Source organism: Collinsella sp. OM06-18AC (assembly GCF_003438785.1).
Taxonomy (GTDB): domain Bacteria; phylum Actinomycetota; class Coriobacteriia; order Coriobacteriales; family Coriobacteriaceae; genus Collinsella.
The window spans coordinates 115344-173014 of record NZ_QSTX01000002.1; the positions used below are offsets into that span (position 1 = coordinate 115344).

Here is a 57671-nt window from a genome sequence, read left to right on the forward strand (position 1 = left end):
GCCCAGCCCGTGCGCCACGGCGACGCGCACCTTGGTGCCATCGATATCGGCGACGGCTTCCTTCCAGCCATCCAGGCCACGCACGTCGGTAAAGAAATCCGCATCGGGGTTCTTGCCCGTCACCAGGTAGTAGCCCGAGCGCACGGCGGCCTCCATCACGCCGCCCGTGGCACCAAAGATCACGCCCGCGCCCGTGCCAAAGCCCAGCGGCGTATCGAGCGGCTCCTCAACCAGCGTGTCCACGCTCACGTGGCTCGCGCGGATCATGCGCACCATCTCGCGCACCGTCAGCGCAACGTCCACGTCGGGCGCACCGCCCTCGCCCACCATGCTCGGCAGCGCACACTCGGCCTTCTTGGCCGTACACGGCATAACGGACACCACAAACAGGCGCTCGGGCTCCACGCCCAGCACCTTGGCGTAGTGCGTCTTGGCAATGGCGCCGAACATCTGCTGCGGCGACTTGGACGTGGACAGGCTGTCGACAAACGCCGGATAGCGCGCCTTCACAAAGCGCACCCAGCCCGGGCAGCAACTCGTGAACATGGGCCAGCCGCGGCTGTCGCCCTCGCCCTCGGAGGCAGCGCCCAGACGCTCGAGCAGCTCGGAGCCCTCCTCCATAATGGTGAGGTCGGCCGAGAAGTCGGTGTCGAACACGTACTCAAAGCCCACGCGGCGCAGTGCGCAGGCCAAGCGCTCAACGGTGGCTTCCTCGCGCGGAATGCCGAGCTCCTCGCCCCAGGCGCTGCGCACGGCAGGCGCGATCTGCACCAGCACGATCTTGTCGGGATTAGCGAGCGCGTCAAACACGGCCTCGGTATCGTCGCGCTCGCGCAGTGCGCCCGTCGGGCAATGCGTAATGCACTGGCCGCACGCGACGCAATCGGTCTTGCCGATCGGCGCGCGCCCGCGGGTACCCACGGCGGTATGCGTGGCGCGGTTGGTCAGGTCCCAAATCCCTAGTCCCTGCACGCTCTCGCACACCTTGATGCAGCGCATGCATTTAATGCACTTGTCGTTTTCGCGGATGATGGGAAAATCGAAATCCCAGCCCTCGCGCGCCAGGTGCTGCTCGTACGGCAGATAGAAGATACCCAGGTCGTTGGCGATGGTCTGCAGGTTGCAGTTACCACTGCGCACACAGCTCGTACAGCGCGAGTCGTGCTGGGACAGCAGCAGCTGCACGTTGGTGCGACGCGCCTCGCGGGCCTTGGGGCTGTTTGTGTGGACCACCATGCCGTCGAGCACGTAGTTGTTGCAGGCGGCAACCAGCTGGTCGCAGCCCTCAACCTCGACCACGCATACGCGGCAGCCGCCGATCTCGTTTAGATCGCGCAGGTAGCACAGGGTGGGAATCTGGATGCCGGCGGACTTGGCCGCATCCAGGATCGTGGTGTGCTCGGGAACCACGACCTCGCAATTATCGATAGTGAGCTTGACCATGTTATGCGCTCCGTTTTCGGTGTTGTCGCTGACGGTGGTGTTGTTGGGCTCTACCATTCCAGGTTCCTCCCTCCGCGGAACGCGCCAAAGCCAAAGTGATCGCAACGCAGGCAGCGGCTCGCCTCCTGGCGCGCCTCCTGCTCGGTGAGACCCTGCTCGACCAGATCCCAATCGTGAATACGCTCGCCGGCCTCGCGCTCGCCCAGCTCGCAGCGGCCGCACTCATGCTTGCCCTTAAACTGGACGGTCGGCAGCTCGACCTCGAGCTTAATCTTGTGGTCAAAGCCCAGGTAGCGGTCGATATTTGCCGAAGCAACGCGGCCGGCGTTGATGGCTCGGATGACGGTGGCGGGACCGGTCTGGCAGTCGCCGCCGCTAAAGAGACCATCGAAGTTGGGCACGGCGCCGTCCGAATCAGTGACGACGCGACCCCACTTGCAGGCGATGCCCATGTCCTCAAACGGCTTGGAATCGATGTCCTGGCCAATGGCCACAAACACGCGCTCGCAGGGAATGACGCGCTCGGGCGTGGCGGCGGCACGCGGGGCCGGACGCCCACGACGGGGCTCACCGATAATCTGCGGCTGCACGCGCAGGCCGCTCACGCGACCGCCCCCGCCCGTCTCGATAGCGAGCGGGGCCGTGAGCTCCAGTACCTCGCAGCCCTCGGCCTGGGCGCCGGCGATCTCGGCGTCCTGTGCCGTCATGTCGCAGATACGACGGCGGTAGACGATGCTCACCTTTTCGGCACCGCAGCGCACGGCAGAGCGTGCCACGTCCATGGCCACGTTGCCGCCGCCGATGACGCACACGCGCTGGCCGCTCAGGTCGGGCAGTTCGTCATCGCCGATGGCGCGCAGCATCTTGACGGCCGACTCCACGCCGAGCGCCTCTTCGCCCGGAAGGCCGAGCTTCTTATCGCTGTGGGCGCCAATAGCCAGGTAGACGGCATCGAACTCGTCGCGCAGGCGGGCAAGTTCCTCGCCGTTGACGGAGTGGTCGAGTTCCACGTCGATGCCGGCGCTCAAGATCCAGTCGATCTCGGCCTGCAGGCGCTCGCGCGGCAGACGGTAGCTGGGAATGCCGTAGCGCAGCATGCCGCCCAGGTGGTGGCGCTGCTCAAAGATGGTCACCTTATGGCCCATCACGGCCAGGTAGTAGGCACAGGAAAGGCCGGCCGGGCCGCCGCCGATCACGGCGACGCGCTTGCCGGTGTTATCCACTACATGGGGCTTGTGGTCGTTGAGGTCGCTGTGCTCAACGGCAAAACGCTTGAGGGCGAGGATGTTCATGGGATCGTCGACCATGCCGCGACGGCAGTGCATCTCGCAGGGATGCTCGCACACCAGGCCGCAAACGAGCGGCAGCGGGTTGTTCTTGCGGATGACCTTGACGGCATCGGCATAGCGGCCGGCCTCGACGAGCGAAATGTACCCGGGGATGTCGACGTGCGCCGGGCAGCCCGAGACGCACGGAACGCGCGCCTCGCGATCAAAGCCGCAGGAATGCTCGCGAATGTGGTGCTCAAAGTCGTCGCGAAAGCCGCGAATGGCGGTAAGCGCCATGGCGCCGGCCTCGTAGCCGATGGCGCAGTCGCTCGAAAGGTAGATGGTGCGGGCGGTGCGCTCAATCAAGTTGAGCGTGGACTCGTCGGCGCGGCCCTCGAGCACATCGGCGAGCAAATCGCTCAGCGCACTCAGGCCCACGCGGCAGGGCGTGCACTTACCACAGCTCTGGGTGGAGCACAGGTTGACGAGCGCTGCCGTAAACTCAACGGGACACGGGGCGAGCGAGCTCACCGCCAGGCGACGTCCGAGCGCATCGTGTAGGTCGTCCATGACGGCCTGAGCGTGGCTGCGTTCCATTACATGCAGTCGTGCCATAAGATCCCCTCTCATGCGGCAGCCCGGAGGCGAGGCCGGGCGAAGTTGCTACACGCACAACACTGACCTAAAAAGTTGTTAGGTCTCCACGCAGTTCGGCAGGCGGTATAAAATGTCACCCTCGGCGGTGAAATAGAACATTACCGCAGATAAATGCCATATTTGATAAAACGCGTTACCAAATGACAATGCCCCGCCCACGCAATCACGTGGACGGGGCATTGCTCCAGGTATGCGGCCAGCGACCCTGTTGCTTTTACTTAAGCTCGGGCCAGTAACCCTTGTTGGCCTCGATCATGTCGTCGAGAACCTCCTTGGCGACCTTCATCGAAAGCACGGTCTTGTTCAGCGTAAAGGCCTTGAGTGCCTTCTCGTACGAACCCTCGATCGTGGCCTCGACCACGAGCTTCTCGGAGTTCAGCTGCTGCATCATAAGACCCTGCTGGAACAGAGGAATGTTGTCACGGCTGATGACCTCGGGGCCGTTCTTGCCAATGTAGGCAGGCAGCTCGACCATGGCGTCGTAGGGCATGTTGGGGATAGCGCCCTTGTTCTCGCAAATGACCAGGAAGCGCTGCTTGGTATCGTTCTTCAGAGCGATGGCCAGGTCGGCAATCCAGTCGCCGTGGCTGCCCGCATAGAACGTACTCTCGTCGATCTCGCCGGTCTTCTCGTAGTGGTCGATGCCGTCGAAGAGGTTCTTCTCGCGCGTCTCCTCAACCTCGTTAGCACGGGTGCGCTCGGGGTTGGAATGCTCGACGAACTCCTTCTGCTGCAGGTAGTAGTTCAGATACGTGTTGGGCAGGTACTCCGGGAAGCACTCCATGATCTCGTACTCGCCCTTCCAGACGTAGTACCAGCTGCCCTTGGTGTGGCGGTTCTGCTCGGGGTGCTCGTCGGTGGTCTCCTCGGGCTTCTTAGACATCAGCGAGCCCATGCCCTTGAGGTACGAATCGGGCAGCAGAATCTCATGCTCCTTGATGTACTCGCGCAGCTGCGGGAGCACCTCCTCGCCCTTGTGGCGGATCGAGGTGAACCAGCCAAAGTGGTTGAGGCCAAAGTAATCGTACTCGACATCCTTCTTGTCGATATCGAGTGCGGCGCAAACCACGTCGATGATCGCGATCGGCATGTCGCAGATGTTGATGATGCGAGCGTTAGGACGCAGCACACGGCAGCCCTCGGAGACGATGGCAGCAGGGTTGGAGTAGTTGAGAATCCAGTAGTCCTTCTTGGCGTACTTCTCGACGTCATCGATCAGCTCGACCATGGGGAAGATGGTGCGCATGCCGTAGGCAAGGCCGCCGCAACCGCAAGTCTCCTGACCCACGCAGCCGTGACGCAGCGGAATCTTCTCGTCCTGCTCGCGCATGGCGTAGCCGCCCACGCGCATCTGGGCAAACACGAAGCTCGCGTCGGTAAAAGCCATCTTTTTGTCGGTGGTCACCGTGAGCTTGATGTCCAGGCCGAGGTCCTCGTGCAGAATCCAGTCCACGAGCACGCCGATCTTGCGCTGGCGCTCCTCGTTGATGTCGTACAGACGAATCTCGTCAACGTCGAGCTCGTCCTTGCGCAGGGCGATGGACTTGACGATGCCGGGGGTAAAGGTGGATCCGCCACCACACAGAGTAATGATCATTGTTTACTGCTCCTTCTCAATTGCGTTTTCGACCTTGTCGCGCATCTCGGCGACCTTCATGCCAAAGATGATCTGGATATTGTTGCCGTTACGGTTGATGCCGCTGTTGGGCACGTGGTTGATGAGGCTCTCATCGATGAGGTCCGGGTTCTTAACGTTCACGCGAAGACGCGTAAAGCAGTTCTCGAGCTCCTCGATGTTGTCCTTGCCGCCAAGACCTGCGACCAGGTCGGCGATGCCTGCATCGACGCCCTCTGCGGGAACCACGGCAACAGCGCCCTGCTTCACCGCGACAGACGCGGCGGCCTCGCCCTCGGCAACGGACTCGGCGAGCTCGGACTCCTCCTCGCGACCAGGCGTGTGAAGGTTGAGCTTCTTAATAAGGAAGGTGAAGAGGAAGAAGTACAGAGCGGCGTTGACGACTCCGAGCACCAGCATAACCGGCCAGTTGGTCTTGTCGACACCGAGGACCAGGTTGGAGACCACGATGTTGATGATGCCGCCTGCAGTCGAAGCGGGCACGGAGAGGACCTTGAGCAGGACCAGGAAGATGCCGGAAAGAACCGAGTGAACGACAAAGAGCACAGGAGCGGCAAAGACAAAGAGGAAGTCCATGGGCTCGGTGACACAGGAGAGCACGGCAGTGATGATCAGCGGGATGATAACGGCCTTGGTCTTATCCTTGTTCCCCTTGTAAGCGGTGAAGATAAAGGCGAGGCCGATACCGATGTAGGGCCACAGGTTGTTGAAGGTGTAGCTGTTGAAGTAGGTGCTATCGGAGAAGGGCTGGCCCGTCATTGCCATCTCGGCGACACGGATGGGATAGGCGCCGGCGATAACCTGATCACCCAGCGTAAGGGTGCCGCCCACATCGGAGAACTGGAACGGGGTGTAGATGAGGTGGTGCAGACCGGTGGGAACGAGCAGCTTGTTGAGCATGCCGTAGATGAACAGACCGATGTTGCCCGACTCCTTAATGATGCCGGCAACGGAGGAGATGGCACCCTGAACCGGAGGCCAAACGATGCAGAAGCCAGCGCCCATGATCCAGGAGATGATGATCATGATCAGGAACGGGAAGCGAACGCCCGAGAACATCGAAAGGGCAATGGGGAACTGCTTGTTCGAGTACTTGTTGAACACGGCACCGGTAATGCAACCAAGAATGATGCCGCCAAACACGCCGGTATCGAGCACCTGGATGCCCATAACGGTGCTCTGGCCGGTTCCGGTAAGGCCGAGCATGCCGCTCGCTTCGGCAAGAGAGCCGGTGGCGTTGAGCACGATGTTGTTAGCCTGCAGGAACAGGAAGAACGACATCAGGGCAATCAGCGAAGCATGGCCCTTGTTCTTCTTTGCCATGGCGCCGGCGATGCCCACGCAGAACAGAATCGAGAGGTTGTTGATGATAAACATCAGCGACTGATAGACAACGGCGCCCACAAGCTGGAACGGACCGGAGCCCAGCACAGGGATCACGGCGCAGATGGTCTTGTTGGTCAGAATGATGCCCACGATGAGCAGGATGCCGGCAACCGAGAGATACATCATCGGCTGAACGATCGACTTCGCGAACACCTCCAACGGCGCTTTGAAATTGAACTTCTTTTTTGCGGTCATAGCGGTACTCCCCTTCCTTTTCCGCAAATTGAGATAGCTGTGCCCTGGACAAGACCGCAAGCCTTGCCTTATATCAATCGATGTATGGGCACGTTATGCCTAGAGACCAGGTTCTCCAAGCAGGTTAACAATGTGATATGCGAGATAACTCTTCTCGGCATCGGTAACGACAACGTTATAGGTAGACGCTAAGTGGTCGGCAATTGACTCCGCACACGAGAACGCCCTCGGATACGCCGTTTCATCGATACGGAACAGCGCGTCGCCATTGACCTGCCCCGCCGCGGGATCGAGCGCTCGCTGCGCAAAAAACTGCAGATGGCGAACGAAACGCTCGTACGGCAACGAGGTGACGTCAAGGGTCGTAGCATAGTGCTCGGAAACAATCGCGAGCACGTCGCGAACAAGCTGGACCGAGATGATGAGACGGTCGGAGCGTTGCGGCATGGTGGCGTTGACGATATGCAGCGTAATAAAACCCTGCTCTTCTTCGCTCATCTGGATGCCCATATACTCCTTGACAATCTGCAGCGCACGGCCCGCAAGCGCATGCTCCTTGCGATAGAACTGCTGGATCTCGAGCAGCAACGGATTCTCGCAGGAGACGCCCTTGCGCTCGCGCTCCAAAGCAAGGCCGATATGGTCTGCGAGAGCAATGAGGATCTTGTCGTTGATATCAACATTGAGCTCTCGACGGAGCATCTGAACAATGTCCTCGGCAATCACGAGGTTGACGGTGGGGATGGACTCCAAAAGATGTGCCAAGCGGTCAATCGTACGCGAATCCTGAGAAGTGCCCTCCTGCAGCGCATAGGTCTTTTCGACCGATGCTTCATCGATAGCGTCGCCGGCATGACGGCCAAAGCAGAGGCCTCGACCGATGACAATGAGCTCGGAGCCATCGTCCGAAGTGACCATTGCGACGTTATTGTTGAAAACTCGCTTGATAACCACGGTACCCACCACAAGAATTTACTCGGAAAGCCAGACGACAGGCTCTTTAACAATAACAGGGCCGGAAGCGTGCTCACGAAGAGTCGAGTTCTCCGAACGCTCGCACACGATAACGAAGACCGTGGGATCGAAGCCGGCGGCGCGGACCGCGTCAAAATCGACCTCGACGAGGGGCTGGCCCGCGTCGACATGGTCACCCTGAGCAACAAGCGCATGGAAGCCCTTGCCCTCAAGTTTAACAGTGTCGATTCCGATATGCAGCATCACCTGAGCAGAGCTGTCGTCGGACATGATGCCCAGCGCGTGCTCAGTCGGAAACAGCGCCGCGACGGTGCCGGAAACGGGAGCGCACACCGTTCCCTCTTGGGGAACCACGGCAACGCCATCGCCCACGGCACGGCTGCTAAAAGCGGGATCGTTGGTTTTTTCCAGGTGAACAAGCTCGCCGGAAACGGGAGCGAGAATTTCGAACTCGGAGGTTGCAGTCTTCTGCTCATCCGAACCGCCCATCAGGCGAGAAAAGAAACCCATGGTGGCATGTCCCTTCATAAATATAGCCCAACCAAAATCAAGCGAATGCGTCTAAAGAGACACACCCGTTCAAAGACTTTGGTTAGGCCCACGTCCGAGGGACTCGGTAACCTTCCGCATTTCTTTTACGGGGGTTATTGTAGACAAGCCCAAAGCCGGAACAATCATTATGACCGGCGAACGGTATTTTTTCTCCGATAAACGGTATTTAGGCGGCACTTAGGGACGTTCCTTTCCCGCCGGCACCCAGGGGCACTCCTTGCTCTGACCCCTTTGAACCAATTTCGTATGCGCTAGATGAAGAGTTCGCATTCCTTCCGCACGACGCAAACCTTGCTCAGCATCTGGGAAACAGCGGATAGCTTGTTGGGATCAAGCTTGCGAGCGCCTCGCGGACATACGGCGATGCAGCGCATGCAGGAGATGCACGCCTCGCCAGCCGCTCGCTTGGGGTCGCCCTTGTCGATAGCGCAAACGGGGCACGCCGCGGCGCATGCGCCGCAGGAGACGCAATCCTCTGTTGCCTCAGGTGCCATGCGGTGACCTCTGGCTTGTTTATAAGGACGATTGCCGGGAATAGAAGGCTCGGATGTATCCTCAGCCAACAGCTTTTGCTGAATTTGCTGCGCAAACTCTGCGAGCTGCGCCGCATCCTGCGCATCCGGACGACCGGCAGCAAACTGTCGCGCAATGGAATGTTCTGCAATGGCTGCAACTGCCGCGATTACCCGGAATCCCGCATGCTTCGCAACGTCCTCCAGCTCTACGAGCGTGTCCTCAAACGCGCGGTTTCCGTATACACAAACCAAAACAGTCCGAGCCCCGTTGCCGCGCACCATGCCCAACCGGTCAGCCACCACAGCCGGGATTCTACCGGCATACGCCGGCACAGAGATTACGGCCACGTCGTCCTCAGTCATCGAGACAGCGCTGAAATCTAGCCCGCTATCGGTCAGATCGACGGTAACGGTCTTTTTGTCCAGCGCCCCGGCCACAAGGCCAGACACCTTCCGCGTTCCACCCGTCGGACTAAACACAATTTCGAATACGCTCATCGAGGCACCCTCCCCCTACGCCAGGCAACGCGTCAAGCCGTTTTCACATTCAGACAGAGTATACGGCGCATGGGATCCCCGTTTTGGTGCACCAAGCACCCCAATGCACCCACCCTACGCTGTCTGCCTCTTCGTTTTGTATAAATTACGGTACAGATTGTATATATTTACGGGATACCGCCGTGTTCTCCTGAGGTACCCCATCCTGGCCCGTGCAAAAAACGGAGTATTCTGCAACGTGACCGCGCCAGCACCGCCGCGGGCGGGCAAAACTGTAGGGCGCTGCGTCATTTAGGGTTCCGACATAGCGAGAATGACGTACCTTTGCTTCGAAAAACGGCGAAATCTAACTCAAAACGCTCATAGGGGGTATCTGAAGGCCACCGTTGGCAATACCGAATCGTATGCAGCCAGCTAGAGCTGCTGAATACTCCAAAAAATGCACGGCACACCCCATGGGACCCATTGCCGCATGGCAGGAAACAGGCCCACGGCATCTTCTAGATGCATTCCCGAGGAAATCACATTTGAACTAGCGATCGGATACGGCAAACAAAAAGGGCCCCGAGCGTAGTTGCTCAGGGCCCTTGGTTCACCTCGCTCTAGTGGGCGATGCGTATGTTACTTGCGCTTGCCGCCGCCGTCGCCGGGACGACGAGAGCTGCCGCCGCGCTTGCCGCCACGATTGTTGCCATAGCTGCCACGGTTATCGCGACCGCCGGCACGACCGCCGCGGGAGCCGGCCTGGTTGCCGCCGCGCCCGCCGCGATAGCCGCCACGGCGCTCCTCGCGGGTGTCGTCGTAGTTGCGCCAGTCATCGCGACGATCGCGGCTGGCACGCGGATCGCGACGATCACGCGACTCATTCGAACGACCGGCGCCGCTGCGACCACCGTTGCCACGAGCGCCCTCGCGACGCTCGCCACCGCGGCCACCCTCGCGGCCTCCGCGCTCGTCAAAGCGCTTGCCGCCGCGGGACTCGCCGCCGCGGGTACCACGCTCGTCACGCGAGCCACGGCCTTCGCCGCCACGGCGCTCATCGCGCCCGCCGCGCTCGCCATCACGACCGGAGCGACGACGGTCACCCGAACCGCGCTTGCCACCGCGCGAACCGCGGCCCTCGTCTTCGCGCTCAACACGACGACGACCGCCACGGTCCTCGTCTTCACGACGACGGCGGTGCGCTTCGCCCTGGAACTGCTTGGCACGGCGCTCGGCACGGTTGCCGCGCGGGGCCTGCTCGACGGCAGCAGCACCGCCACGCTCCTCGGCAGCCACCTCGCGGGCCACGCTCTCCACAGCCTCGTCCACGCGAGCCTGAACGCCCTCGCGCACGCGGGTCTTGCCGCCGCGCTTGGGACGGCTCGGACGCTCGCCGTCGCCACGGTGCTCGTCGCGGCCGCGGTTTGAACGACCGGCCACGTCGCCGTAATCGTCGCCGTTGCGCTTGCCGTCGCGACGCGCCTGCTCAAGTTTCTTCTTGCTCTTGGACTTGCCGCGCTTGGTCTTCTTCTTCACCTTAAAGGCCGCAGGATCGCGCTCGGGATCAACGGTGGGCGGATTGGGACCCACATGCAAGTCGCCGGCCTCGTAGATGTCGGCCGTCTTGTCCATGAGCTTCTCGATCTCGTAGAACTCGTCGACGTCCTGCTCGGTCACAAATGTGATGGCCCAGCCCAGCTCGCCGGCACGGCCCGTACGGCCAATGCGGTGGATGTAGTCGGTCGGCTCGGCCGGCACGTCAAAGTTCACGACATAGCGCACGTCGCTGATGTCGATGCCGCGAGCGAGAACGTCGGTTGCCACCAGCACGTCGACGGTGCCGTCGCGGAAGGCCGAGAGCGCGCGCTCGCGCTGGGCCTGGCTACGGTTGCCGTGAATCGCGGCGGCCTTGATGCCCTTACGCTCCAGACGACGGCAGCAGCTGTCGGCGCGGTGCTTGGTGCGCATAAAGACGATCGTGCGCTCCGGACCCTCCTTCTTGAGGAACTCGGGCAGCAGGTTATTCTTGGCCTCGATAGAGACCGGGAACACAAATTGGTCGACAGTGTCGGCGGTCGACGTGGCGGGCGCGATCTCCACGCGGGCCGGATCGCTCACCAGGTCGGTAATCTCGCCCACGGCCTCCTCGTCGAGTGTGGCCGAGAACAGCAGCGTCTGGCGCTCGGCCGGCGTCTCGCGCACAATACGGCGAACGGCGGGCAAAAAGCCCATGTCGAGCATGCGGTCGGCCTCGTCGAGCACCAGCACCTTGACCTCGTTCAGGTGGCAAGCGCCCTGCTCAATCAGATCGACCAGACGGCCCGGCGTGGCGACCAGGATGTCGCAGCCGTACTTGAGCGCCGCGGTCTGCGGCTTGTAGCTCACGCCGCCCACGACGGTCACGGCTACATGGCCGGTGACGTCGGCAATCTTGCTCGCGACCTCGTCGATCTGCTGTGCGAGCTCGCGCGTGGGGGTGATGACGAGCATCACGGGGCCGCGGCCGTTGCCCTCGGGCTTCTTGGCACCGCGACGGCGGTTGCGGCCGCCACGCTCGCGCACGGGCTTGGGCGGAGCGATGTGCTCCAGGTTGTTCATGGTCGGCAGCAAAAAGGCAGCCGTCTTGCCGGTGCCGGTCTGAGCGGCGGCAAGCAGGTCGCGGCCCTCGAGCACCACGGGGATCGAGCCGGCCTGCACGGGCGTGGGTGCCGTGTAGCCCAGGTTCTCGATGGCACGAAGCATCTCGTCCGAAAGACCCAGCTCGTCAAAGGCGGGCAGGTTCTCGGTCGCGGACTCGACGGCCTGGGCAGCATTGGCCTCGTCGGCAGCATCGAAGGCAGCCTGGGTCATGGCCTCGCGGGTCTCGTCCAGAATCTCGGCGTCCGTGACGTCAGATACAGAATTACGCATATGTTGTTGTTCCTTATCTGCACGCGTTATGGGCACGGCATGCAGCCGCGCGGGGCGTGCTTGGTAGTGCGCTAATACATACAAAACAGGTGCGCACAGAGAGGACGTTGCTCAGCACGCTGGCGATCGCTTTGGCAGCCCTATCACGCGCCGTCCAGACGCAGCGGCCCTAAGCGATGGAGCAGATTCGCCGCCGGTTAGTATACCCGCGCTTCGCATGCCCCCACGTAAACCACAGATGACGGGGTGGACGGGACCGATTGTCTCAATCTGTAACAGTTACGAGACAAAACCGGGTCTACACGTTACAGATTGAGACGAACTCAAACATCGCAAAACATAATCTCGATCTGTAACAGTTAGAGGTCATTTCCCCCGCTAGATGTTACAGATCGAGATGTTTGACATGAGCTGCCAACGATTGAGCAGCCACCCTCATCTGTAACGAAATGTCATACATTTCTTTCTATACTGGACACCCCCAGGGGGTATGGGTGTATAGTATCGGCAGGTTAACAATTCCAACACCGAACTACAGAAAGGAGAAGCCATGGCTCAAGATAAGTTCGACGTGGGCGGCATGACATGCGCCGCCTGCCAGGCGCACGTGGACCGCGCCGTAAGCAAACTCGACGGCGTCCAAAGCGTCGCGGTCAACCTACTCGCTGGTTCCATGATGGTCGACTATGACCCCGCGCAGGTCACCTCCGACGATATCTGCACCGCCGTCGACCGCGCGGGCTACTCGGCCTCGTCCGTCGATGCGGGCACCGGCGCCGCTGGCTCAAACGGCAGCGTGCAAGCCAGGTCCGGCGCCGCCCACATGGAGTCGCCCACCAAAAAATTGGAGGCCGCCGCCTCTGCCATGCGCACCCGCCTCATCGTCTCGATCGCATTCCTCATCCCGCTGTTCTACATAGGCATGGGGCACATGCTCGGTTGGCCACTGCCCGGCGTCTTCACCGACCACACCCACAGCATGACGCTCGCCCTCACCGAGCTCGTCCTGCTCATCCCCATCGTCTATGTCAACGACGCGTACTTTATCAACGGCTTCAAGTCGCTCGTGCACGGCGCGCCCACCATGGACGCTCTCATCGCCGTCGGCGCCACCGCGTCGATCGCCTGGTCGCTCTACGCCATGTTCATCATGGCCGACCAGCTAGCCGCAGGTCAGGTGCACGAAGCCATGATGACGAGCATGGACAACCTGTATTTTGAGAGCGCCGGCACCATCCTGTCGCTCGTCACAGTGGGCAAATACCTCGAGACGCGCAGCAAATCCAAGACCGGCGGCGCGATCGAAGCGCTCATCGACCTGGCGCCCAAGACCGCGACCGTCGTTGCCGATGACGGCAGCGAGGCCACTGTGGACGTCGACGCCATCCTTCCCGGCCAGGTCCTGCGCGTGCGCCCCGGCGAGTCCGTCCCCGTCGATGGCGTGGTGCTCGAGGGCAGCTCGGCCGTGGACGAGAGCGCGCTCACCGGCGAGTCCATCCCCGTGGAAAAAGCCGCCGGCGACACCGTCAACGCCGCCACCGTCAACCGCACCGGATCGTTTACCTTCCGCGCCACACGCGTGGGCGCCGACACGTCGCTCGCCAAGATCATCCAGCTCGTCGAGGACGCCAACGCCACCAAGGCGCCTATCGCCCGCCTGGCCGACAAGGTCGCCGGCGTGTTTGTGCCCGTGGTGTTTGCGATCTCGGCCGTGACCTTTGTGACGTGGATGGCGCTGACCGGCAGCGTGAACGAGGCGCTCACCTCCGCCGTGGCCGTGTTGGTGATCAGCTGCCCGTGCGCGCTGGGCCTGGCCACGCCCGTCGCCATCATGGTGAGCACCGGCAAGGGCGCCGAGATGGGCATTCTGTTTAAGAGCGCCGAGGCGTTGGAGAATCTGCGCAGCGTGGGCACCGTGGTGCTCGATAAGACGGGCACCGTCACCCGCGGCAAGCCGGCCGTGACCGATATTGTGGTTGCCGCGCGCGCCGACGGCTCGCCTGTTATGAGCGAAAAGGCGCTGCTCAAGCTTGCCGCCGCACTAGAGCGCCAGAGTGAGCACCCACTGGCCGAGGCGATTATGGCCAAGTGCGAGACGCGCGGAATCGTCGCGCGCATGGTCGAGGACTTTGCCGCCGTGCCCGGTCGCGGCGTCACGGCGCGCGAGGGGCAAAACGCCATCGCCGCCGGCAACGTTCGTCTGATGGACGAGCTGGGCGCGGAGGTGCCCGCCGGTCTTGCCGAGCAGTTCGCTGCCGAGGGAAAAACGCCGCTGTTCTTTGCCAAGAACGGCGAGCTTGTCGGTACCATCGCCGTGGCTGACGAGGTCAAAGAGACGAGCACCGAGGCCATCGCCGCGCTCCGCAAGCTCGACGTCGACGTGCACATGCTCACCGGTGACAACCGCGTGACGGCAGAGGCCATCGCCCGCCGCGTGGGACTCACCAGCGAGCAGGTTATCGCCGACGTTCTTCCCGCCGACAAGGAACGCCACGTGCGTGAACTGCAGGATGCGGGCAGCATGGTGGCCATGGTGGGCGACGGCATCAACGACTCCCCCGCCCTGGCGCGCGCCGATGTGGGCCTTGCCATCGGTACCGGCGCCGACATCGCCAAGGAGGGTGCCGACGTGGTGCTCATGCGCAGCGACCTCATGGACGTCGCCCGCGCCATCGAGCTATCGCGCGCCACGATCCGCAACATCAAGCAGGACCTGTTCTGGGCACTGTTCTACAACGGCATCGGCATTCCGCTCGCCGCGGGCGCGTTCTTCCCGCTCACCGGCTGGCAGCTCTCGCCGATGTTTGGCGCTGCGGCCATGAGCCTGTCGAGCGTGTGCGTCGTAAGCAATGCGCTGCGCCTGAAATCCTTTAAGCCTAAAGTGGCAAAATAGGCTCACCATTAAGTCCATTTAGAACGGGTTTTCCAGGTGCCCGAGATTGACCTGAAAGAGGAGCGACGCGTACTTTGGTACGCGAGCGACGGCTTGAAGGTCAAGGTCGGGTGCCTGGGAAAGCCGACACAACAGAGAGGAATATCCATGCGTTACACAATCAAGACTTCCGGCCTTATGTGCGGCCACTGCGACGCTACTGTCGAGACGGCACTGCTCAACGTTGCCCGCGTGACCGACGCCGATGCCGATCACGAGACTCAGACCGTACAGGTGGAGTGCGCCGACACCGTGACCGCCGAGCAGCTCGCCGCCGCCGTCGAGGCCGCGGGCGAGAAGTTCCACGCTCTGTCCGTAACTGCCGCGTAACGACCCACGCGCACCCCGATCAGAAACGAGAACCCGCCATGATGGCAGACCATAAATCGGTGACCCGCATGCTCAAGACGGCACGCGGTCAGATCGACGGCATCCTGCGGATGGTCGATGAGGACCGCTACTGCGTCGATATTTCTACGCAGCTCATGGCCACACAGGCGCTCCTCGCGCGCATCAACGCCGACGTACTCAAGGCGCATATCGAAGGCTGCGTGACTTCGGCAATCGAATCGGGCGACGAGGAGCTCAAGGCCGCCAAGCTTGCCGAGATTGAACGCGTCGTCGACAAGCTCTCCAAGTAATTGGGGCATTGGGAACAATCTTCTTTGCACCGTCTTGGTGTTCTGGGGACAGGTATGCTTGCACCACACTGGTGCAAGCATACCTGTCCCCCTTGCTCTAAATCGGGTATAAAGGCGTGCAGCATATCGAACGAAAGGCAATGTGCATGAATGACTTTATGAAGGGTCGCAATGGCGCCGATGAACTCACCATCGTAATGGGTTTTGCCGGCATCATCATCGCGATGATCGGATCGATGGCCCGTATTCAGTGGCTCAGCTGGATCGCCATCGCCGTGATCGTGCTCGGCGTGCTGCGCGGCCTGTCCAAAAACATCGACGCGCGCCGCAAGGAGAACGATGCCTTTGTCACGGCGACCGCAAACGTCCCCGGCCTGGGCAAGTTCGTCGCCAGCTTAGGTGGCGGCGCCGCGGCTGCCAACGCCTCGCGCGCGGCCGGCACCAGCAAGGAAGACTTTGAGCGCGCCAAGCGAACGGCCAAGAAGATGTGGAAGGGCCGCAAGACCACGGCCTACCTTAAGTGCCCTAACTGCGGTCAGATGCTGTCCGTCCCCAAGGGTAAGGGCAAGATCCGCGTCACCTGCCCCAAGTGCCACGCCAAGATGGAAACGCGCTCCTAGCAGCTACACCATAGGAAAAATAAAAGCCGAGGCCTCGTGTTGAGACCTCGGCTTTTTTGAACGCGGCATAGGGGCCGTCCCTTTGTCACACCTATGCCACGCCGTCGCGGGCGAGCTCCTCGGCCAGCGCTTCGGCAGGCATGGCCATAATCGCGTCGAGCTCGGCGTCCACCTCGGGAATACGCTTCACCTTGAGTTTGCGTACCAGGTTGCCGCGGCACATCACGTGCATTGGCTCACGCAGAGCGCACAGGTCATCGAGCGGGTTCTCGCGCGTCACCAAAATGTCGGCCGCCTTGCCGCACTCAATCGTGCCGGTCTCGTCGCCCAGGCCCAGTAGCTCAGCATTGACTTGCGTGGCCGTATGCAGCGCAAACGCGTTGCTCACGCCCACGTACTTGGCATAATAGGCCACCTCGCGCCACATGTCGTACTGCGTCACGAACGGGCAGCTCGAGTCCGTGCCCAGGCCCACCTTAACGCCAGCTTCCAGTGCAGCACGGGCGCTCTCGATAATGCCCGAACACACGATGTCGCCGTTCTTCTTTTGCGTGTCGGTCGAATGGGTCTTTTCCGGATCGAGCAGTACAAACGGCAGCGCCGGACTAATCGTGCAGGTCACGCTCGGCGCGCGTCCCTCGAGCTGTGTTCCCGCGGCGCCGCGGTACAGCTCCAGGATCTCGGGGGTCATCGGAGCGCCGTGCTCGATTGTGTCGACACCGGCCTGAAGCGCGGCCTTCACACCTTCGGTGCTCTCGACATGGGCCATGACCGGAAGACCGACCTCGTGCGCCGCCTTGCACGCCGCCGCGGCGACATCGACCGGCATGCGCAGCACGCCCGGCTCGCCCACCTCGGTCGCATCGAACACGCCACCCGTCACGAACAGTTTGATGACATCGGCACCGCGCGCATACAGGTCGCGCACCTGCTCGGCCGCTTCGGTAGGGCTGTTGGCCACCTGCGCAAAGAGGCCCGCGCCGTGGCCACCCGGCACCGTGACGCCAGTTCCCGGTGCCACCAGACGCGGACCCTGATACTTGCCGGCGTCGATGGCGTTGCGCACGGCGATGTCGGCAAACAGCGGGTCGCCTGCGCCGCGCACCGTGGTCACGCCGCTTGCCAGCTGCTGTTGGGCGCTGCCCTTGAGGATGTGGCGGACGATGGCGCGTCCCACGGGATTGTCGAGCTTCTTCATCAGCGCGCCCGCATCGCCCGCCGAGACCGGTTTGCCCGAGCCGCACAGATGCACATGCATATTGATGAGACCCGGCATGAGAAACGCCCCTGCCAGGTCGATGACCTCGGCACCTGCAGGCGCCTGCGCCACAGCACTCGGCCCCATCCAGGTGATGATGCCACGCTCGACGGCCACGGCCATATCGGGCTGCGGCTCCATATGCTCCGAACCATCCAGAACGGTCGCATTGATAAACAACGTGGAACGATCGGCAGATGCCATATCGAGCTCCTCCCTCACGATTAACTTGAACATTTGTCCATTATCACCTAGTCCCGCTGGATTGCTGCAGACGCATCGGTTAACGGAAGGAAGAGGGGATGTGGGGAGACGGAACACGTTGCAGTCCCACCCCAGCGACACCAGGGAAATGTCTCGATCTGTAACAGGTACAGGGTTATTAGGCCCCTTGTTGTTACAGATCGAGACATTCGGTCGACGTTTCACCGGCTTGTCTCGATCTGTAACAATTACGAGCTCAAACAGCCTCTAAACGTTACAGATCGAGACAAAACCTCTCAGCGCCCATACCACTGGCATCTCCACTCCTCAGCCAATTCAACCTGCCGAGGAATACCCGCCAGCCTCATTTTCTCGACCAGCTTCCCCGGGTCTTTGAGTTCGTTAAACGTAAACCGAAGCACCTTATGCCCGAGCATTGTCAGATGAGATTCCCGCTGACGCTCTGCCACGAATGGGTCAACCGACTCCCGACCCTCGCCGCTCTGCAAGGTGTACTTCCCCTTTCCGTCGAGCTCGCCGATGACACACGTCCCGTCCTCGAGCCGCCAAAAATAGTCGACGCGAAACACCTGGCTCGGATCGAGCGGGTCGCGAAACTCCACCTGCAGCTCCGGAACCGGAAAGCCGTACGCAATAAAGAATGCTCGGAACCGAGACTCGCCGCCGTTTTCAGACAGCCCGTCCGCATACGACGCAATCACCTGTGCCCTGCGATACCCTCGCCTGCCCTCGCAATCGGCGCGGAGGCGCTCGCACAAATCCCCACGTGATACGCCTTTCGCCCGCAGTGCAGAATCGGCAATCGCCAACCCGTAGGAGAACGGCGCACGCAGTAGGCAATCCTCCACCGTGCGCCAAAACGACGTCACCCGCACGCCATCAACATGCTCGAGTGCGCCCGCCATCTGCGGACGCAACAACCTGCACCCGCCGCTCAACGTCACCGAACAACCCGTCTTAACAAGAAAACGCGACCCAAGCAGATCATTCGGCACCTCCAGACCCCACAAAAGCGCCGCGTCATAGCCCCAAAACGCCCAATCGGGATGAAACTCTGCAAGCCCTTTGATGGTACGCAGCGTTCGCTCCGCCGGCGTCAGTACACCCCAATCATGTTGAAAGCAGAACAAATACGGCTCGGGTTCCGCGATATCGTCGGTTCCAACATGACGCCGTAGCCACATGAGCTCGGCATTGTCATGCGTTGCGAGCAGCGCACCTTGCTCGGTCGCCTCCGTGAGTCGCGCGAGCATCCTATTCCGCGCCAACGTGTTGCGAGTCGTATGCTTGTGTTTGAAAACGGTATTAGACACTTCCATCACCACATCGGATAACTGGACCATCGTCACCGTTGCCGCCGCCGACAAACGTCTCGATCTGTAACAGGAAGACCAACTTTTGGCCGCTAGATGTTACAGATTGAGACATTCCCCCCAACCAGGTGCCAAACGTCTCGATCTGTAACAGGTAGACCGGTTTTTTGTCCCTAAACGTTACAGATTGAGACAAAGTCAGGGCAGCAGGCGACGCCAGTCACATCCCCTACTCCCACTCCTGCTCATAGATGTTGAGGGACTTTACGTACCGCCCCTGGGCACCCATGATGTCGCGGACCAGGCGCAAAAAGAAGCTGATGCACGAGGTGTCGAAACCGTCCTCCAGGTCCTCGGGATGCACCGCGCCCGGCCCGTCGACCGCCGTGTCGCTCAGGCGCGCGATATCATACAGGTAGAGCTGCCCCGCCGTCAGCCAGACATCGTCGACGCACGCGAGTCGCACCGCAATCGCGCCGTCGCTCCAGTGCTCCTTTTGCACGACATGTGGGTCGTAGGCGTCAAAGCGACAGTCAGTGCGCGTGTCCTTCAGCACGACCATGCCAGTCGCGGAATCCTTGTCCAAAATGCCAAAGCGCGAGAAATACTGCGTGTCACGCACCTGCTTAAGTCGCCCGAGCGAAGCAGAAGAAATTGACGCTGGCGGCTCGTCCACATACAGCTCCAACAGCGTCTTGCCGTGGTAATAGGGGCGCTCAAACAGCAGCCAATCGGTAAACGCCATGTTGTAGGCCATGATTTCGTTTTGAGATGGTTCCTCGCAATAGCTGAGCCACGGATCGACGATAATCTCGAACTGCTCGCGCGCCGGCTCCAGAAATTGAAACTTCCGCAGCATCCAAAAGTGAGCCATGTCGGCAATATCGTTGCCGACGGCCTCGGCCAGCTGCGCTCGATCAAAAACTTGGTCAGTCATGGCATCCTCCTCAAACTGATGGACCTCAATTTGAGCTTACGAGGAGGGTGGGCAACCGAGGCAAGCGCGGGCAAAATAGGCCTTCGACTGCAAACCAGATGCTAACCAAACACTTGACGGGACACTTGACCGAATGAGTCCACCGCAACAAAACCGCAGGTAGACATAGACAGCCAACCCGCCCTTTTGAGCCAGATGCCCGCAGCCACCACAGAAACAACAGGTGACCACAGCCCAAGAAGTCGACAAATGAACACCCGTACGTCGACAAACGAGCAAATCGCTCGCAAAGAGTGTCCCCAACGACTAGACAAAAAATGACTAGCCATTGGGGACGTTCTTAAATGACTACTTTACAGCTCCAGCGCCTCGGCGACCTCGGCTGCGCAGGCCAGGGCATCGGCCATAGCACTCACCACGAGCGAGCTGCCGTTGCGGGCGTCACCGGCCACGTACACCGGTGCGGCATCCGCGGCGACACCCTCCGTGCGAGTCGCGAGGTGCGAGCCCTCGGCAGCCATCACCGGCAGCGGACGACCAGCGGTGGCAACAGGCACGCCCACCGCATCGAACACGCCGTGCTCGGGACCCGTAAAGCCGCACGCGATCAACACCAGCTGCGCCGGCACCTCGTGCTCGGAGCCCACAATGCGCTCGGGCTTGCCGGCCGACCAATCCAAATCGACCACGCGCAAACCCGCAGCCGCACCCTTCTTGTCCAGCAGCACCTCGAGCGTATCCACGCCCCAGGCACGCATCTCGCCACCCATCGCAGCGATAGCCTCCTGCTGGCCGTAATCGGTCTTCTTAACGTTGGGCCACTGCGGCCAGGGGTTGCCTACCGCGCGCTTATCGGGCGCAGCCGGCAAGAACTCAAACTGGCGCACGCTGCGCGCGCCCTGACGCACCGCGGTACCCACGCAGTCGTTGCCGGTATCGCCACCGCCAATGACCACGACGTCCAGGCCGCGCGCGTCAATAGCAGGCTCGCCGCCATCGAGCACCGAGACGGTCGAAGCCGTCAGGTAGTCCACGGCGTACACCACGCCCGGGGCATCAATGTTCGCAGCCGAAAGCCCACGCGGAGCACGGGCGCCGACAGCCACCACGACGGCGTCAAAGTCATCGAGCTTGGCGGTAACCTTGGGATCGCTCACGTCAGCACCCAGCTCAAACACAATGCCCAGCTCGCGCATGAGCGCCACGCGACGCTCGACCACAGACTTCTCGAGCTTCATGTTGGGAATGCCGTACATGAGCAGACCGCCCGGGCGGTCGTCGCGCTCAAACACCGTCACGCGGGCGCCGCGACGCGCAAGCTCCCATGCAGCCACCAGACCAGCCGGGCCGGAACCAACCACGGCAACCGTGGGTGCGCCCTCCCCTGCCGGCTCAAAGCGACGCGGGCCGCCGTTGGCCCACTCATGGTCGCTGATCGCACGCTCGTTGTCGTGAATCGTCGTGGGCTGGCCGTCGACCGAGCCCAGGTTGCACGCGGCCTCGCACAGTGCCGGGCACACGCGACTCGTAAACTCAGGCATGGGCGAGGTGAGCGACAGACGCTCGGCAGCCTCGTCCCAGCGGCCGCGGTACACCAGCTCATTCCACTCGGGAATCAGGTTGTGCAGCGGGCAGCCGCTCGGGCGTGCCTTGCCAAAGCTCGCGCCCATCTGACAAAACGCCACACCGCACATCATGCAACGGCTCGCCTGGGCACGACGTGCGTCGTCGTCGAGCTCCACGTACAGCGGATCGAAATCGCGGCTGCGCTCCTCCACGGGGCGAAGCTCGTGGGCCACGCGATCGATATCAAGAAAAGCACCGGGCTTACCCATGGCACTTACGCCTCCTTCTTGGTCGAAGCAACAGAGCTGGCGGCGGCGGGCACACCACCCGCCACATCGAAGCGAGCGACATCGGCAGCGTCGGCGCGACCGGTCACAATGTCAAACGCCAGCTCCTCGGCCTGCGCATGCGTCTTACCGATGGCCTCGGCGGCGGCGACAATCGCCAACACGCGCTCGTACTCGGTCGGAATGACCTTCACAAAGTGCTTGCTCATCGTCTCAAAGCTGTAAAGCAGCTTAATGCCGCGCGGGCTCTGCGTCGCGTCCACGTGCTCCTGGATGAGCGCACGAATCTGCGCCAGCTCGTCGGCCGTCGGGGCCTTGAGCTCAACGCTCTCGTGGTTCACACGGGCATCGAGCGTGCCGTATTGGTCAAAGACATAGGCCACGCCGCCCGTCATGCCGGCGGCAAAGTTCTGCCCGACCTCGCCCAAGATGAGCGCCAGACCGCCCGTCATGTACTCGCAGCCATGGTTGCCGCAGCCCTCGACCACCACGGTGGCACCGGAGTTGCGTACGCCAAAGCGCTGGCCCGCCAGACCGTTAATGAAGCCGCGGCCGCTCGTAGCGCCAAAGAACGCAACGTTGCCCACAATGATGTTCTCGTCGAACTTGTAGGTCGCATGCGGGTTGGGGCGCACAGACACCTCGCCGCCCGAAAGGCCCTTGCCAAAGTAGTCGTTGGCGTCACCGCACACGTTGAGCGTAATGCCGCGCGGCAGGAAGGCGCCAAAGCTCTGACCGGCCGAACCATCGCAATCGATGGTGATGGAGCCGGCGGGCAGGCCCTCGGGATGAGCCTTGGTCACCGCGTTGCCCAGGATGGTGCCCACGCAGCGGTTGACGTTGGCGATATCGGCACGGAAACGAATCGGACGCAGGTGCGCACGGGCATCGGCCGTATAGGGCACAAACAACGTGGAGTCGAGCGTCTTATCGAGCTCGCTGTCCGCAGCCATCTGCGGCAGGAAGTGGCGACCGTCGGCGCCCGGAATATGGGCACCGAACTCGCAGGTCGCGCTCGCCAGCACGGGCGACAGATCGAGCAGGTTAGCCTTGCGGTTGCCCGGGACCTCGATCTGGCGCAAGCACTCGGGATGGCCGACCATCTCGTCGACGGTGCGGAAGCCCAGGCTCGCCATGACCTCGCGCAGTTGCTCGGCAACAAAGAGCATAAAGTGCTCGACGTGCTCGGGCTTGCCGCGGAAGCCGCGACGCAAGCGGCAGTTTTGCGTGGCGATGCCGGCGGGGCAGGTATCCTGCTGGCAGTCGCGCTGCATGAGGCAGCCCATCGAGATGAGCGGCATGGTCGCAAAGCCAAACTCCTCGGCGCCCAGCAGGCAGGCGACGGCAACATCGGTGCCGTCCATGAGCTTGCCGTCGGCCTCGAGCACCACGCGCGAGCGCAGGCCGTTTTGCAGCAGCGTCTGCTGGGCCTCGGCAAGGCCAAGCTCCAGCGGCAGACCGGCGTGCCAGATCGAATCGCGAGCAGCGGCACCCGAGCCGCCATTGTGGCCGCTGATCAAGATCTTGTCGGCAGCGCCCTTGGCCACACCGGTGGCGATGGTGCCGACGCCGGCCTCGCTGACCAGCTTGACCGACACGCGTGCGCCGGGGTTGGCGTTCTTAAGGTCAAAGATGAGCTCGGCCAGGTCCTCGATGGAGTAGATGTCGTGATGCGGCGGAGGCGAGATCAGGCCGATGCCGGGCGTGGACTGACGGACCTCGGCAATCCAGGGGTAGACCTTCTTGCCGGGCAGGTGGCCGCCCTCGCCGGGCTTGGCGCCCTGGGCCATCTTGATCTGAATCTCGAAGGCGCTGCACAGGTAGCGGCTCGTCACGCCAAAGCGCGCGCTTGCCACCTGCTTGATGGCGGAGTTCTTGGAGTCGCCGTTAGCCAGCGGGGTCTCGCGACGCGGATCCTCGCCGCCCTCGCCGGAGTTGGAACGGCCGTGCAGGCGGTTCATGGCGATGGCCATGCACTCGTGTGCCTCTTTGCTGATGGAGCCGTACGACATGGCGCCGGTGTTAAAGCGGCGGACGATGTTGAACGCGGGCTCGACCTCGTCGAGTGCCACCGGGGTACGGCCGCTGGCATCAAAGTCCAGCAGGTCGCGCAGGCGCACGGCGCGGCCGGTGCGGTGCAGGCGGGCGCTGTACTCCTTAAAGGTGTCGTAGCTGTCCTCGCGGCAGGCGGTCTGCAGCAAGTAGACAGCCTGCGGATCGATCAGGTGATCCTCGCCGCCGAGCGGGCGCCACTTGGTCAGACCCAGCGTGGGCAGCTGATCGGGAGCCGGGCTCTTAAGGATAGCGAGCGCGGCGTCGTAGCGCTCGTTTTGCTCGTGCTCGACGTCCTCGACACCCATACCGCCCACGCGGCTCACCGTGCCGGCGAAGTACGCGTTGACGAACTCCGGCGTAAAGCCCACGGCCTCGAAGATCTGCGCCGAATGGTAGCTCTGCACCGTGGAGATGCCCATCTTGGACATGATGGAGACGATGCCGGCGGTCGCAGCCTTGTTGTAGTTGGCGATGCCCTGCTCGGCCGTCACGTCCAGGTCGCCGCGTGCCGCCAGATCGCGGATGCACGCATGTGCGTTGTACGGATAGATGCCGCTCGCGGAGTAGCCCACCAGCGCCGCAAAGTCATGCGGGGACACGGCGTCGCCGCACTCCACCACGATATCGGCAAAGGTACGCACGCCGGCGCGGATCAGGTGGTTGTGCACGCAGCCCACAGCGAGCAGCGACGGCACGGGCACCTCGCCCGCAGCGGCACGATCGCTCAACACCACAATGTTCACGCCGTCGCGAACCGCGGCCTCGACGTCCTCGGCAAGCTGTTTGAGCGCAGTCTGCAGCGCGCCCTCGCCGGCATCGCGGCGGTAGACGGCACGGAAACGACGGGTCTTAAAGCCAACACGGTCGATGGCACAGATATGCTCGAACTCTTCCTCGTTGAGCAATGGGCGCTCCAAGCGCACCAGCTGACAGGCCGTGCGGGAATCCTCGAGCAGGTTGCCGTGGTTGCCCAGGTAGAGCGTGGTCGAAGTCACCATGTGCTCGCGAAGGGCGTCGATGGGCGGGTTCGTGACCTGAGCGAACAGCTGATAGAAGTAGTCAAAGAACGAACGCGTCTTCTTGGACAGGCAAGCCAGCGGCGCGTCGATGCCCATCGAGGCGAGCGGGGCCTTGCCCTGCTGGGCCATAGGACGCACGACCTCGTCGACGTCATCCCAGTGGTAGCCGAGCTTGGCCATGCGCACAGCGGCGGGCACCTCGGCATCCTCGGCGGACGCGGGCGCGGCGGGTTCATCGAGCGCGTCGACGGTCAGCGTCTCCTCGGCAATCCAATCACGGTAGGGCTTTTCCTTGGCGTAACGGGCGCGCAGCTCGTCGTTGTAGATCACGCGGCCGCGGGCAAAGTCGACCTCGAGCATCTGACCCGGTCCCAAGCAGCCGCTCGTCAGGATGTTCTCGGGGCGCACCTCGATGGTGCCCACCTCGCTCGCCAGCATAAAGCGGCCGTCGCGCGTCACGTAGTAGCGAGCTGGGCGCAGGCCGTTACGGTCGAGGGCGGCGCCCAGGGTACGGCCGTCGGTAAAGGCGATAGCGGCAGGACCGTCCCACGGCTCCATGAGCATGGACTGGTAAGCGTCGTAGGCGCGGCGCTCCTCACTCAGGCTATCGTTGTGGTCCCACGGCTCGGGCAGCAACATGGACGCGGCACGCGTGAGCGGGCGACCGTTCATGACCAAGAATTCGAGCACGTTGTCCAGAATCGCGGAGTCGGAACCCTCGCGGTTGATGATGGGCATCACGCGCTCAAGATCGTGCTGCAGCACGGGGCTGTACAGGTTGGGTTCGCGGGCGCGAATCCAGTTGACGTTGCCCTTGAGGGTATTGATCTCGCCGTTGTGAATGATAAAGCGGTTGGGGTGCGCACGCTCCCAGCTGGGCGTGGTGTTGGTGGAGTAGCGCGAGTGGACGAGCGCCACGGCCGTTTTGACGGCGGCGTCGTTGAGGTCGATGAAGAAGCGGCGCATCTGCGTGGCGACCAGCATGCCCTTGTACACGATGGTGCGCGAGCTCATGGAGCACACATAGAAGATCTTGTCGCGCAGGGCAAACTCGGCGTCGGCCTTTTTTTCGATGGTGCGGCGGCACACGTACAGGCGACGCTCGAAGGCATCGCCGGCGGGCGTGTCGTCCGGACGGCCCAGGAAGGCCTGCAGGATAGTGGGCATGCAGGCGCGAGCCGTCTCGCCCAGGTCGTGCGGGTCGACGGGCACCTCGCGCCAAAAGAGCAGCGGCACGCCGGCCTCGGCGCAGCCCTCCTCAAACACGCGGCGGGCATCCTCTACGCCCTTGTCGTCCTGCGGGAAGAACAGCATGGCCACGCCATAGTCGCCCTCTGCCGGCAGAATCTGGCCGCACTTTTGGGCCTCTTTGCGGAAAAAGTGATGCGGAACCTGGAACAGGATGCCGGCGCCGTCGCCGGTGTTCTTCTCGAGTCCCGTACCGCCGCGGTGCTCCAAGTTGACCAGAATGGACAGCGCGTCGTCCAGAATCTGGTGATGGCGCTCACCGTTGATATCGGCAAGCGCGCCGATGCCACATGCATCGTGGTCGAATTCGGGGCGATAAAGGCCCTGCTGCTGAGCGGAATCTGCCTGCATCGCGATCCTCCCCTAGATATTTAGACAGTCAGTTGAATAGGCATAGTAGGAGCATCGGGGCATCGTTGTGTTTCCCGCCCGTTTCGAAACAATCGCGTAACGCACGCCGGCCATCAACGTCTTGCTATCAAACGTGTACGTCAGCGCCCAAGTTCGACCTGTAAACTCACCGCTTCAAACATCTCAATCTGTAACAGGAGGAGCCGATTTTGGCGCCTAGATGTTACAGATTGAGATTTTCTGCGGGACGGTTTTGGTTTGTCTCGATCTGTAACACGAAGGGCCGGTTTTGGCGGTCAGCTGTTACAAATCGAGATTTTCCATAGGACCATTTCTTCCTGTCTCGATCTGTAACAGCTAGGCCCAATTTCCATCCCCAGTTGTTACAGATCGAGACATTTCGGCAGTCCCCTTGCGCCATCCTATTCAAATACAACTATTTTGTTGGTCTTGGTTAACTTTTGAACCTAAAACGGGTATCCTTTGCGGCGTCAAGCAAACGGCACGCAGGAGCTCACCATGCTCAACCATCTCAAACATCATTTTGGCTCCCGACGCACCGGCGGTCACGGAGGTCTAGACATCGCGCGGCATATCGGCCCCGGGCTGCTCGTGACCGTCGGCTTTATCGACCCGGGCAACTGGGCCTCCAATATGGCCGCGGGCTCGCAGTTTGGCTACGCGCTGCTGTGGATCGTCACGCTGTCCACGATTATGCTCATTGTGCTGCAGCACAACGCGGCGCACCTGGGTATTGCCACGGGCGCCTGCCTTGCCGAGGCCACGACACGCTACCTCCCCCGCTTCGTCGGGCGTACGGTGCTCGCCAGCGCCTATCTCGCGACCATCGCCACCGCCATGGCCGAAGTCCTGGGCGGCGCGATTGCCCTTCAAATGCTCTTTGGGCTGCCCGTGCGCGCGGGCTGCGTCATCGTGGCGGCAGTATCGATGGCGATGCTCATGACGAACTCCTACAAGCATGCCGAACGCTGGATCATCGCCTTCGTAGGCGTGGTAGGACTCTCGTTTTTGGCCGAGCTTGCACTAGTCAAGGTCGACTGGCCGCAAGCCGCCGCAAGCTGGATCACGCCCAGTATGCCCACTGGCTCTGCCGCGATTATCGTGAGTGTCCTGGGTGCGGTCGTTATGCCCCACAACCTTTTTCTGCACTCCGAGGTCATCCAATCCATGCACTTCGAAGGCCAAGGCGAGCAGGTTATCGAAGAGCGTCTGCACTACGAGCTCTTCGACACGCTCTTTTCGATGGGCGTGGGCTGGGCAATCAACTCGGCCATGGTCATCCTGGCCGCAACGACCTTCTTTGCGCACGGCATGGTCGTAGACGACCTCGCCGTCGCAGCGGCCACGCTCTCCCCCATTCTGGGCCCGGCAAGCTCGACCATCTTTGCCGTGGCGCTGCTGTTTGCGGGCCTCTCGAGTAGCGTGACGGCGGGCATGGCGGCGGGCACCATCACCGCGGGCATGTTCGACGAGGAATACGACATCCACGACCGGCATTCCTCGATCGGGGCGGCGGCCTGTTTCGTCGGCGCAGTGACGGCATGCCTGGTCGTCTCAAATCCTTTTGAAGGTCTCATCTGGAGTCAGGCACTGCTGTCGCTTCAACTGCCGATTACGGTCTTTGTGCTCATACGGCTCACCAGTTCACCCCGCGTCATGGGCAAATACGCCAATTCGCGCCCGCTCAACGCGCTGCTCGTAGGGATTGGTGCCATCGTGACGATTCTCGATGTCGTGTTGTTGACAGGGATGTAATGAGACGGGGCACCTACCCAGGCAAACGTCTCGATCTGTAACATCTAGACCCGCTTTTGATGTCTAGATGTTACAGATTGAGATCTTCTGCCGGACGGTTTTGGTTTGTCTCGATATGTAACAAGTGGGCCCAATTTCCACCGTTAGATGTTACAGATTGAGACAAAAGGTCGGCCGGACTCACAACAGACAGGATCGGCCAACAGCAACCGTGATCCCTTGGGGGCGGAGAAAAAGGGTCCCGGCCGGGATATCCGACCGGGACCCTTGGACAGAGCTATATGTTGCCGTGAGCCGAGTGCCGACGAGTTACTCCTCGACGAGCTCAAACTGATCGGGACCGACGCCGCAAACCGGGCACACGTAATCTTCGGGCAGCTCGGGCGTATCGACCTCAACCTCGTAACCGCAAACGGTGCACACGAACTTATACGTCTTCTTCTCCTCAGCCATGATGTTCTCCTCTCGAACGCGACTGGTGATGTACTTCATTTATCAGTATAGATTCTCAATAATATAATGCAAGTATTTTTAAAACATTTCTAGCCTTGATACGAGGACGCCTTCGGAGGCGTCTTGCCCTTCAGGACCTTATGGTAGTAATCGTAGGTGAGTGGCGTCTCGTCACTCAAGCGCTCGGCATCCTCGACCTCGCCGATAAACAGCAGATGCGTGCCAACATCCACAGTGTCGATCAAATGGCAGCTAAACAGGGCCGCCGCGTGCTCGGGCACATAGGGCATGCCCAGAGCCGTCTCGCGGGTCTCGTATTTGGCAAACTTGTCATAATCGCTGCTGGTGCGGAACCCAAAGTTACCGATGTAGAGCATATCGGCGGTCTGATCGATCACGGTCAGCGCGAACGCTTTGGCCGAAGCGATGACGCCCGAGGTGACGTTGTCCTTGTTCACTGCAACCGAAATGCGCGGCGGCATGGACGTCACCTGCACCGCTGTGTTGATAACGCAGCCGGCACGCAGCCCGTCTGCCGCGGCGCTCACCACGTACAGGCCGCTCGGCATGGTAAAGAACGCAGTTTTGTCCATAACGATCACTCCCCTAGCTCGGGTTGGAACCTCATGGATGTATGTACCCACAAAAAAGGCAGCGCCCATAACGGACGCCGCCTTTGAAACATATGTGTCAGAACAGTAAGAAAGATGAGACACCCGCAGCTGCGGTGAAATAGGGACTGAATAGCCCCTCAAACAGGCAAACCAGTCCGTATTCCACCGCAACTTATGAAGGACGGTCAGCGGTTGCGTTCCTTGAGGGCGCGGTCGATCTCGCGTTGGACATCACGCTTGGCCATGTCCTCGCGCTTGTCGTAGAGCTTCTTGCCGCGACCCAGGCCCAGCAGCAGTTTTACGCGACCGTCGGTATTAAAGTAGAGCTCCAACGGAACCAGCGCATAACCACGGTTGCGAAGTTTGCCGTCAAGAAAGTCAATCTCCTTGCGGTGCAGCAGCAGACGGCGCCGACGGTCGGGATCGCGATTCCACACGCCACCATGGCTATAAGGGTGGATATGCAGACCGACGAGCCAGCACTCACCGCCACGAATCAGTGCGAAGGTATCGGTAATCTGGCACGCGCGCTCGCGAATCGACTTGACCTCGGTACCGCTCAGCTCAATACCGCACTCAAACGTCTCATCGATAAAGTACTCGTGATGTGCCGAGCGATTCTTGGAAATGAGCTTGCGCTCGCGCTTACTGGGCATCGCCGGCCTCCTTGGCGCCATCGGCGTTTGAGCCCGCAGCCTCGCGCTTTGCCCTGCGCTCGGCATTAAGCTCGGCATCGCTCTCGCGCACCAGCTTGATAATCGCCGCGCATGCCTCCTCGCCCACCAGGTCGCGGGCACGGACCGTCAGACGCGTAGCCTCCTGCTTGTCGCCGTCGCTTGCAGCATCGGTCGCGCACATGATCAGGCAGATGGCGATCTCGGCCGAAGGCGAGGTCGGCACGCCCTGCAGGGCGAGCTCACCCATCACATGGTCGTCACTCTCGTCCGCGGCATCCGGATAGGTGGTATGGATCTTGTTGAGCAGGCGCGTCGTATGCGCATCATTGGGCGCCAGGCGCAGCGCCAGACGCGCGCAGCCCACGGCAGCCGAAATGTTCTCGGTCTCGGGCTCCAAGAAGTACTGACCCAAATTGGTGTAGGCGCGTGCGGCGCACTTACCGTCGCTCGCGCGCTCCAGCACCGAGAACGAGAGCGATGCCCACTCCTGCTTGTCCTCGAGCGCGCGGAACAGCTCGGCCAAGTCCAAGCGATAGTTGCAGTTCATGGGATCCCAACGCACGGCCTGCATCAGGGCATTCCGAGCACTCACATAATCCTGCTGGCGAATGTAGGCAAACGCCATGTCGGAGTACAGGCGGTCAAAGGGAACCTCGACCTGCACCAGCTCGCGCGGATCCTTCTCCACGCGGCGATAGGCCAGGCGCTCAAACTTGCTGTCGAAGCTAAAGTACTGGCGCTTCTCCTCCGCCTTGCACTCAGCGTCGATATACTCCTCGGCGAGCTCCACCAGACGCTCAAGCAGCGGCGTCGCCGTAGCCAGGTCGCCCTGCGCCAGATAGTTCTCGGCATACGTGATGTCTTCCAAGCTGATAGGCAGGTCCATGACAACTCCTCGGTCCGGGCGGCAGACTCAACGCGCGCCTTAAATATCGGTCAATACACAAAACCCGGGTCTCTTACGAGGCCCGGGCGTTCAATTTTGGTAGCCCGTACCAGATTCGAACTGGTGATCTCCGCCTTGAGAGGGCGGCGTCCTAAACCGCTAGACGAACGGGCCATATGTAGCAAATGCAATGGCTGGGATGGAGGGAGTCGAACCCCCATTGACGGAACCAGAATCCGCTGTCCTGCCATTAGACGACATCCCAATGACTGCATCGCTGCGCTCGGCTGTGCCTTTGCGCAAGCAAGAAATATACGGGAAGTCCCGCCGTGACGCAAGCCCTAATTTTAACTTTTTTGAAATTCAGTCAAATACGGCCGACACGTGAAGGACCTGTGAAGCACCAGCGACACGTACGGCGCCAAAGCCCGTAAAACATCCCACATCTACCGCTGGTAGATTACAACAATGCAGCACTCACGGCTGATGGCACAATCAAACCGTCATCATTACACGGATATCGAGGCGCCATGGACGAAGAGCTTGATTACCTATGGGAGACCCTGGGCCTCGAGATCACTGCTGACCTTTGGCCCGAACGGGACAAAATCCATCCCACCCTGCGCCCCGCCATCACGGTGATGCAGGCAAAATACCGCCGTGCATCCTTTTTGATCATGCGGATGTCATGGCACGCGGGACTCCCCGACCTTAAGCGAATCCAGGCAAGCCTCGTCGAGCTGTCCGGTATGCCGACTGTCATATCCGAGGCGCACCTGGAGCAGCGCCAACGCGAGCGACTGCAACAGCAGCGGATTCCCTTTATCTGCCCCGGTGTTCAGGCATATCTGCCCTTTATGGACGAGGAGTACTGGAGCGGCAAGCCCAACAAGCACGTAAAGGTCTACGGTCCGCACGAATGGGCACAGCTCAAGGATTGAGCCGAGCGAGCCCTCCGATGGAAAACACGTCCCACCCCGAGCGCTCAAAACGGGTCGCACTTTCCGCAGCCGCTACAGCAGCGCCTCGGTCCAAGCTGCTTCCCTAAAGCCGGGAATCGCAAAGTCGTCGCCCACCAACAGCGGACGCTTGACCAGCATGCCGTCGGTCGCCAGCAGCTCGTAGCACTCCCGATCCGTCATGCCCGCATCTAGACGCGCCTTCAGGCCCAGCTCTCGATATTTCATGCCCGACGAATTAAAGAAGCGCCGCTCAGGCAGTCCCGAACGAGCAATCCAGGTCGCAAGCTCATCAGCCGTGGGATTGTCCAAAACGATATCGCGGTCGATATACTCTACCCCGTGTTCGTCCAGCCATGCCTTGGCCTTCTTACAGGTCGAGCACTTGGGATATTCAACAAACAGTACGGTCATGGGAATCCTCCGAATATAGATCGGCCAACGCAGGCACACGCCACACGAGGCGCCTTCGTATGATGGGCCAATTGTAGCCCACGGGTCACACGCTAAACGAACCGTACCCCGAATCCGCGTTTGATGAACGGCAGCAGCTCCATTGCCTCGGGCGTGATATGGCCCGCAACGTTCATGCGCTCGTCACCGGGAAGATCGACCCGCGTAATCTCAAGCTCGCCTTCGTAGCGCCCATATCCGCTATTGCTCACAGCGATCGACCCCGCCTTTCGCGGCAGGCCGGCTCCGGCATCCGTCGGCACGGAATCCGGCTTATGCGTCGTACGTGACTCCTGAGACCTAAAGATGAGGACACTCGAGTCGGGCCGGTCGTGATGAATCTGCCCGCGCACATAGGCATAACCGGGCTCAAGCTCGCATTGCAGGTCCACGTATCCGGCGGAAACTTGAGCAAACTGCGCCCAGCCCGCATCGGAAAGATCGGGGTCGCCGACCAACACAATGTCGCAATCGGCGCCATGTGCAAGCTCAAGCATATTGAGGGCAACCTTTGACGCGCGACCGCGCTGCGTCTCGACCGTCGGCAGTCCCTCGAATACCGGCCCGCGAACGTTGGCATCGCCCGGCACAAAAGCCATGATTTCGAATCCAAGCGCCGCAAGACGAAGATTCACCCGAGCAATGTCCTCCAGAGCTAAACCGGTATAAGGCTTGGGGTAAAAATTGTGGCAGGCGGCAAAACGAGTCACATCGGCACCGGCCTCACGCCACGATGCGATTTCATCAGAACTCACCGTCGATGCATTGACCACAATGCGAAATACACCGGACAGCTCCGCGACCCGCCGGGCGCTAAAGCCATAGTCCAAACGAAGGTATTCCAACCCCAGATCGCGCAGGTCCTCGATGCGCTCAAGCCCGAGCAAATCGCACGTGCGCGGCCCCACATCGGCAATGAGCGCAATGCCGCGGGCGGAAAGCAGCGACAGCACATGACGGACCTTATCGGTATACGCCGCTCCCCCATCCTCGGGAATATGCAGCGAGGTGAACGCATAGCGCGCACCCGCCGCGGCACCGTGTTCAATCGTCCGCTCAATATCCTGCAGAGGGTTGGAAAGATAAATCGAAATACCCGTTTTCACGCTTCAACACTCCTTTAAAAAAGGCCGGCGGAGCAGTTAGCCCCGCCGGCACAACCATAGCATCAAGAAATCTGCCGCGCGCCGCGAGCCCTGAGCAACACGGCTCGCGATATCAAACTACTCGCCAAAGAACTCGTTGATCTTCTGCTCGTCGACGCCAAAGAACCACGTCAGGACAAAGCCGGCGGCATAGGCAAGCAGCATAGCGGCAACGTAGCCGAGCTGCTGACCAGGAACGACGATCAGCAGGCCAAACAGACCGGAAACGCCCTGAGAAACCGTGCCGATGTGAAGCAGCGCCGCGAGCGCGCCGCCAAATCCGGCACCCAGGCAGGCCGTTACAAACGGACGAACGAGCGGCAGCGTAACGGCATACATCAGAGGCTCGCCCACACCGAGGATTCCAACGGGAATGGACTCTGCGACGTACTTCTTGAGCTTGGCGTTCTTGGTCTTAAAGTACAGCGCCAAACCGGCACCGACCTGGCCGCCGCCAGCCATCATAAGGATGGGGAGCAGGTAATTGATGCCCTTGGTAGCGCCGTCGGGATCGTTGAGCATAGCGTGGATCGGCGTGAGCGCCTGATGCAGGCCGACGGAAACCAGCGGCAAGAAGCCTGCCGACAGGATATAGCCGCCCAGGACGCCCAGCTTCTCGAAGATAAAGGTCAAAACGCTAAAGATGGCAGTCGTCAGCCATGCGCCAACCGGCTGGATGACGAGCATCAGAGCAAAGGCGCCGATGATGAGCACCAGCAGCGGGGACAAGAATGTGTCGAGTGCGTTGGGCATAACCTTGCGAATCTGACGCTCCATCCAGGCAAAAAATGCGCCAGCGATAAGAGCCGCGATCATGCCGCCCGCTGCGGGGTTGTACTGCGCATTGGTGAGCGGCAGCAGAATGGCAGTGGCAGGATCGGCCGCGCCAGGCGCAAGCAGGGGCATGGCACTGTTGGCGATACACATCATGCCGGCGATGCCGCCCAGCGCAGCGGAGCCACCAAACTCACGTGCCGCGTTATAGCCCACCAAGATGGGCAGATAGGCAAACAGGGCCCAGCCCATGGAACGAATGCCCTGGTACCACCACTCGCCCGCAAGCGCGCCTGCCGTCGAGACGTTAATGACGTTGCAGATACCGTTGATGAGGCCAGCCGCAATGATGCCGGGAAGCAGGGCGACGAAGACATTGGAAATCTTCTTGAGGAAGGCCTGAACCGGCTTGGACTCGTACTTGGCCTTCTGCGCGGCCTTGTTTGTGGCCGCAGCGTCGACCACGCTCTCGTCAGCAACGCCTTTCGCAAGGCCGGTGAGCTTGGAGAACTCCTCGAGCACCTTATTCACCTTGCCCGGCCCCAGCACGATCTGCATCGTGTCGTCCTCGACCAAGCCCATCACGCCGTCGAGCGCCTTAATACCCTCCGTGTCGACGTTGCCCGTGTCTTTGACGGTCACGCGCAGGCGCGTCATGCACGCCGCGTTTGCCAACACGTTGTCTTTACCGCCCAAAAGGTCCAGCAGCTTTTGAGCCAGCTCTTTGTTCGTCATAACTCCTCCTTGTATTGGGTATCTCGTCTGGATGTCATATCAGCTCACGCCGCGCACCTATTGGGCATCGGCATTGCTCTTCTCATGGCCACTCACCGCAGCACGGACATGGCCTCTCGCTCGCTCAAGAGCTACCGCAGCCTGCTCGGCATCGCAGCCCAGCAGTACCGAGACAATAGCGGTTTTTACGTGGCCGCCGGCATCTGCAAGCGCCTGAATAGCGCGCTCGCGCGTGCAGCCGGTCGCCCCCATCACGATGTTCTGGCCGCGCACCACCAACTTCTCGTTCGTCTGCTGCACATCGACCATCAGGTTTTGGTATACCTTGCCGATCTTGACCATGGCACCGGTCGAAATCATGTTGAGAATGAGCTTTTGAACCGTTCCCGCCTTGAGCCTCGTTGAGCCGGTCAGCACCTCGGGACCGGGCACGGGTTCAATGGCAAGATCTGCGCTCTCCCCGATCTTCGACCCTTGGTTACAGGCAATTGCGATGGTCTTGCACCCAGTTGCTTTGGCGTACACAAGGCCACCCACCACATAGGGAGTACGACCGCTTGCCGCCAGGCCAACGACAAGATCCTTATCCGAGAGTCCACGCTCCCGCAGGTCGCTCGCGCCAAGCTCCTCGCTGTCTTCGGCGCCCTCGACAGCCTTGATAAACGCCGTCTCGCCTCCGGCAATGAGCCCGACGATCAGATCGGGTGACACGCCAAACGTGGGCGGACACTCCGAAGCATCGAGTACGCCCAGACGACCGCTGGTGCCTGCGCCCATGTAAAAGACGCGCCCGCCGCGCTCGAGTGCCTCAGCAGCCCAGTCGATTGCTGTGGCAACCTGGGGCAACACTTTCGTGACCGACTGGACGGCACGAAGATCCTCATCATTCATCGTCGTGACGATTTGCAGCGATGTCATCGTATCGAGGTCCATTGACCTTTGATTACGCTGTTCGGTCGTGAATTTTGTTAAATCGAGCATTTCATTCACCTCATCTTTCCTGTTTCTCGATGTAGTTTTGCTTAATGACATGCGTCGCCCGCTCGTAGTCGCTGGCAACGTAAGCAGCGTACAGGGCATCGACAACCATAAGCTGGGCCATACGCGAAGCCATGGCACCGCTGCGGACCAAGGGCTCACTCGCAGCGACGCCGAGCACGGCATCGGCCATGGTGGCAAGCTTGGACGACCCATCTACTTTGGTCACGGCCACAACGGGACAGTTGTGACGTTGAGCCTCGGCGGTGCAGTCCAGCACCTCTTGCGTCAAGCCCGAGTAGCTAAAGGCGATTGCCATATCGTCCTCATGCGTGTTCTTGGCACACAAGAGCTGATCATGCCAGTCGTCATACAGATGGCACTCTTTGTCGACACGCATGAGCTTTTGCGCCAGATCGTGCGCGACCAAACGAGAGGCACCGATACCGAACAGATTGACCGCGCGTGCCCGCTTAAGATGGGCCGCACATCGCTCCAAGACGGTGTAATCGAGCGTTCGCGCCGTCGCCTCGATCGTGCGCACGTTGCTTTTCATCACCTTCCCCACGATACGTTCGACGCTGTCGTCCATGGAGATGTCCTCGAGGGCAACGTCTTTCTTGTCACCCAAGAGCGCCAGTTCGGCAATCAGTTCGCGCTGGAACTCCTTGTAGCCCGCAAAACCCAAGCGCTTGCAAAAACGCAAAATACTCGAGGGCGAGGAGAACGTGGCGTCGGCAAGACTGCGGACGGACAGCCCGACCACCTCATGCGGATGAGCACTCACGTATGCGATGACATTGCGTTCCGCCGGGCTCGCGCTGAGCTCACGCTCGCGAAGCCGCAAAAGCAATCCGTTTGCCATCTCAAACACCTCCGTTGAGAAGAATTAAAGACCAACGAACGATTCGTACCGGATACAAACAGCTTTTACGGTACATTGTGCCGCATCGTGGCGCACAAGGGGCGAGCGTTCTACCGCTCGCCCCTCAAATCCGACCGCTCGGAAATACGCGCGACACAAAATAATTCAACAAGGTCGCATTATCAGAAACGGGTTTGTTACCGGCTAGCGCCTCACATGGGCGCCGATCGGCCGAGTCGCATGGCGCACCAACGCCGCTGCCAGCAATACCAACAGCATGGCGGTGACATAGCCCGCAGCATCGAATCCTAAATCGATAACGTCGAAATGCCTGCCGGGAACAAAGATCTTATGTACCTGATCGCCAACGGAGCAGACGGCGCAAAAGAGCAACACGGGCACGCAACGGGAGCATACGCTCCACGGACGCCCGGAAAAGCAAACCACGACCACCGAGGCGAACAATCCGACGAAGAAAAACTCTACGGTATGGGCAACGCGACGGACGTTCGTGCCCACCCACATGCGAATGGAAGCAAGTCGGCCAGACCGGACATTCGAAGCAGCCGAATCGGTGCCCCCGGTCATCCCGTTCTCGGTCTGAGCTTCACCCGCGACATCGGCAGCCTGTACGCCCGTAGCTTGACCCTCCACCACACGCGCGGTGGACTCGCTCAGCAACGACGTCTCCACCGCATTTTGCTCCGTCAGCACCCAGATGCCCGCCAGCGTTGCAGCGAACAGAACGATTGCGGTCCATCCGATTATTTGTTTTACGCGTGCCAAGGGCCAACCTCCTTTTTTGAATATCAGCGAGTGTAGTCCCAAATGGCATCGTCACCGTATCAAAATTTGAATCGCAACAGGAAGCGACAAAGCGACGCAAACCCCTACCCCGCCTCGCGCATCCAGCGATCGAACGTCCCCACGCACACGCCCAGGCACTTTGCCGCCTGGCTGCGGGTAATATCGCCCGCCTCATAGCTATCGCGCACCAGCTCAAACTGAGGAGGGCACGGCTTGCGAGGTCGACCGAAACGGACCCCTCGCGCCCGCGCCGCTGCAATCCCCTCCGCCTGGCGCCGATGAATATTCTCGCGCTCCACCTGCGCCACGTAGCTCAGCAGTTGTAGCACAATATCGGCAATCAGGGTATTAGTCACATCCGGCGCGCCGCTGGCCCTGGCGCGCGTGTCAAGCAATGGCATGTCCAACACCACAATGGCAACCCCGAGCTCCTTGGTAATGCGTCGCCATTCCTCAAGAATCTCGGAGTAATTACGGCCAAGTCGGTCGATAGAAAGCACCACCAGCACGTCCCCGTCTCCCAGGATGTGCAGCAGCTCGCGATACCGCGGGCGATCGAAGTCCTTGCCGCTCGCATGGTCAGCATAAATATTCGCCGAGCCCACGCCATAGGCGCCCAGCGCATCCAGCTGCCGATTTAGATTCTGATCGCGCGAACTCACCCGCGCATAACCATACACCGTCGCCATCTCATCCCCGCTTTCTTGTAAACCTGCCAAAAAGGGACAGGTTTATTTTGGTAGGTTTTACCTCTCGAATAGCAGGTAAGCGGGCGGCCGAGCAGACGGCAAGGTAGCCATGATCCAAATGCGGAGGGCGGCCCCGAAAGACCGCCCTCCGCTCTCCCGCCATGAGTCGAGATTTGGCTAATGGATAAGCTTAAAGTCCAAGTGCCCACGCGTGGTATTGACGCGCGAGACCTCGATAATCACGCGCTGGCCCAGTTCATAGCGAGTCCCCGTGTCGGCGCCCGTCAGCGTAAGCGCATCCTCGTCGAACTCGAACCACTCGTTGCCCAGACTCTTGATCGAAACCAAGCCTTCGACCTGCGTCAGGTCCAAGCGCACAAAGAGGCCCATGCTGCTGACCCATGAGACCGTTCCGGCATAGCGCTCGCCCAGACGGTCCTCATAGTACTGGGCAATCTTGATCTTTTGCGTCGCATGGCTGGCGGCATCGGCCGCACGCTCCGCATCGCTGCATGCGCGGCAGATCTGCGGCAGAATGCGCGGCAGCGACTCGCGCCCCTTGCCGATCAGCCGCGGCGTACGGACCAGGGCGTCCTTGCCGCCGAGCTGCTCATAGGCCAACTGCAGCTTGAGCACGCGGTGCACCACCAGATCGGGGTAGCGACGGATGGGACTCGTAAAGTGACAGTAGCACGGCGCGGCGAGCGCAAAGTGGCCCTCGTTGCGCGGCTTGTACAGCGCACGCTGCATGCTGCGCAGAAGCAGCGTGTTGACGAGCGGTGCGTTTGCCGTACCGGCGGCAGCATCAACTGCAGCCTGCAGCTCATCGGGACTCCCCAGGGCAATACCGGCAGCACGGCGATCGTCGATGATGCCCAGCTGCGCCAGCGCAACGGCGGCACCGTGCAGGCTATCGGGGCTCGGATCCTCATGCACGCGATAGCAGGCCTCGATATCACGGTCTGCCAGCCACTCTGCAACGCACTCGTTGGCGAGCAGCATGGCTTCCTCGATAAGCGACGTGGCACACGAACGCTCGCGCGCCACAATCTGCACGGGTACTCCGTCCTCATCCAATAGAGCGCGAATCTCGGCCGTGTCAAAATCGACTGAGCCGCGGGCACGACGAATACGACGGCGAAGTTCGGCGAGTTCGTTGGCGGCGACAAGGAAATCGCCGAGGTCAACGTTATAGCCGCGAGCAGTTTCCTCGCACGCAAGACCGCGCTCAAGCGCCTCCTCGCGCGAGGCCTCAGCAGCCGCAACATCCTCAGCGGCGCCTTCCAGCACCGAATACTCAACCGCGTCGGCACGCACCAGCAGCGCCTCGGCGCCGTCATAGTCCATACGCACACGCGAGCGAATCACGCTGGGGTAAGGATCGTAATGCCGCACGCGACCCTGCGCATCGAGCTCAATATCAACGGTAAACGCAAGACGGTCCTCGTCAGGGCGAAGCGAGCATAGGTCACAGGACAGGCGTTCGGGCAGCATGGGAAGCACGCGATCGGCCAGATACACCGATGTCGTACGATGGCGAGCCTCAAGATCGATATGCCCGTCCCAAGCCACATAGTGAGAAACGTCAGCGATATGCACACCCAGCTTGTAGCCACCCTCGGGCGTGCGCTCAAGCGAAATGGCATCGTCAAAGTCGCGCGCGTCGACCGGGTCGATCGTGATGACAAAGCGGTCGCGCAGATCGCGGCGGAGCGGGTCCTTAAGCGCCGCGGACACATCGAGCGAAAGCCCCTCGGCCTCGTCCAGCGCGGCCTCGGGATAGCTATCGGTATAGCCGTAACGCGCCATCACGTACTGAACGCCCAAATCGGGCGCGTCATCTCCGCCAATGCGGCGCTCGATCGTCACGGTGCCCGACTCCAGGCGCGTCGGGTAGGTCAAAATGCGCGCGACGACGGCATCGCCCGGGTGGACGCCCAGACGATCCGCCGAGGTATCCTCGGGCAGAATGAAGAAGTCGGCCTTCAGGCGCGAATCGAGCGGCTCGATCACACCGAGCGGACCAGCGGTCTGGTACGTACCCACCACGCTTATGGCTGCGCGCTCAACCACGCCTTCGATCACGGCGCGCCGCTCACCGTGCGGGCTATTCTTAATGCTCACGGCAACGGTATCGCCATCCATGATCTCGCGCTTACCGCGGCCCATAACCTTGTAGTCGCCGCTCTCGGTTATGACATAGGCGCCATGCTCATGGAGCTGCACGCGCCCGGTCAGGCTCGGACGGCGTTCGCTGCGCACCGGCCCACGCTTATTGCGAGCACCGCGCTTATGCTTGTTATTGCGCCCCATGGCGCCTCCTTGCTATCGATGACGAACTCCAAAGAGTCTACCCAAATGATTCGCTTTCCTGCCGTCCCCTAGAGATCAAAAAACGGGCCGCCCCATAAGAGACGACCCGTTGGAAGGGATGAATTCCAGGCATGCCTACACGCGCAGGTAGCGGCGCATGGCTATGGCAGAACCAAAGAGACCGATAATCACACCGACCAGAATCAGCGCAGCATAGGTCACCAGGTAGTACTGCATCGGCAGCGCAAACGACATCCAGCCGATGCTCTCCTGCAGACGCGGAACCATCAGGTTACGCAGCAGCTCCAGCACACCGATGGAAAGCAGCGAGCCCAAGATGGCCTGCAGCACGCCCTCGGTAATGAACGGCCCGCGAATGAAGCCGTTGCTTGCGCCCACCAGACGCATGATCGCAATCTCACGACGACGCGCCGTAATGGACAGGCGAATCGTGTTGTTGATAAAGATGAACGCGATAAAGGTCAGCAGGCCGACGAGCACCACAGCGGCGATACGGATGTAGTTCGTCACCTGGAACAGACGGCTCACTTCCTCCTGGCCGTACAGAACGCTCGCGTTAACGTCGCCGTCGTCCGCGATCTTCTGAAAATCGGCGTTCTTCTTGAGCTTCTGGGCCGTGCTCTCGACCATGGACGGATCGTCCATCTCGATGGCATACGAAGCCGGCAGCGGGTTCTGACCGTCGAGCGCGCTCATGGTAGCGTCGGCGTTACCCGACATCTTGCTCGTGTACTCGGCCAGCGCGTCGTCCTTGTCCTTGTACGTCACGGACTTGACGTTGCTCCACGTCTTGAGCTCGGCCTCAAAGGCCTGAACATCTGCCTGATCGGCGTCATCGCTAATAAAGGCGTTGATGACGACCTGATCCTCGACGGTGCCGATCACGGAGTTCAGCATCGCGGAACCCATAATGAACAGGCCGATGATAAACAGCGAAAGGAAAATCGTGATGACGGCGCCGAGCGAGGTGGTCCAGTTACGGAAGAAGTGGCTGATTGCCTCTTTGAGCGAGTAGCCCACGTTAGTTGGTGCCATAGTTGCCGTAACCTCCCCTCTCCTGGTCGCGGATTACGTGGCCGCCCTCGAGGGCGATCACGCGACGGTGCATGCTATCGACCATCTCGCGGTCGTGCGTAGCGACGATCACGGTGGTACCGGTGCGGTTAATGCGCTCGAGCAGCTTCATGATGCCCAGCGAAATCGCCGGGTCGAGGTTGCCCGTGGGCTCGTCGCAGATAAGCAGCGGCGGGCGGTTGACCATAGCGCGGGCAACAGCCACGCGCTGCTGCTCGCCACCGGAAAGCTGATCGGGCAGCGAGTCCATCTGATCGGCCAGACCGACCAGACGCAGCACCTCGGGCACCTGGCTGCGAATGACGCCCTTGGGCTTGCCGATGCACTGCAGGGCAAACGCCACGTTTTCGTAGGCGGTCTTTTGCGGCAGGAGCTTAAAGTCCTGGAACACGGCGCCAATCTGACGACGCAGGAACGGAACCTTGCGGTTCTTGATCTTCATGAGATCCTGGCCGGCGACCAAAATGCGACCGCTTGTGGGCTTGACGTCGCGGTTGAGCGTCGACAGCAGCGTGGTCTTACCCGAGCCGGAGTGACCGACCAAAAAGACGAACTCGCCCGGATAGATTTCGATGTTGATGTCGTCGAGTGCGGGCTTGTTGGGCTGCGCCGGATAGATCTTGGTGACGTGCTCCATAAGGATGACGGGCTCGACACCGGCCTGCTTGGCCATCTTTTTGCGGCTGGCCTGCGGGTCGACGGGCGCAAACACCGACGTGAAGTCGGGGTTGTTGAGCGCGTTGTCGAGGCTTGCGACCTCGGCCGCCTGATCGCGCTCGACCACGGGAGCCGCAGGCTGCGTGGGGTCGGGAATGCCGGCAAAAAGACCGGACTGCGCGGGCTGCGGCGCGGGAGCCGCAGGGGCCATAGGATCGGGGATGCCGGCCATGGTAGGCTGCGGCGTGGCGGCGCTCATCTGAGGCTGAGCCACGCGGGCGGTCACCGTCTGAACGGGCTCAAAGCCAGCCGTGCCGGAAAGCGCAACATCGTTGTTGGGGTTGTAGGCAAAGGGATCTGCCGCCGGCTGTGCCTGATCTGCCGGCTGTGCGGGGATCGGGCTAAACAGCTGATCCTCTGAATCCGGAGTGGCGAAACGACTGCCCGCGACGCTCGGCTGCGTCTTGGGGGCTTCATCGCCCGCACCGGAGGTACGGAAGTGGTTACCCACTGGTGCTCCTTATCGTCGTGCGTTTAAACTACATGAGCGCTTTGTATTTTAGCAGGATTGCCTTTGCTGCACATAAGAAGCATGGCGGGCTTTGGGATCTGTCCGGCCGCGCACAGGGTTACCTCCCAAATCGTCCTCGGACATGTCGGAGCCCCCGCTGCGCGCTTCGCGCTGCGGTGGCTCCTCCGTCCTGCGGAAAGATTTGGGAGGTAACCCTGTGCACGGCCTGCGGCCACTAAGGGACCGATGCGTTCAAGAAGTTGCGGTGAAATAGGGACTGTTTTAGCAGTTAAAAGCCCTATTCAGTCCCTATTTCACCGCAACTTATATTGGGGCTCAATGTTGCGCAACTTGGGTTGGGGATATCGCTTTACAGTTGAGTTAGATGGATGGTTCTAGGCTTGCTGGAGGTTGATATGGTTTGTCCTTATTGTGGTGCTGAGCTTGCTGATGAGGCTCGGTTTTGCGTGGGATGCGGGGCTGCACTTGACGGGACCCAGGCCATGCCCGTAGCCGAGCCCGCGGTTGCGCCGGCGCCTGTGGACTCGCCCGCTCCCAGCAAGAAGCCCAAGAAAGGCGTCGTGATCGCTATCGTCTGCGCGGCGATACTTGTTGTTGGCGGGGGCGGTGGGCTGACATATCACCTGTATCAGCAGCATGTTCAGGAGCAGTATGAGTCGGCTCATTCCAAGCATGCACTTGTGGTGAGTGTAAAGGCTGAAGGTTGGGACACCGATAGCGGCGCTTCTCGTGTGCCGGTTCGCGTAAAGGGCAAGACAGTCGACGGAAAGAAGGTCGACAAAGTCGAATATGTCGCATCCGACGGTTCGGGCATCAAGCTTATCCAGGGCAAGTACACGCTCAAGGCGGCAGGCTCCCCCATCGCCGCCGACGGCACTATCTACCAGGTGCCTTGCACAAAGGCCGAGCTCACGATCGACGACGCTTTTGCTAAGGGAGAGAAGTTCGACTTGGCAGAACTCGCCGAGCAGGATTCGGTTTTGGACTTTACGCCCATCGATGCTGTCGACGTGGCCGACGACGAGATCAACGACGCCGTGACACTCGCCATGGCATACAAGGGCAAGGACGCGCCCAACATCGATGCGCTGCAACACGCCGCAACGAACCGCCGCGACACCGCCGTCGCGGCCAAGAAAGCCGCCGAAGAGGAAGCGGCGCGCCAGGCCGAGGAACAACGCAAAGCCGCCGCACGCCACATCGAGGCCCAAACCTTCAGTGTCGACCTGCCCGAGTACTGGGATGGTAGGGTGACAGCAGAAGTCGACGGAGATGTGATAGGGCTGTACTCGACTGCCTTTCCAGATAAAGAGCTTGGATATCTTGCCATGAAAAATGAACCGTATGGAAACGCGGGAGATATCGAGTGCGGCCGTATTCGCGACATCAAGCTCGACGAAAACCACTATGTAAAACTAGTAATTTATCGTTGGGCCTTTGATGCGGGACAAGACCATTTATTAAAAGCTGCATATCGTCTTAACTTGTGTTCAGATGATGCCGCACGCGAGATAGTCGACCTCCAATCGTTGGGGACAATCTCCTACGACTCCATTCTTGCTGAAATAGTTGCGGCAAATGACCCTAATGTCGCAGCGGTATGCTGGCCAGACGACATCTTTGCCAACGCCCTCGCCCCGACCGTGAAGCTCCTCTAACCGTTCCTCCCCCCAAACACATAGCCGGGGTGCCCCCACACGAAGGGCACCCCGGCTTATTTATTATCCAATGCGGGAACGGCTCTCAGGTCAAGGCCAAAGCAAAACGCCTTAGGCCAAGAACTCCTTGGTGGTCGCCACGATGTTGGCGGCGTCCAGGCCGTACTTGTGCAGGAGCTCGGCACCCGGGCCGGACTCGCCGAAGGTATCGTTGACACCGATCTTCTTGAGCGGCGTCGGGCACTGCTCGCACAGGACGTCGGCGACGGCGCTGCCCAGGCCACCGATCACGGAGTGCTCCTCGACGGTCACGACGTGGCCGGTCTTGGTGGCGCTCTTAACGATCAGGTCGGCGTCGATGGGCTTGATGGTGTGCATGTTGATGACCTCGGCATCGATGCCCTCGGCAGCAAGCTGCTCAGCGGCCTCGAGGGCCTCGCCGACCATCAGGCCGCAGGCGATGATGGTCACGTCGGTGCCCTCGCGCATGACGATGCCCTTGCCTACCTCGAACTTGTAGGTCTCAGGGTCGTTGATGACCGGCGAGGCCAGACGGGCAAAGCGCATGTACACGGGGCCGTCGCACTCGTAGGCGGCGCGCGTCACGGCGCGGGCCTCGACGTCGTCGGCGGGAACAATCACCGTCATGCCGGGGATGACGCGCATGAGAGCGATATCCTCGCAGCACTGGTGCGTGGCGCCATCCTCGCCCACCGAGATACCGGCGTGCGTGGCACCAATCTTAACGTTAAGGTGCGGGTAGCCGATGGAATTGCGGACCTGCTCAAAGGCGCGGCCAGCGGCAAACATGGCAAAGCTGCTCGCGAAGGCAACGCGGCCGGTGGTCGCGATACCAGCGGCAACACCCATCAGGTTGCTCTCGGCGATGCCCACATCGAAGAAGCGGTCGGGGCAGGCTGCCTTGAACTTGCCGGTCTGCGTGGCGGCGGCCAGGTCGGCGTCGAGGACCACAAAGTCATCGTGCTCGTTGGCGAGCTCGACGAGGGCCTCGCCGTAGCTTACGCGCGTGGCGATTTTCTTGACGTCTGCCATCCTAGAGCTCCTCTCCGGCGGCCGTGAGCTCTGCCATGGCCTGCTCAAACTGTTCATCGTTGGGGGCCTTGCCGTGCCAACCCACCTGGTTCTCCATAAAGGAAACGCCCTTGCCCTTGGTGGTCTCGGCGATGATGGCGGTCGGCTGACCCTTGGTGGCGCGGGCCTCGGCAAAGGCGGCGCGGATCTGATCGAAATCGTTGCCGTCGGCGAGCTCCACCACGTGGAACTTGAAGGCGCGGAACTTGTCGGCGAGCGGCATGGGGTCGTTGACCTCCTCGACGGGGCCGTCGATCTGCAGGCCGTTGTGGTCGACGATCACGCAGAGGTTGTCAAGCTGCTGGTTGCCGGCAAACATGGCGGCCTCCCAAACCTGGCCCTCCTCGCTCTCGCCGTCGCCCAGCAGGGCGTAGGTGCGATAGTCGTCGCCCCAGTGCTTGGCGGCAACGGCCATGCCCACGGCGGCGGAGATGCCCTGGCCGAGCGAACCGGTGGACATATCGACGCCCGGGGTGTCGTTCATGTTGGGGTGACCCTGCAGGTGGCTGCCGATGTGGCGCAGCGTCTCGAGATCCTCCTTGGGGAAGAATCCGCGCTCGGCGAGCACAGCGTACAGACCAGGCGCGCAATGACCCTTGGAAAGCACGAAGCGATCGCGGTCGGCCTTGCGGGGGTCGGCCGGGTCGACGTTCATTTCCTCAAAGTACAGATAGGTCATGATGTCGGCAGCGCCGAGCGAACCGCCCGGATGGCCGGACTTGGCAGCGTGCACGCCGGTGACGATGCCCTTCCTTACCTCGTTGGCAACCTTTTTGAGCTCTTCGTCGCTCATTGTGCCTTCCTTTCATCCTCTTAAGACAAGATGCGCACGGCACGGAAAGGTAGTCCCAACACAGCCGCGATGCACGTACGTCATTCATTATGCTGGAAACTGGAAGCTTTACCAGAGTATTTATCATTATTTGAACAATTGAGCAGGCAGAACCGCTGATGAAACGGTTTATCAATGTGAACGTCTTTTGGATGGAACGCAGTCGGCCCTACGCGTTAATGTCCTTGAATCCCTCACCGAAGGTTTCCGTAACGTCGGCGACCGTCACAATGGCGTGAGGATCGCGCTCGCGCACGATCGTTTTGAGGGTGTTGAGCTCGCGGCGGCTCACAATGACCATGATCACCGGCTTCTCGGCACCCGAGTACATGCCGGTCGCCCTAAACTTGGTGCAGCCGCGGCCCAGGCCATACATGATGTCGGCCGCGATATCGGGAAACTTGTCCGAGATGATGAGCACCATACGGCGCCTGTTGCCACCGTCGACCACGGCATCGATCACGTAGCCGCTAATGACCATCGAAAGGCCCGCATACAGCGCGTTTTCGACCGAAAAGACCGGGGCCGACAGCGCGCACACGGCAACGTCGATCGCCATGACGGTGGAGCCCACCGGTAGTGACGTATTGCGCGAGATAATCTGACCGATGGTGTCAGAGCCGCCAGTGTTGGCACCGGCGCGTAGCACCATGCCGTAGCCAATGCCCGTGATAATGCCGCCCCACATAGCGGGCAGCATCAGGTCGGCATGTGCCAGCGGCGCCACAAACGGAGCGAACAGGTCGGTGAAAAAACCCAGCAGCACAAAACCGGTCGCCGTCTGCACCACGTAGAACATGCCACCCTCGCGCATAACAACCAGCAGCAGCAAGGCATTCATCACGATGGTCTGGATACCGACGGGAAGCGATATGCCATGCGAGGCGCCGACCGCCTGAATAATGGTGGCAAGGCCTGTGACGCCGCCGGCGGCAAGGCCGTTGGGGATCAAAAACAAGTCTGTCGCGATAGCTGCCAGGGCGCAGCCAAACATAATCTTGGGCAAGTCATGAAAGAAGTTCATCGAAAGAATGCGCTTGATGTCCAGACGATATGCCATGCTGCCTCCCTCAAAAAAGCGCACCCAAACGAGTGCGCTTTGAACTTCTTGCTGTATTCGATTCTACCGATTCACCGGGCAAATACCACCCCTGCGAAGTGTTTGCATCGACCCGGAGCCAATCATGTGCCTAGGCAGACGATGCTTCCGCATCGGCGTTGCCGGTTGCCCAACGATGGTAGCCGATCACAAACGGATCCAGATCGCCATCGTCGAGAACGGCCTCGACGTTGCTGGTCTCCACGCCCGTGCGCAGGTCCTTGACCATCTGATACGGGTAGAGCACGTAGCTGCGAATCTGGTTGCCAAAACCGATCGTGGTCTTGGGCCCGCGAATCTCATCCAGGGCCTCGGCGCGCTTCTCGAGCTCGATCTCGTACAGACGGGCCTTGAGAATCTGCATGCACGCGGCCTTGTTTTGAATCTGGCTGCGCTCGTTTTGGCAAGTGACAACGATGCCGCTGGGAAAATGCGTCACGCGTACGGCAGAGTCGGTGGTGTTGACGCCCTGGCCGCCCGGACCGCTCGCGTGATACACGTCCACGCGGATATCGTCGGGACTGATCTCGATGTCGATATCGTCAGGCAACACGGGAATGACCTCGACGCCGGCAAACGTGGTCTGGCGGCGCTTCTTATCATCGGTGGGGCTGATGCGTACCAGGCGGTGAACGCCGGCCTCGGCGCGCAGCATGCCAAACGCGTCCTTGCCCTCGACGGTAAAGGTCGCACGGTCGATGCCGATGACCTCAGCCGCGGGGCAGTCGTTAATGGTGACCTTCCAGCCGCGACGCTGGCAGTACTTCATGTACATCTTAAAGAGCATGAAGGTCCAGTCCTGTGCCTCCAGGCCACCCTGTCCGGGCTTGATGGTCACAATCGCGTCGCCGTGATCGAACTCACCGGTAAACCAGCTCGAAAGCTCGAGCTCGTCGATAGCGCGGGCCAGGCGTTCTGCCGTAGCGGCAGCCTCCTCGCGCAATGCGGCGGCATCGGGGTCGTCGCCCATCTCCTCGGCAAGCTCCAGCGCCGCGCGGGCGTCAGATAGCTCGCCGCGCGCGGTATCCACGGCAGCGATATCTTCCTTGGCGCGAGCGATCTCCTCCATGGTGGCGCGAGCGGCGTCGGCGTCATCCCAAAAGCCGGGGGCCACGCTTTTTGCCTCGAGCTCGGTCACGCGCGTGCGCTTCTCGTCCAAATGAAGATACGACTCGACCTCGCCGAGCCGGTCCGCAAACGCGTCCAGCTCGGCGGGCGTTACCTCTAAAGCCTCGGCCATTAACGATTCCTGCCGTGGCAGTACTTGAACTTCTTGCCGCTGCCGCAGGGGCAAAGGTCGTTGCGGCCCACGTTGACATAAGGGTCATCGCTCTCGGACTTGCGGTAGGTGGTCACCTTGCCGCCGTTGTTGACAGCAGCCGGGCCTCCCTGGACGGCCGTACGAGCCTGAACCTGTGCCTGCTTGCGCAGCACCGAGCTGCCGTTGTCGCCATCGACGTCGGCGGGGCCGGAGAAGCGCGCACCCTCGAGCGCGGGGTCCTCCTTGTGCTCCACGGCCTGCGGGGCGGCCTTGATCTCGATGCGCAGAACGGTGCGCAGGTAATCCTCGTACATGGTGTCAACGAGCATCTGGAAGGCACCATAAGCCTCAGTCTTGTACTCGACCAGCGGGTCGCGCTGGCCAAAGCCGCGCAGTCCGATACCGGTCTTGAGGTAGTCCATCTCCTGCAGGTAGTTCATCCAGCGGGTATCGATGACGCGCAGCATGACCTGAGTGTTGAGCTCGCGCATGAGGTCCTCACCCAGGCGCTCGGCCTTCATGTTGTAGCACTTCTCAACGTAGGCCAGGACATCGGCAGCCAGGGCCTCAAAGTCCTCGTCGGGGAACTTGGGCGTATCGATATGCCCGGTCAGCTCCACGACCCACTTGCGCAGGCCCTCGAGATCGCGCTCGCCATCGTGGCTGTCCTTGGTGCAGAACTCCTGCACGCAGCGGTACACGGTGTCGTGCATGACCTCGGTGATGTGGTCGGTCAGGTCCTTGCCGTCCAGAATCTTGTTGCGCTCGGCGTAGATGACCTGGCGCTGCTTGTTCATGACGTCGTCGTACTCAAGAACGCTCTTGCGCATGGAGAAGTTGATGCTCTCGACCTTGTGCTGGGCGCTCTCAACGGCCTTGGAGATGATCTTGTGCTGGATGGGCATGTCGTCGCCCATGTCGGCGGTGACCATCATCTTGGAGACACGGTCCATCTTGTCGCCGCCGAACAGGCGCATGAGGTCGTCCTCGAGCGACAGGTAGAACTGAGTCTCGCCCGGATCGCCCTGACGACCGGAGCGGCCGCGCAGCTGGTTGTCGATACGACGGGACTCATGGCGCTCGGTGCCGATGACGGTCAGGCCGCCGGCGGCAAGCACGCGCTCGCGCTCGGCCTTGCAGGTCTCCTTGGCCTCGGCGTTAAACTGCTCGAGCTGCTCGGGCGTCACGTCCTCCATGGTCAGGCCCTCGTACTCAAGGCGCTCGCGCACCAGCTCGTCGGGGTTGCCGCCCAGCAGGATGTCGGTACCACGACCGGCCATGTTAGTAGCGATGGTCACGGCGCCATAGCGTCCGGCCTGGGCAACGATATGAGCCTCGCGCTCGTGATGCTTAGCGTTGAGGACCTCGTGCGCGATGCCGCGCTTGGTAAGGGCGGCCGACAGTTTCTCGGAGCTTTCGATGGAGACGGTGCCCACCAGGACCGGCTGGCCCTTGGCGTGACGTCGCTCGACGTCGTCGGCAACGGCGTTGTATTTGGCCTGGATGGTGCGGTACACCAGGTCCTCGTGGTCAACACGCTGCACGGGCTTGTTGGAGGGGATGACCTCGACGGGTAGCTTGTAGATCTCGCGGAACTCGGCATCCTCGGTGAGTGCCGTACCGGTCATACCGGAGAGCTTGTCATACAGACGGAAATAGTTCTGCAGGGTGATGGTTGCCAGCGTCTGGTTCTCCTCGCGCACGAGCACGCCCTCTTTGGCCTCGATGGCCTGGTGCAGGCCCTCGGAATAGCGGCGGCCTTCCATGATGCGGCCGGTAAACTCGTCGACGATCTTAACCTCGCCGTTGGTGACCACGTACTGCTTGTCGCGATGGAACATGTACTGGGCCTTCAGCGCCTGCTGCAGGTGGTTGACCAGCTGGCCCGAAAGGTCGGCGTAGATATCCTCGATACCCAGACGGCGCTCGATCTTCTTAAGGCCGCGCTCGGTGGCGGCAATGGTGTGCTTGGCCTCGTCCATGACGTAGTCGCCCGTGGGCTCCACATCCTCGGTGGCGGTGAGCATGTCATGCGACACGTCCTCGCCGCGCTCCAGGCCGCGCACGGCGCGCGCAAAGTCCTTGTAGGTGCTGGCCGACTTGGTGCCGGCGCCCGAGATGATGAGCGGCGTCCTGGCCTCATCGATCAGGATGGAGTCGACCTCGTCGACGATGGCGTAGTTGTGGCCGCGCTGTACGCGCTGCTCGGGGCGGGTGACCATGTTGTCGCGCAGGTAATCGAAGCCGAACTCGGAGTTGGTGCCGTAGGTGACGTCGGCCTGGTAGGCCGGACGCTTAAGCTCGAGCGGCATGTTGTTCTGCAGCAGACCGACAGTCATGCCCAGGTACTTGTAGATGCGACCCATCCACTCGGAGTCGCGCTTGGCCAGATAGTCGTTGACGGTAACGACGTGCACGCCCTTGCCGGCAATAGCGTTGAGGTAGCCGGCCAGCGTGGAGACCAGGGTCTTGCCTTCGCCGGTCTTCATCTCGGCGATATGCCCCTCGTGCAGCGCCATGGCACCGATGAGCTGTACGTCAAAGTGACGCATGCCCGTGATGCGCTTGGAAGCCTCGCGCACGGTGGCAAAAGCCTCGGGGAGCATGTCGTCGAGCGACTCGCCGTTGGCGTAACGCTCACGGAACTTATCGGTCTGGGCGCGGAGTTCCTCCTCGGTCATCTTCTCAAACTGGGGCTCAAGACCGTTGATCTGGTCAACGATCTTGTAGTAGCGCTTGAGGTCCTTATCGGATCCAAAGGACAGCAGCTTTGACATGAATCCCATGTGGTTTTCCTTTTTTGGCCATCGCCCACGCCATGCAGCCTTGGGCGAGTTAAACACAGATAAATGTACTTTAGCCAAACAAGGCGCGGCCTATACGGTCGACCTCGACCGCCACGTAATAACTACGACCCGACCGACCTGCCAAAAAGGGACTGGTTTATTTTGGCAGGTTTTATCTGGGAAAACGCCGTCACTCTGCCATTTGGTGCAAACCAACCCGTCCCCTTCGCACCAATCTGGTGCAATGGGAACGGGTTAGCCTGCACCAATAAAAAGAAAAGGGCCGCGCACCCAAACGGATGCGCGGCCCTTATGCCATGAATGCGAGCGATTCCGCGGCGAGCTATTTACTCAGCAGCCTCGGTGGTCTCGGCCTCGGCAGCGGCCTCCTCGACGGGAGCCTCTGCAGGAGCCTCGGCGGCCTGCTTGGCAGCCTCCTCGGCGAACTTAGCGGCACGCTTAGCCTTCTCGGCAGCCTTAGCCTCAGCGGCGGCCTTGCGAGCGGCCTCGGCCTCAGCAGCCTTGGCGGCCTTGGCAGCCTTGGCCTCCTCGGCCTTCTTGAGCTGGGCGGCAGCGGCGCCACCGAACTTGTCGGCGAAGCGCTGGACGCGTCCACCGGTGTCGACGAACTTCTGCTGGCCGGTGTAGAACGGGTGGCACTCGTTGCAAAGCTCGACCTTCATCTCGGACACGGTAGCGTGCGTCTTGAAGGTGTTGCCGCAGGAGCACGTCACCGTGCACTCGACATACTGGGGATGGATACCCTGCTTCATGGTAGGACTCCTTATTAGTCAGGCGCTGGTTACCGATCAGCGCATAAGGCGTCTTGGTTTCCGACCAAGACAACAAACTCGGCTATGGTACCACGGCGCCGCGTGTCCCACAAAAGGTTCACGGTCTTTTCGGCACAACACGAGCTGGACCTTAAATATCAACTTCATCCGAACACTCCCCCACATTCATCTCTCGTATGTATCGAGGTATTCCTGCTTGAGCGTCTGCGAGGACGACTTGATCTTTTCCACGAGCGTGCCGGCCTCGATGAAGTAGAACGAGTTGGTAAGGTCTGCCAGGTCGTCGAGCAGATGGCTTGAAATGAGCACGCTTCGTCCCCGCGCCACCTCGCTGCGCATCGCGTCGCAGGAGGTTTTCCGTTTTCCCGGATCGAGGCCGTTCAGCGGTTCATCGAGGATGAGGTACGGGCAATCGGTCGCTATCGCCATGGCAAGCTTTACCTGCTGCTTCATTCCTGTCGAGAGTTTACGGGTCGGCTTGTCGAGATATGGGGAGATTCCGAGGGAGTCGCAGAGCGAGTCGATGTCGGCGGCCGATTTCCACGCCTCCCTAACGAAAGCAAGGTGCTCGAGGGCCGATAGCGTGGGATAGAGATCCGCGCCGCCTGAAGAGCTCAGGTAGACGAGTTCTGCAAATTCGGCTGATCGACGTTGGCAGATTCCGTCTGCCGCCAGGCTTCCCGAGCGGATGCGGGTGGGAAATTGGCCCGACAGCGCTTCAAGAAGGGTGGTTTTCCCCGAGCCGTTGGGAGCAACGAGGCCCGCCGCCGTTCCCGGGCTCAGGAAAAGCGATCCGATTGAAAGTATCGTCGTGCTTCCGTATCCCACGCTCGCGTCCAGAAGCTCGAGCCCATGGTGCTTTTTCGCGGGTCCAGGCTGTTTGGGCGAACGTGTCGCAACGGCGCCGACCGCAAAAAAGACCGCGACGTATGCCAGGGCCACGGCAAGCATCGATGCGCTGCCTGAACCGGAGCCAATGAATTCTGTCGGGAAGCATCCTACGTAACCCGTTGCCTCGATAGGCGAGAATACGGCCAGCGGCAGGAGATTGAGCGCGGCGTTATGCTCCAGTGCCGAATCGGACAGTAACGGGAATGCCGGGGCCGCGACAAGCAGCGCGGAGGTAAGGGGGCCTGCGAGGACGCGCTTCGTTGCGGTCGATAGGACGGCGGAGCAAACGGATATCAAGGTTCCGCCCGCAAGCAGCGCGAGAAGCAGGGCTGTGAAGACGTTTCCCGCGGTCGTGGTGGTAAGCGCGCCGTCATGGAAGAAGGCGATCGGGTACCCAATTTGCCCGAAGCCGTTTAGGGCCAAGGCGTAAATGCCCCCGGGTGCGAGGCCGGCGAGGAGCATCGCGGTCCCCGCGGCGATTATCGAAAACACGATCTGGATAAGGCGCCGGAATTTGGGCACGGGCGCCTTCGCCGCCAGGGTCCCGGGCCTTGTGGCCCCGAGCAGGAGTATCGACGAGAGAAGGAAGGGGATGAAGGGAAGGAAAGACGGCACCGTGGCAACGGCGTAAGGCAGGAAGGAAAGGAATGGCAGATCGCTTGCGGAGGCCGGGATATCCGTGATGCCGGAGCTGCTCAGGGCACGGCAATATGCGAGCTCCGCGTCATTGGTCTCTCGGTCTCCCACGATGGATCCGGATTGGAAGCCTTCGTCCATGAGCGCGTAGTAGCTCTCGGCAGAATCGAGAAAGGCGGCGTCGGTTTGAGCGGCAAGGGCGGCGTTCGCGTATCTTGCAAGCTCCGCGTCGACTTGCTGCTCTGGCGATAGGTCTGTGCCGCTGGCCTGGGGTGCGCGCATATTGAATGCGTCGACAAAGCCCTGCATGCCCTGCTTCATAAAGAAGGGCCCGTAGATGGGTGAATTGAACGCAATGGGGACGGAAAAGGCTGCAGCGAGAACGAGCGTACAAATCCATGCGGCCTTGTCTCTTAGGATCAGTTTGAGAAGAAGTCGACAGTACATTCAGAAGCACCTACGTTCCTCAAAGAATCGTTAGATTAAAAGTAACAGACCGGATGAAGATACGTGCGACGGGGGCGAGGCGAATGGCTGAGCGGTATCGATATGCGGGTTTAACGGTATTATATTGACCACATAGATTTTTAACTTGCATTTCTACCCGCCCTTTTCGTAGAGTCGCCGATACGTGCTTAGCGCACCCTCGGCGCGTCCGGCAGGCTTTGCGAAATGGGATCCAGGAGACTTCGGCGCAGCATCATCTTGCGGAATGCTTCTAATGAGCCTCCCATCCTTCAAAAACAGAATCTCATCGCACAGCCTATCGACCGAATCCAAGATGTGGGATGACATGATGATGCACGTACCAGAATCAGCCAGCTTCCTGAGAATCTCGGAATGCAAGTCCACCCTGCTGGGGTCGAGCGCGTTCATGGGCTCATCTAATAGAAGGTACCGCGCGCCCGTCGCATACGCAATCGCCAGGGTAAGCTGCTGCTTCATGCCCTGGCTCAGAGTGCGGATCCTCATCTTCGCGAACTCGCCTATCTGCGTTTGTTCCACTATCTCTTCGATATCGCGAGCATGCGGCCACATATCGCAAACCATCTTGAGGTGATCTTCCGCACGCAATCCGGGATACAGCAGCGTCCCCTCACCAGGTGCATAGAAGATCATAGAACGGACCTCTCTCGCACCCGTACCCTGCACCTCATCCAGAACGATGCTCCCGTCCACGCGAGGACCCGGCAAACCTGCCATCGCACGCAGCAACGTCGTCTTTCCATGCCCGTTCGGAGCGACGAGACCGTAGACCGTACCCGGGGCAAACTCAGCGTTCACCGAATCTACGAGCACCTTCTTTCCATAAGAGATCGTCAGCGTTTGAAGGTCAATCATCGAGATCATCCCCTTTCGATCTTTGGAACACTCAGGCGCACCATCAACGGAGATACGGCGCCCAAGACCACCAGCAGAGCGCCCGATGCGCCGACGACCTCTCCAAAAGGCATCGCGTTCGTCCCTCGCCCAAGGAACCCAATCGTCCCCACCTGGGAAGCGGGATCAAACGAGGCGAATGGAGCCAGCAGCGCGACGCCCATGCCCACGCTTTCAACATGAGCGCTCAACGAACCCAACACCAAGAGAACCGCGCAAACCATTCCGGTGACAACGGGGTTGCGGCTAATCGCTGCTGTCAACGCAGCGACGACGGAAATCACGCCGTATGCCATGACCAGCAACGGAATACTGCACAACACCGCCTCCCCCACCATGGACGTTGTCGAAGCTCCCGCCCGAATGAGAGCGACGGGATACTCCGATCCACCCGCACCGTTCTTAATCACGGACACAACGACAGCGGGAACCATCGACACCAAAAGCAGCACCAAGCCAAGCAGGAGAGCCAGCGCAACAGCCGTCAGAAAACGCACATGCGCTGTTGCGGGGATCTGGAGAACCAGAAGGGAACGACACTGCAGGTGGGTGCACGCGAGCGATGTGACAACCACGGGCAACAGCAAAAATAAGGAGGGAAGCGCTGCCTGGAGATACGAAAGGAGGATTAATGGGGGCATCTTCGTACTTAACTCGTAAACCTTGGGGTCCGGCAAGCTCGCGATCGACTCAAGCAGAAGGGCGCGCGCCTCCGCACGAGAAGGAGTCTCCGGCTCGATTCCGATCGATTGCAGGAGAGTCGCATCTGCCGCGCCCAGCTCACCTCGAGCGCGCTCGTACGTCGCAAGGCTTCGAAACCCCTCCGCAGGCATAGGCGCGTACACGAAACCCGAAAGAGCATCCCGCATGTCTTCCAGGGCCGCTTTGCCCTCGACGTCCATATTCGCAGCGTTCTGCTCTAGATACCGATCTATTGAACGGAGCTCCCCATCCCTATACCGAACAGCGGAAACGTTATCAGCGTCAGGAAACATCTCGACCAGAGCCGGGGCCAGCATCGTCGCCGACATTGCAATCGCGCATACGGCGAGGGTAGGAGAACGCAGGAGCAGTTTCCCCATCGTTCTTACGTATGCAACGGCGGAGGCACAAGCGCTCGAACGAGTTGCCGTTCTCGATGCAGCGAAGGAACCTCTCTCAAGACAAATCGGGGACATCGGGCGCGCGCAGCCGCTCTTTCCAGCAACGCAAAGCAGGCTAATTGCCAGCACCTCGATCCCGATTGCGCATACGAGGGTAATCGCGCCACGCTCGAAGCAAAGTCCAGGCAGATTCACTATCTGCGTTGTCGGGTACGGGCTATAGGCGCCGACGGTCAACTCAGTGTTCGCATACGTAAGGGGATTCAACAGGGCGAACTCACGTAAAGCGATGGATCTTCCGTAATACCCGGGAACCATCGTCGCCCCCATCAGGGCACATACGAACACGATTCCAAGCGTAGGGTTATTGGCAATCTTCACGGCAAGGTGAACGACAAGCGAGATGAACGCTGCCACCAAGAATTGCAAGATGGCCGTCTGCGCGAACACCAGCCAAGCCGGTTTGATAACCGGAGTCGCATATTGAACGTAGCCTATCGGATAGAACGGCGAGCCCGGGCCATTCTTCACAAGTGCGGCGATTATCCCTGGAAGATTGACGGCGAAGACGGCAAGCATCGCAAAAACACTCGCCCATACGCTCGATGCAACAAGCCTGCCCAGCTCACCCATCGGTGCCTGGATGATGAGTTTTTCACGTTTGTTAAGACGCGCGGCAAGGAACGAGACGGCAACGGCCGTTGCGGCCCATAGCAAGTACTCCTTCGATCCGTCATAAAAGGAGTACGCTCCATCCGATACCTGCAGAAACGGAAGCAGAGGAGAGAGCGGCGCCAAGACAAGACGCCCCGCGGCAAGAGGGTACAGAAGCGCGGGCATGCTTGATGAAGAGGTATAGACGCCCTCCTCCCCCGCATTCACAAGCGCATCCGCATAGGATGCTGACAATTCCTGCTCAACACGGGTTATTCCCGACTCGAGGTATTCAACCCGTCCGTCGATGCCAGCCGCGCTCCTGAAGACGGGCAGAGCACAAAGAACCATCAACGCAACAACGGCAACACAGAGTGACCTGGAGGAGAGGAGCGACCTAAAGATTGCCTTCGAGATTTTGAGCATATTCATCGCCAACCTTAACCTCATCCAGTCGGAACAGAGGGGCCGAACAAAATGCTCGGCCCTTATTACTTGCCGGCAAAGTCAATTTAACATAAACTGTTAAAAAGTAACCTGAGTTTTTTAAATTCTTCGGAGGTTATTATGAGTTCCGACAATCGCACTCCCCGGCTTCATTCCTTCCG

Annotated in this window: 44 protein-coding genes, 2 tRNA genes and 1 pseudogene (2 of these 47 cut by a window edge); 9 read left to right on the forward strand and 38 right to left on the reverse strand. The window is 60.8% G+C overall.

Annotation, left to right across the window (positions count from 1 at the left end):
• From DXB86_RS01920 to DXB86_RS01955, 8 genes are all read right to left on the reverse strand, one after another.
• On the reverse strand, positions 1–1443 hold the 5' portion of the coding sequence (locus DXB86_RS01920; RefSeq protein WP_117736018.1) for a [FeFe] hydrogenase, group A. It extends 312 nt beyond the left edge of the window; only the first 1443 of its 1755 coding nucleotides appear in the window; the start codon lies at positions 1441–1443; its stop codon lies off the left edge, out of view.
• Between the two features lie 50 nt (positions 1444–1493).
• Complete coding sequence (locus DXB86_RS01925) at positions 1494–3326, reverse strand: NAD(P)-binding protein (protein WP_117735960.1); 1833 nt, start codon at positions 3324–3326, stop codon at positions 1494–1496.
• 256 nt (positions 3327–3582) lie between these two features.
• Positions 3583–4965 (reverse strand): 6-phospho-alpha-glucosidase, encoded by a 1383-nt coding sequence (locus DXB86_RS01930; RefSeq protein WP_117735961.1) that lies wholly within the window; start codon positions 4963–4965, stop codon positions 3583–3585.
• Positions 4966–4968: 3 nt separating this feature from the next.
• Entirely contained in the window at positions 4969–6585 is a 1617-nt protein-coding gene (locus tag DXB86_RS01935) for a PTS transporter subunit EIIC (RefSeq protein WP_117735962.1), read from the reverse strand.
• A gap of 99 nt (positions 6586–6684) precedes the next feature.
• Complete coding sequence (locus DXB86_RS01940) at positions 6685–7539, reverse strand: PRD domain-containing protein (protein ID WP_117736019.1); 855 nt, start codon at positions 7537–7539, stop codon at positions 6685–6687.
• Between the two features lie 18 nt (positions 7540–7557).
• Positions 7558–8070, reverse strand: a complete 513-nt coding sequence (locus DXB86_RS01945; RefSeq protein WP_158555255.1) for a PTS glucose transporter subunit IIA — start codon at positions 8068–8070, stop codon at positions 7558–7560.
• Between the two features lie 293 nt (positions 8071–8363).
• Positions 8364–9125: an EFR1 family ferrodoxin gene (locus DXB86_RS01950; protein WP_117735964.1), complete on the reverse strand. Its 762-nt coding sequence runs from the start codon at positions 9123–9125 to the stop codon at positions 8364–8366.
• 621 nt (positions 9126–9746) lie between these two features.
• The gene (locus tag DXB86_RS01955; RefSeq protein ID WP_117735965.1) at positions 9747–12017 is read right to left on the reverse strand and encodes a DEAD/DEAH box helicase; all 2271 of its coding nucleotides are present in this window, start codon (positions 12015–12017) and stop codon (positions 9747–9749) included.
• Between the two features lie 550 nt (positions 12018–12567).
• Between DXB86_RS01955 and DXB86_RS01960 the strand changes: the two genes are divergently transcribed.
• The 4 genes from DXB86_RS01960 (at position 12568) to DXB86_RS01975 (ending at position 16210) form a co-directional block, all read left to right on the forward strand.
• The gene (locus DXB86_RS01960) at positions 12568–14910 is read left to right on the forward strand and encodes a cation-translocating P-type ATPase (RefSeq protein WP_117735966.1); all 2343 of its coding nucleotides are present in this window, start codon (positions 12568–12570) and stop codon (positions 14908–14910) included.
• Between the two features lie 147 nt (positions 14911–15057).
• Positions 15058–15279: a heavy-metal-associated domain-containing protein gene (locus DXB86_RS01965; RefSeq protein WP_117735967.1), complete on the forward strand. Its 222-nt coding sequence runs from the start codon at positions 15058–15060 to the stop codon at positions 15277–15279.
• 38 nt (positions 15280–15317) lie between these two features.
• Positions 15318–15590: a metal-sensing transcriptional repressor gene (locus tag DXB86_RS01970; RefSeq protein ID WP_117629570.1), complete on the forward strand. Its 273-nt coding sequence runs from the start codon at positions 15318–15320 to the stop codon at positions 15588–15590.
• A gap of 146 nt (positions 15591–15736) precedes the next feature.
• A complete protein-coding gene (locus DXB86_RS01975) occupies positions 15737–16210 on the forward strand; it encodes a hypothetical protein (RefSeq protein WP_117736020.1) in 474 nt (157 codons plus the stop codon).
• A 91-nt stretch (positions 16211–16301) separates the two neighbouring features.
• Here DXB86_RS01975 and DXB86_RS01980 read toward each other — a convergent pair whose 3' ends face one another.
• From DXB86_RS01980 to gltB, 5 genes are all read right to left on the reverse strand, one after another.
• Complete coding sequence (locus DXB86_RS01980; RefSeq protein ID WP_233504116.1) at positions 16302–17672, reverse strand: amidohydrolase family protein; 1371 nt, start codon at positions 17670–17672, stop codon at positions 16302–16304.
• Between the two features lie 296 nt (positions 17673–17968).
• Positions 17969–19060 carry a hypothetical protein gene (locus tag DXB86_RS01985; protein ID WP_147330812.1) on the reverse strand — a complete coding sequence of 364 codons (1092 nt, stop codon included), beginning with the start codon at positions 19058–19060 and terminating at the stop codon, positions 17969–17971.
• Between the two features lie 175 nt (positions 19061–19235).
• Positions 19236–19943: a hypothetical protein gene (locus DXB86_RS01990; RefSeq protein ID WP_117735970.1), complete on the reverse strand. Its 708-nt coding sequence runs from the start codon at positions 19941–19943 to the stop codon at positions 19236–19238.
• 353 nt (positions 19944–20296) lie between these two features.
• Positions 20297–21778: a glutamate synthase subunit beta gene (locus tag DXB86_RS01995; RefSeq protein WP_117735971.1), complete on the reverse strand. Its 1482-nt coding sequence runs from the start codon at positions 21776–21778 to the stop codon at positions 20297–20299.
• 5 nt (positions 21779–21783) lie between these two features.
• A complete protein-coding gene (gene gltB / locus DXB86_RS02000; RefSeq protein ID WP_117735972.1) occupies positions 21784–26469 on the reverse strand; it encodes a glutamate synthase large subunit in 4686 nt (1561 codons plus the stop codon).
• A 483-nt stretch (positions 26470–26952) separates the two neighbouring features.
• Here gltB and DXB86_RS02005 point away from each other — a divergent pair, with 483 nt between their 5' ends.
• Positions 26953–28245 carry an Nramp family divalent metal transporter gene (locus DXB86_RS02005; RefSeq protein ID WP_233504117.1) on the forward strand — a complete coding sequence of 431 codons (1293 nt, stop codon included), beginning with the start codon at positions 26953–26955 and terminating at the stop codon, positions 28243–28245.
• 309 nt (positions 28246–28554) lie between these two features.
• Here DXB86_RS02005 and DXB86_RS02010 read toward each other — a convergent pair whose 3' ends face one another.
• The 6 genes from DXB86_RS02010 to DXB86_RS02035 all read right to left on the reverse strand — a co-directional run bounded on the left by DXB86_RS02010 (position 28555) and on the right by DXB86_RS02035 (position 31140).
• Positions 28555–28698 carry a rubredoxin-like domain-containing protein gene (locus tag DXB86_RS02010; RefSeq protein WP_035137395.1) on the reverse strand — a complete coding sequence of 48 codons (144 nt, stop codon included), beginning with the start codon at positions 28696–28698 and terminating at the stop codon, positions 28555–28557.
• An 89-nt stretch (positions 28699–28787) separates the two neighbouring features.
• The gene (locus tag DXB86_RS02015; RefSeq protein WP_055251877.1) at positions 28788–29291 is read right to left on the reverse strand and encodes a flavin reductase family protein; all 504 of its coding nucleotides are present in this window, start codon (positions 29289–29291) and stop codon (positions 28788–28790) included.
• Between the two features lie 206 nt (positions 29292–29497).
• Entirely contained in the window at positions 29498–29968 is a 471-nt protein-coding gene (gene smpB, locus DXB86_RS02020; RefSeq protein WP_006235325.1) for an SsrA-binding protein SmpB, read from the reverse strand.
• Positions 29958–30875, reverse strand: coding sequence for a hypothetical protein (locus DXB86_RS02025; RefSeq protein ID WP_117735974.1), 918 nt, complete (start codon positions 30873–30875; stop codon positions 29958–29960). The genes smpB and DXB86_RS02025 overlap by 11 nt, the downstream gene beginning before the upstream one ends.
• Positions 30876–30972: 97 nt before the next feature.
• Positions 30973–31049 (reverse strand) — tRNA-Glu (locus DXB86_RS02030).
• 17 nt (positions 31050–31066) lie between these two features.
• Positions 31067–31140, reverse strand: a tRNA-Gln gene (locus DXB86_RS02035).
• Positions 31141–31405: 265 nt separating this feature from the next.
• Here DXB86_RS02035 and DXB86_RS02040 point away from each other — a divergent pair.
• Complete coding sequence (locus DXB86_RS02040; RefSeq protein WP_117629499.1) at positions 31406–31816, forward strand: hypothetical protein; 411 nt, start codon at positions 31406–31408, stop codon at positions 31814–31816.
• 72 nt (positions 31817–31888) lie between these two features.
• On the opposite strand, the gene DXB86_RS02045 is transcribed toward DXB86_RS02040, so the two are convergent.
• From DXB86_RS02045 to ftsE, 10 genes are all read right to left on the reverse strand, one after another.
• Positions 31889–32248 carry an arsenate reductase family protein gene (locus DXB86_RS02045; RefSeq protein ID WP_117735975.1) on the reverse strand — a complete coding sequence of 120 codons (360 nt, stop codon included), beginning with the start codon at positions 32246–32248 and terminating at the stop codon, positions 31889–31891.
• A 92-nt stretch (positions 32249–32340) separates the two neighbouring features.
• Positions 32341–33393, reverse strand: a complete 1053-nt coding sequence (locus DXB86_RS02050) for a MupG family TIM beta-alpha barrel fold protein (protein ID WP_117735976.1) — start codon at positions 33391–33393, stop codon at positions 32341–32343.
• Between the two features lie 117 nt (positions 33394–33510).
• Complete coding sequence (locus tag DXB86_RS02055) at positions 33511–34941, reverse strand: PTS transporter subunit EIIC (protein WP_035137407.1); 1431 nt, start codon at positions 34939–34941, stop codon at positions 33511–33513.
• 57 nt (positions 34942–34998) lie between these two features.
• Positions 34999–35922 (reverse strand): N-acetylmuramic acid 6-phosphate etherase, encoded by a 924-nt coding sequence (gene murQ / locus DXB86_RS02060; protein WP_117736021.1) that lies wholly within the window; start codon positions 35920–35922, stop codon positions 34999–35001.
• A gap of 10 nt (positions 35923–35932) precedes the next feature.
• Positions 35933–36784, reverse strand: a complete 852-nt coding sequence (locus DXB86_RS02065) for a MurR/RpiR family transcriptional regulator (protein WP_117735977.1) — start codon at positions 36782–36784, stop codon at positions 35933–35935.
• A gap of 204 nt (positions 36785–36988) precedes the next feature.
• Positions 36989–37570 carry a VanZ family protein gene (locus DXB86_RS02070; RefSeq protein ID WP_158555256.1) on the reverse strand — a complete coding sequence of 194 codons (582 nt, stop codon included), beginning with the start codon at positions 37568–37570 and terminating at the stop codon, positions 36989–36991.
• 104 nt (positions 37571–37674) lie between these two features.
• Positions 37675–38280 carry a recombinase family protein gene (locus tag DXB86_RS02075; protein WP_117629497.1) on the reverse strand — a complete coding sequence of 202 codons (606 nt, stop codon included), beginning with the start codon at positions 38278–38280 and terminating at the stop codon, positions 37675–37677.
• Between the two features lie 177 nt (positions 38281–38457).
• The gene (locus DXB86_RS02080) at positions 38458–40593 is read right to left on the reverse strand and encodes a ribonuclease R family protein (protein ID WP_117735979.1); all 2136 of its coding nucleotides are present in this window, start codon (positions 40591–40593) and stop codon (positions 38458–38460) included.
• 135 nt (positions 40594–40728) lie between these two features.
• Positions 40729–41649, reverse strand: a complete 921-nt coding sequence (ftsX, locus tag DXB86_RS02085; RefSeq protein WP_117735980.1) for a permease-like cell division protein FtsX — start codon at positions 41647–41649, stop codon at positions 40729–40731.
• Complete coding sequence (ftsE, locus tag DXB86_RS02090; RefSeq protein ID WP_117735981.1) at positions 41636–42856, reverse strand: cell division ATP-binding protein FtsE; 1221 nt, start codon at positions 42854–42856, stop codon at positions 41636–41638. The genes ftsX and ftsE overlap by 14 nt, the downstream gene beginning before the upstream one ends.
• A gap of 416 nt (positions 42857–43272) precedes the next feature.
• Here ftsE and DXB86_RS10180 point away from each other — a divergent pair.
• Positions 43273–43338, forward strand: a pseudogene (locus tag DXB86_RS10180) (zinc-ribbon domain-containing protein); the annotation flags it as partial.
• Positions 43339–43359: 21 nt separating this feature from the next.
• Positions 43360–44535, forward strand: a complete 1176-nt coding sequence (locus DXB86_RS02095; protein ID WP_233504118.1) for a hypothetical protein — start codon at positions 43360–43362, stop codon at positions 44533–44535.
• 111 nt (positions 44536–44646) lie between these two features.
• On the opposite strand, the gene DXB86_RS02100 is transcribed toward DXB86_RS02095, so the two are convergent.
• The 9 genes from DXB86_RS02100 to DXB86_RS02140 form a co-directional block, all read right to left on the reverse strand.
• Complete coding sequence (locus DXB86_RS02100; RefSeq protein ID WP_117735983.1) at positions 44647–45588, reverse strand: transketolase family protein; 942 nt, start codon at positions 45586–45588, stop codon at positions 44647–44649.
• 1 nt (position 45589) lies between these two features.
• A complete protein-coding gene (locus tag DXB86_RS02105) occupies positions 45590–46420 on the reverse strand; it encodes a transketolase (RefSeq protein ID WP_099432020.1) in 831 nt (276 codons plus the stop codon).
• A 208-nt stretch (positions 46421–46628) separates the two neighbouring features.
• A complete protein-coding gene (locus tag DXB86_RS02110; RefSeq protein WP_117583025.1) occupies positions 46629–47519 on the reverse strand; it encodes a YitT family protein in 891 nt (296 codons plus the stop codon).
• A gap of 130 nt (positions 47520–47649) precedes the next feature.
• Complete coding sequence (prfB, locus tag DXB86_RS02115) at positions 47650–48798, reverse strand: peptide chain release factor 2 (protein ID WP_117583026.1); 1149 nt, start codon at positions 48796–48798, stop codon at positions 47650–47652.
• Positions 48798–51605, reverse strand: coding sequence for a preprotein translocase subunit SecA (gene secA, locus DXB86_RS02120; RefSeq protein WP_117735984.1), 2808 nt, complete (start codon positions 51603–51605; stop codon positions 48798–48800). The genes prfB and secA overlap by 1 nt, the downstream gene beginning before the upstream one ends.
• A 347-nt stretch (positions 51606–51952) precedes the next feature.
• Positions 51953–52378 carry a 50S ribosomal protein L31 gene (gene rpmE, locus DXB86_RS02125; protein WP_006235303.1) on the reverse strand — a complete coding sequence of 142 codons (426 nt, stop codon included), beginning with the start codon at positions 52376–52378 and terminating at the stop codon, positions 51953–51955.
• A 186-nt stretch (positions 52379–52564) separates the two neighbouring features.
• A complete protein-coding gene (locus DXB86_RS02130) occupies positions 52565–54373 on the reverse strand; it encodes an ABC transporter ATP-binding protein (protein WP_117735985.1) in 1809 nt (602 codons plus the stop codon).
• Positions 54374–54526: 153 nt separating this feature from the next.
• Positions 54527–55267 (reverse strand): ATP-binding cassette domain-containing protein, encoded by a 741-nt coding sequence (locus DXB86_RS02135; RefSeq protein WP_117769450.1) that lies wholly within the window; start codon positions 55265–55267, stop codon positions 54527–54529.
• A 5-nt stretch (positions 55268–55272) separates the two neighbouring features.
• Positions 55273–57495, reverse strand: a complete 2223-nt coding sequence (locus DXB86_RS02140) for a hypothetical protein (RefSeq protein ID WP_147330813.1) — start codon at positions 57493–57495, stop codon at positions 55273–55275.
• Between the two features lie 135 nt (positions 57496–57630).
• On the opposite strand from DXB86_RS02140, the gene DXB86_RS02145 reads away from it, so the two are divergent.
• Positions 57631–57671, forward strand: the start of a protein-coding gene (locus DXB86_RS02145; RefSeq protein WP_117735987.1) for a DUF2975 domain-containing protein. Its footprint extends 472 nt past the window's final position; the window shows 41 of its 513 coding nt (coding positions 1–41); its start codon is at positions 57631–57633; the stop codon falls past the right edge of the window.

Excerpts from the sequence above, each read along its gene's own strand:
- DXB86_RS01925 (WP_117735960.1), bottom strand. The coding sequence starts at position 3,326 with ATGGCACGACTGCATGTAATGGAACGCAGCCACGCTCAGGCCGTCATG.
- DXB86_RS01930 (WP_117735961.1), bottom strand. The coding sequence starts at position 4,965 with ATGATCATTACTCTGTGTGGTGGCGGATCCACCTTTACCCCCGGCATC.
- DXB86_RS01935 (WP_117735962.1), bottom strand. The coding sequence starts at position 6,585 with ATGACCGCAAAAAAGAAGTTCAATTTCAAAGCGCCGTTGGAGGTGTTC.
- DXB86_RS01945 (WP_158555255.1), bottom strand. The coding sequence starts at position 8,070 with ATGGGTTTCTTTTCTCGCCTGATGGGCGGTTCGGATGAGCAGAAGACT.
- DXB86_RS01950 (WP_117735964.1), bottom strand. The coding sequence starts at position 9,125 with ATGAGCGTATTCGAAATTGTGTTTAGTCCGACGGGTGGAACGCGGAAG.
- DXB86_RS01955 (WP_117735965.1), bottom strand. The coding sequence starts at position 12,017 with ATGCGTAATTCTGTATCTGACGTCACGGACGCCGAGATTCTGGACGAG.
- DXB86_RS01960 (WP_117735966.1), top strand. The coding sequence starts at position 12,568 with ATGGCTCAAGATAAGTTCGACGTGGGCGGCATGACATGCGCCGCCTGC.
- DXB86_RS01965 (WP_117735967.1), top strand. The coding sequence starts at position 15,058 with ATGCGTTACACAATCAAGACTTCCGGCCTTATGTGCGGCCACTGCGAC.
- DXB86_RS01970 (WP_117629570.1), top strand. The coding sequence starts at position 15,318 with ATGATGGCAGACCATAAATCGGTGACCCGCATGCTCAAGACGGCACGC.
- DXB86_RS01975 (WP_117736020.1), top strand. The coding sequence starts at position 15,737 with ATGAATGACTTTATGAAGGGTCGCAATGGCGCCGATGAACTCACCATC.
- DXB86_RS01980 (WP_233504116.1), bottom strand. The coding sequence starts at position 17,672 with ATGGCATCTGCCGATCGTTCCACGTTGTTTATCAATGCGACCGTTCTG.
- DXB86_RS01990 (WP_117735970.1), bottom strand. The coding sequence starts at position 19,943 with ATGACTGACCAAGTTTTTGATCGAGCGCAGCTGGCCGAGGCCGTCGGC.
- DXB86_RS01995 (WP_117735971.1), bottom strand. The coding sequence starts at position 21,778 with ATGGGTAAGCCCGGTGCTTTTCTTGATATCGATCGCGTGGCCCACGAG.
- gltB (WP_117735972.1), bottom strand. The coding sequence starts at position 26,469 with ATGCAGGCAGATTCCGCTCAGCAGCAGGGCCTTTATCGCCCCGAATTC.
- DXB86_RS02010 (WP_035137395.1), bottom strand. The coding sequence starts at position 28,698 with ATGGCTGAGGAGAAGAAGACGTATAAGTTCGTGTGCACCGTTTGCGGT.
- DXB86_RS02015 (WP_055251877.1), bottom strand. The coding sequence starts at position 29,291 with ATGGACAAAACTGCGTTCTTTACCATGCCGAGCGGCCTGTACGTGGTG.
- smpB (WP_006235325.1), bottom strand. The coding sequence starts at position 29,968 with ATGCCCAGTAAGCGCGAGCGCAAGCTCATTTCCAAGAATCGCTCGGCA.
- DXB86_RS02025 (WP_117735974.1), bottom strand. The coding sequence starts at position 30,875 with ATGGACCTGCCTATCAGCTTGGAAGACATCACGTATGCCGAGAACTAT.
- DXB86_RS02040 (WP_117629499.1), top strand. The coding sequence starts at position 31,406 with ATGGACGAAGAGCTTGATTACCTATGGGAGACCCTGGGCCTCGAGATC.
- DXB86_RS02045 (WP_117735975.1), bottom strand. The coding sequence starts at position 32,248 with ATGACCGTACTGTTTGTTGAATATCCCAAGTGCTCGACCTGTAAGAAG.
- DXB86_RS02055 (WP_035137407.1), bottom strand. The coding sequence starts at position 34,941 with ATGACGAACAAAGAGCTGGCTCAAAAGCTGCTGGACCTTTTGGGCGGT.
- murQ (WP_117736021.1), bottom strand. The coding sequence starts at position 35,922 with ATGCTCGATTTAACAAAATTCACGACCGAACAGCGTAATCAAAGGTCA.
- DXB86_RS02065 (WP_117735977.1), bottom strand. The coding sequence starts at position 36,784 with ATGGCAAACGGATTGCTTTTGCGGCTTCGCGAGCGTGAGCTCAGCGCG.
- DXB86_RS02075 (WP_117629497.1), bottom strand. The coding sequence starts at position 38,280 with ATGGCGACGGTGTATGGTTATGCGCGGGTGAGTTCGCGCGATCAGAAT.
- DXB86_RS02080 (WP_117735979.1), bottom strand. The coding sequence starts at position 40,593 with ATGGGGCGCAATAACAAGCATAAGCGCGGTGCTCGCAATAAGCGTGGG.
- ftsX (WP_117735980.1), bottom strand. The coding sequence starts at position 41,649 with ATGGCACCAACTAACGTGGGCTACTCGCTCAAAGAGGCAATCAGCCAC.
- DXB86_RS02095 (WP_233504118.1), top strand. The coding sequence starts at position 43,360 with ATGCCCGTAGCCGAGCCCGCGGTTGCGCCGGCGCCTGTGGACTCGCCC.
- DXB86_RS02100 (WP_117735983.1), bottom strand. The coding sequence starts at position 45,588 with ATGGCAGACGTCAAGAAAATCGCCACGCGCGTAAGCTACGGCGAGGCC.
- DXB86_RS02105 (WP_099432020.1), bottom strand. The coding sequence starts at position 46,420 with ATGAGCGACGAAGAGCTCAAAAAGGTTGCCAACGAGGTAAGGAAGGGC.
- DXB86_RS02110 (WP_117583025.1), bottom strand. The coding sequence starts at position 47,519 with ATGGCATATCGTCTGGACATCAAGCGCATTCTTTCGATGAACTTCTTT.
- prfB (WP_117583026.1), bottom strand. The coding sequence starts at position 48,798 with ATGGCCGAGGCTTTAGAGGTAACGCCCGCCGAGCTGGACGCGTTTGCG.
- secA (WP_117735984.1), bottom strand. The coding sequence starts at position 51,605 with ATGGGATTCATGTCAAAGCTGCTGTCCTTTGGATCCGATAAGGACCTC.
- rpmE (WP_006235303.1), bottom strand. The coding sequence starts at position 52,378 with ATGAAGCAGGGTATCCATCCCCAGTATGTCGAGTGCACGGTGACGTGC.
- DXB86_RS02130 (WP_117735985.1), bottom strand. The coding sequence starts at position 54,373 with ATGTACTGTCGACTTCTTCTCAAACTGATCCTAAGAGACAAGGCCGCA.
- DXB86_RS02135 (WP_117769450.1), bottom strand. The coding sequence starts at position 55,267 with ATGATTGACCTTCAAACGCTGACGATCTCTTATGGAAAGAAGGTGCTC.
- DXB86_RS02140 (WP_147330813.1), bottom strand. The coding sequence starts at position 57,495 with ATGAATATGCTCAAAATCTCGAAGGCAATCTTTAGGTCGCTCCTCTCC.